Genomic DNA, 56,661 nt, shown 5'->3' on the forward strand with positions numbered 1-56,661 from the left:
ATTGAGGGTCCGGTAGTCCGGGGTCACCATTTTATAGAGATCGCCCGGACGGTGGGAGTTCTCGAAAGTGACGAGGGTCTGGGCAACGCCGGCGACACTTTCCGGGATGCGGCATTCGGCTTCCTCGCCGCCGAGCAGTTCGCGGTGCACGGTCTTGACGATATCGGGGACGGCGTTGGATTTGCCGACATAGCCTGAGGCGAGGAGGTGCGCCTGCAGCCCTTCAACGAAATGCAGCATGTCGGGGCGTTTGAAGACTTCCTCCGGTAGGCGGACAGAATCGATGGCGACGACGACATCGTCCCAGGCGACCCAGATATCATCATCTTCGGCGGCATCGCGCGCGGCACTGGCCCAGTCCGTCAGATCGGTGATGATCGCCTCGCGGCTTGCATCCCCGCCGGTGATCGTTCCAAGGCGTTGAGCTGCGGCATCTGCCTGTTCCGTGCCCAGCGCATCGAGCTGGGTCTTCAGCCGGGTGGCCATGATGTCCATCGTCTCCTCGGCGACGGTCGGCGTCAGGGTCAGATAGGCCATATAGGTCCCGGCAAAGCGTTCATTGAGCGCAATGTCGGCCTTGCGGATCTCATGGTTCAGGGAGAACCATTTGACCGGGTTGTCATTGATCTGGATACGGCTGATCCCATAGCCCGCGACAACAAACCCTGCGACGAAGAGGATGATGATCAGCCGCGCATGGGTGAAGGAGACCCGGCCGATCATCCGCAAGAAGGCGGAGAGGGGGGATTTGTATTGCGGGCCCTCGACCGCGCCCTTCATGCCGAAATTCTCGAAGGCTTTCTCCGGCATCAGCATGATATAGGCGGGCACCATGGTCACGGTGGCGAGCCAGGCGAAGAACACGCCGAGCGCCACGAAGATCCCGAAAATCTGCACAGGCGGGATCGGGGTCAGGGCCAGCGAGGCAAAACCGGCACAGGTCGTCACGGTGGTGATGACCATCGGCCACCACAGCTCTTTCATCGTATGACGGAGCGTTTTCTTGCGGTCCTTGAATTGCGGATAGAGGTCGAAGAAGTCCGACAGGATATGCACCGCATCAAGGACGGCAATTGGCATCACGAAGATGGGGATCATCGAGCTCATGATGTGTACGGTGTTTCCCGTCGCAACCAGCAGGCCCATCGCGCCGATAACCGCGACCATGGCGACCAGCATCGGTGCGATGATCAGCTGCACCTTGCGGAAGAACAGCCACATCAGGATGAAGATGAGCAGCATCGCGGCAGGGGCGGAGATCGCCATCTGCTTGAACATCTCCTTGCCGAACTGGTCCTGCGCGATGGGCAGGCCGGTAATGTGCCAGGTGGCGGCTGAATCGAATTCGGCGATCTTTGTGCGCAGCTCGCTCGCCACGCGATAGCTCATGTCTTTCGAGGTAATCGGCAGGTAAAGCGCGATGGCCTTGCCGTCTTCTGAGACGAGCGTGCCGTTCAGTGTCGGGATGTTCTGGGCTTTCTCGCGAATGGCGATGGCGTCTTCGGCCGTCTCCGGTGGCGCAGACATGAGATATGAGAAGCTGACAGAGCCAAGGCCCGCCTGCTCGATAGAGTCCACATTGGAGGGCGCAATGATATCAGCGGGAACGACGCCGCGCGTCTCGCCATCTTCTTCCCAGCGCAGCGTGCCCGCGAATTTAGTCAGCTCATAGATCTCCGTCAGCGTCTCTACATTGAAGACGCCTTCGGGATTTTCGGGCTCCACAACACCGACAACGACGAAATCGTTGAGCCCGAAATTTGCCTTCATGTCATTGTGATAGACACGGACCGGTTCGTCCGGGGACAGCATGTTCTCCGGGTCCGTATCAATCTTGAGCCCGTTGAGGAACGGCATGGCCCCGGGGGCCAGCGTCGGCAGTGCCACCAGCGCGATCATGAACAGGCTGAAAAGCCCATAGGCCCACATCAGGGCGCCGGGTTTCTTGGTGGCATTCTCGACGATCGGATTCATCGCATGGGCTCCGGAAAAGAGAGGGGGTTATTTAAAAGCGCAGCCTGAATTGAGGCCCATGGCCTTGAAGATCATCGCTGCGGGGCAAAAGCCGGTGAAGGCCGCCTGCAGCATGTTCAGGCCGACAAAGCCGGTCAGAAACAGCCAGTACGGATGAGCCGTCAGGCTCAGCGCAATGCTCACCAGAATCATGGTGCCAGCGAGGGCGAAAACGGCGCGGTCGATATTCATGTCTAATCTCCAGATTGTGCACTTATATATACGGATATTCGCATATATAAGTCAAATTTTTTTATCAGGCCGTGGCCCCAACTTTGCGGCGTGCGGGCTTAGCGGCACCATTTTCGCTGCAGAACATGCCGTGCAGGATCTCGACGACCTGACGCGCGCCGTCATTGGCCAGCGAGTAATAGACCGTCTGGGCTTCCTTGCGGGTCTTCACGATGCCTTCCATGCGGAGGAGGGCGAGTTGCTGGGACATGGTGCTCTGGCGCACATCAAGGGATTCACATAGCTCCCCGACACTCATCTCGCCGGAAATCAGCTGACACACGATCATCAACCGCTTCTCATTGGCGAGAGAGCGGAGGAAATCGGCGGCGTCGCCGGCGGATTGCTGCATGTCCTCTATATTCATGATTGCGGATATACAGATAAACGGCTATGTTGTCAAGGTCACCAAACGCCGCCACACGCGGCAATCCCCAACTATATAGGAGACTCCCATGCGCGATCTATCCCCCGCCGAGATAAAGGCTGGCATGGCTGATGGAAAAATCATGCTGATCGATGTCAGGGAGCCGCATGAATTCAGCGAATCGAGGATCGCAGGGGCGTTCAATTTCCCGTTATCGACCTTTGACCCGCTGGCCCTGCCGGTCTCTGGAGACCGCCAGATCGTCTTTCACTGCGGCACGGGCAAGCGCTCCGGCATGGCGCTCGACCAGTGCCAGCAGGAGGGAGTGGCGGTCACCTCGCATATGGCGGGCGGCATTCAGGCCTGGCGCAAGGACGGTCTAAAAGTGATCGCCGTTGATCCCTCGACGGGGCAGCTCAAGGAAATCTGAGGCGTCCAACAGCGGTACAAAAAAAGGGCGGCATATGCCGACCTTCTTCTTTTGGGGAGAATGCTCAGCCCTCTGAGAGCTGGGATTTCTCTTCTTTCTTGGTCTTGGTGATGCCGAGCAGGTCGAGCGTCACGCGCTCATAGAAAGGCTCGCTAACCCCGCGGCGGATCTTGCCGACGAAATATTTCTCGAAGGCCGCCTTGGCCCAGTGAACCCATTTGCCGCTGGCCGCCCAGTTGACGTTGCGCGGCGGGATCTGCGGCATGGCGACAAAGGCGACACCGCCATCGCCAAAATCAGCAATACAGACGGCATTCCATGTTGCCTCGGCATCGGGTTTCTTGGCGTCGAGCAGGCGGCGGATATTGTGCGCGGTCGCCCGCACCATGCTCTCGATCATGAAGCCGGTTTTCGGCACCCCGACGGGCACGGCATATTGACCGACGGGCGGGATGGCAACGCAGACGCCGACCGAGAAAATGTTCGGAAAGGCAGCATTCTGCTGGGCTTCATCGACCGTGACGAAGCCGCGCGGATTGACGAGACCCTCAATGTCCCGCACCGCCTCAATGCCCCGGAAGGCCGGCAGCATCATGGAGAAATTTTGCGGCAATTCGTGAACCTTCTTCACACTGCCATCATCATCCATTTCCTCAACAACGACCATGTCGGGCAGGAATTTCTGTATACGGGCACTGGTGATGAATTTGATATGCCGCTCACGCAGCTCGCTTTCGAGCATGCCCTTGGTATCGCCGACCCCGTCGAGACCCAGATGCCCGATATAGGGCTCCGAGGTGACAAAGGTCATCGGCACCTTGTCGCGGATCTTCCGCTTACGGAGGTCGGTATCGAGAATGAAGGCATACTCATAGGCCGGCCCGAAACAGGACGCGCCCTGTACCGCGCCGACAACGATGGGTCCCGGATCTTTGACAAAGTCCTCCCACGCTTTGGAGGCTTCGAGTGCATGGGGCGTTGTACAGACCGAATGGGTGTGGCCGCCATGAGGCCCGAGGCCCTCGATCTCGTCAAAAGCCAGCTCCGGCCCGGTCGCGATCACTAGATAATCATAGTCGATCATCCGGCCGTCATCGAGTTCGACGGCGTTCTGCTCGGGCCGTACTTTTTTGGCACGGCAATGGATGAAGTCGATTTTCTTCTTTTTGAAGACGGGCTCCAGCTCGACCTGGATCTGGTCTGGCTTGCGCCAGTCGACAGCCACCCAGGGATTGGACGGGGTGAAGGAGAAGACCGGCTGGTCGGAAATGACGGTGACGGTATCTTCCTTGCGGGCCTGCTGGCGCATCTCGAGTGCCATGGGCACGCCGCCAAGTCCGGCACCAAGGACGACAATATGGGCCATTGGATGACCTCCCTTTCTTGCCGCCATGAGGTGTCGCCGCCATGGCGGGGTGATTTACTGATCATGTAAATCACAAAATACAAATATACAAGAAAGCGAATGCATAAAGTTCAGATCAGCCCTGTCAAGGCAAAGGGCGATTCAAAAGAAGTGGGGAGTTACGCTGTTTCCGGCCAGGCGGGATGACCCTTGGGCAGGATCGCGCCTTTCTCACAGATGACGGCGCCGGCAAGGCGGTGACCTGCAAGGGCGGCTTCCTCAGGGGGCAGACCTTTTATTCGTGCGGTCAGATAACCGGCATTAAAGCTGTCCCCGGCGCCTGTCGTATCAACCGGGCGGATCTTCTCGGCTGGTTTCACCCAGCCGCCGCTTGAGAGATAGGCGCCATTGCCGCCATCTTTGACGGTGACTTCTCTTGCGCCCAGATCCTGATATTTGGTCGATGCCGTCTCTGGATCTTTCGTGCCGTAGAGGGCTTCGACATCCTCGAAAGTCGGCAGGCAGATCGTTGCGAGCTGGGACGCCTTGTCGAGAACGGCATGGGCCGTCTGGCTGTCGGGCCAACCGCGCGGCCGGTAATTGAGATCGAAAATGACCTCACCGCCATTATCGCGCACGGTTTTGAGAACATCGAACAGTCTTGCCCGATCGTCCGGCCCGTAAAGGGAGAGTGAGATCCCGCTGAGATAGACTGCCGGTGCTTTCGCCATCGCGTCCAGCGCGTTCTCAGCGCCGGGGGCGGAGAAAAAGGCGCGCGCGGCGCTGTCATTGCGCCAATAGGTAAAGGTGCGCTCACCTTCATCATCGAGCGAGATCGCATAAAGCCCGGCATTGCGGCCCGGTGCGGTCAGCACGTGAGAGGTGTCGATACCTTCATCCTGCAGCGCTTCTCTGATCCGTTCACTGAAGGGATCCTCGCCGAGCGCTGTAAGATAAGAGACCGGCACACCGGCTCGGGCCAGATAAACAGCCGTGTTGAACGTATCGCCCGCCACGCCGACCTGCGCGGTTTTCCCGTCAAGGCCGGAAAGCTCGATCATGGCTTCGCCGATGATGAAGACGGGGGCGGGGATCGCAGTCATGACAGGGCTCCTGCGGCGGCCTGTGGACCATCGGTCATCAGGCGCTGCAATTGGGTAAGGACGGTGCCGGCAAAGCCGAGGTCACGGGAGAGATCATCCCCGAAAACCTCCCCGAGGCTTAGAAAACCCTGCAGCAGGCTGTCTACCCCTGATGAAGCGGAGGCGATTTCCGCAAAACGCGCGCTGAGCGGGTCGCGGACATCGATCTTCTCGCCGTGGATCGTCCGTCCACGGGCATAGGCGATCCATGCCGCCACCGCGAGGGCGAGCCGATCATAGGGAAGACCCATCTTCTGCCGGTCACGGATCGTATCAAGTAGGCGCTGGGGCAGTTTCTGGCTGCCATCCATGGCGATCTGCCATGTCCGGTGACGCAAAGCGGAATTGAGGAACCTCTCGCGCAGCGCTTCGGTATAGGATGGGAGGGATACGCCGGCGGGGGGCGTCACCGTGGGCAGGATCTCTTCATCCATCAGCAGGGTGATGAAGGGCGACAGATCAACATCGTCCATCACCTGATGGACGTAGTCATAGCCCGAAAGATAGCCGAGATAGGCAATCGCGGAATGCGGACCATTCAGCAGACGGAGCTTGGCTGTCTCGAAAGCCGCGACATCCTCAACGATCTGCGCGCCCGCGGCTTCCCATTGCGGACGGTCAGCGGCGAATTTGTTCTCGATCACCCATTGGCGGAAGGGCTCGGCCTTCACATGGGCGTCATCACGCAGCCTGATGGCTTCTGCTGTTTCGGTGATGTCCTCGGGCGTCGTTGCAGGGACGATCCGGTCGACCATGGTGTCGGGGAAAGCGCCTTCGCGCTCAATCCAGGCGGCAAAGTCCCGGTCGATCCGTCCGGCATATTGCAGCACCGCTTCGCGGACGCGCGCGCCGTTCGACGGCAGATTGTCACAGGAGATGATCGTGAAAGGGAGAGCGCTCGCCGCATATCGGATGCGTAAAGCTGCTGCCAGATAGCCGATGGCCGATCGCGGGGCCTCAGGCGTCTGGAGATCCGCCGCGATATCGGGATCTTCCGTCTTCAGACGGCCCGTTGCGGGGTCAAGAGCATAGCCCTTCTCGGTAATCGTCAGGGTAACGGCGCAGACCTCCGGGGCGGCGAGCGCGGCGAGCGCTGCCTCTGGCGCTTCGGGCGCTGTGATCATGCGCATCATGTTGCTGATCAGCCGGTAGGAGATGCGCTCTCCATCCATTGTGCCGACCGTGTAAAGATGATCCTGCGGGGCGAGCTGTGACGCCGCCGTCGGGGATCTCAACGAGATGCCGGTCGTGCCCCATTCGCCTGCCTCGCGCTCATTGGTCTCCTCGGTATAGACCGCCTGATGGGCACGGTGGAACGCGCCGACCCCCAGATGAACGAGCCGGGGGCGCAGGGCCGCGCGGTCGTAACCGGGCGTTTTGACGATATAGGACAGCTCATTGAGAGTGTCCGAAGAGAGCCGTTTCATGGTCATCCAAGCAGTCCGGGCAGCGTCAGCGACAGGGCAGGAATGAATGCCGTTAGCAGGAGTGCGATGATCAAGGCCAGATAGAAGGGCCAGATCGTCTTGACCGTGTCCTCTATCCTGATCTTGCCGATGGCGGCGGCCACGAACAGCACCGCACCGACCGGCGGGGTGACGAGCCCGATGCCGAGCGCCAGCATCAGGACGATGCCGAAATGGACGGGGTCATATCCAAAACTGATCATCAGCGGCAGGAAGATCGGCGTTGTAATGATGATCAGCGGCGCCATGTCCATGAACGTGCCAAGAACAAGAAGCGCGGCGAGCACCATCAGCATGACGATAACGGGATTGTCGGTGACGCTGGTGACAAAGCCAGCCAGTGCGGAGGGCGCCTCCAGGAGGGCGAGGAGCCAACCGAATGCCGCCGCTGAGCCGATGATCAACATGACCATGGCGGTGGTCCTGACCGATCCCGCAATGGCCAGCCCGAGCTGTTTTGAGCCCAGCGTGCGGTAGCCGAAAATCCCGACAAGGAGGGTATAGAAGATCGCAACGGCGGAGCTTTCCGTCGGGGTGAAGATCCCCGCAAGGATGCCGACGACGATGATCACCGCGGTCATCAGGCCCGGCACGGCGGCGATGGCGGCGAGGATAAAGGCGCGCCAGCCGGGGAAGGTACCCTTGGGATAGCCGCGCTTGCGGGCGACCAGCCATGAGGTGATGCCGAGGATGATCCCGGCCATCACGCCGGGGACGATCCCGGCGACAAAGAGCTCACCGATGGAAATGCCGATCCCAGCGGACGCAGCATAGATGATCATGTTATGCGAGGGCGGAATGATCAGCCCAAGGATGGCCGCCGTGCAGGTGACATTGACGGCGTAATCGCGGTCATATCCCTTCTCGACCATCATCGGGGTGAGGGCGGAGCCGAGCGCCGAAACCGACGCAATCGCCGAACCCGAGACCGCGCCGAACAGCATGGACGCGCCGACATCGACCTGACCGAGCCCGCCCCTTGTGCCGCCAAGTGCCGCATCGGCGAGCCGCACGAGTTTCTCGGCGATCCCGGCGCGGTACATGAGGTCGCCTGCGAAGATGAAGAACGGGATCGCCATCAAGGAGAAGACATTCATGCCCGACGCCATCTGCTGGACGGCGATGACGGGCGCGATATCGAGATAGAAGAAGGTGAGCACCGACGCGGCGAACAGCGCGAAGGCCACCGGCACGCCGATGATTAGGAACAGGGCGAGGCAACCGAAGAGAATGATCAGGGCCATGACGGGGTCACCTCCCGCCCGCGGAAGATCGCGATCAAATGTTCAAGCACGAAGCCGGTGATGAGCACGCCGGCAATCGGCATGGGCAGCATGGCGGAACCTCTGGGCACGCCGAGCGTAGGGATCGTGAAATCCCAGAGCCTCACGACCAGATTGGCGCCATAGATCACAAGGAAGACGCCGATAGCGCCAGTGATCAGGTGAGCAACGATCAGCGGGATCACGCGGTGCTTACCGAGCGCATCCTGAAAGGCGGTCATGCGAATATGGAAATTCTCTCGTACCCCGGCGGCCCCGCCGAACAGGATCGTCCATATAAGGATGTATAATGCCGCCTGTTCGGACCATGACGGGCTCGAATTAAGAACATAGCGCGCAAAGACCTGCCACAGGATGATGGCTGTCATCGCGCAAAGGCCGATCCCGGCGAGCCACATGCAGGCAAGCGAGAGGAGCCGCGACATCCGCGCGACAGGGCCTTCGGTGGGAAGGGGTTCAGACACCGGGCACCTCCATTGCCTGAATTTCCTCGACCAGCGGGCGCAGTTTGGAGCTGACGAAGCGGTCATAGACCGGCTGCATCTTTTCCTGGAACGGCGCCTTGTCGACCGGGTCGACGAGTTCAATGCCACCCGCCATCACGATCTCTTTTGATTTCTCGACGCGCGCATCCCAGATGTCGCGCATGACGGGCACGGACTCGCGGGCGATCCGCCGGAACAGCTCCTGATCATCCTCGCTCAGCTTCTCCCAGCGCCGTAGCGACATGACGAGCACTTCCGGCGCCATGATATGTTCCGTCCGGGAATAATAGGGCGCCGCCTCGAAATGACGGGTCGTCTCATAGGAGGGCCAGTTGTTCTCCGCGCCATCAATGACGCCTTGAATCAGCCCCTGATAGACTTCTGCGAAACTCATCGGTGTCGCATTCGCGCCCAGCGCTTCGACCATCGAGACATAGAGATCTGAATTCTGCACCCGGATCTTCATGCCGCCAAGATCGTCGGGGGTCAGGACCGGGCGCTTGGCGTTATAGAAACTGCGCGCGCCTGAATCATAATAGCAGAGCCCGACAAGCCCCTTGGGCCGGAGCGCATCAAGGATCTTCTGCCCCGGTGCGCCATCGACGGCGGCACGCATATGGTCAATCGACCGGAAGACAAAGGGCAAAGCGGGGACGAGCGTTTCCTCCGCAATCGGATTGAGGGGTGCCGTGTTCACCCGATTGACATCGAGCCCGCCGAACACGGTGATTTCCAGCGTGTCCCGCTCGCGGCCAAGCTGGGCGCCCGCATAGATCCGCATGGCGAGCCGGCCAGCCGTTTCCTCCTCCAGCCGCTTGGCGATGAATTCGAGCGCCTTGACGGTCGGGTAATCCGCCGGTTGTGCATCCGCCGCAAACAGCGGGCGCTCGGCCTTGGCGCAGGAGGAGAGCCCTGCGGCCCCAAGACCGGCGATGGCGGCTTGCGTGAACTGGCGGCGGCTGAGGGTCACGAGAATTTATAGGCTTCCTTGGCGAGCCGGTAGGCAAGGTCATGCGCGACCTCATGTGCCTCGTCTTCAGGCAGGCGATGTTCAGCGACGAGTTGCGCAAGGAAGACGCAATCCATCCGCCGCGCGACATCGTGCCGGGCCGGGATCGAGAGAAACGCCCGCGTGTCGTCATTGAAGCCGGCGGTGTTGTAGAAGCCAGCCGTCTCGGTCGTCCGTTCACGGAATCGCCGCATCCCTTCGGGGCTGTCGTGGAACCACCAGGGCGGCCCAAGTTTCAGAGCCGGATAATGCCCGGCAAGCGGTGCCAGCTCCCGCGAATAGACATCTTCATCGAGCGTGAAGAGGATGATGTTGAGATCCGGCTCATTCCCCACCGCTTCGAGTAGCGGCGAGAGCGCCTCGACATATTCCGACGGGGCCGGAATATCTGCGCCCTTGTCCCGTCCGAATGTGTCAAAAAGCGGCAAATTGTGATTGCGGTGCACGCCCGGATGGATCTGCATGACGAGGCCATCTTCAAGGCTCATCCGTGCCATTTCGGTCAGCATCTGCCCCCGGAAGAGGTCAGCGTCATCTGCCTCAAGATCACCTGAGACAACACGTGTGAACAGCGCGCGCTTGTCCGCTTCGGAGAGATTGGCCGTGCGCGCGGTGCGGTGCCCGTGATCGGTCGCAGTCGCGCCGCCCTTTTCCTTGAAATATTCCCGCCGCTGGCGATGGGCATTGAGATACCCCTCCCAGCTCATGACATCCTCGCCGGTCAGCTCGCCAAATGCCGCAAGGCTTTCGGTGAAGGCTTCGTGCTCTGGGTCAATGACCGTATCGGGACGATAGGTCGTGACGACCCGGCCATCCCAGTCATCCTCCATGATCGTCTGGTGATGGGTGAGGGGATCGAGTGCGCCTTCGGTCGTCGCGATGATCTCGATATTAAACTGCTCGAACAGTGCACGGGGGCGGAACGCATCTGTGGTCAGCTTCTCTGCCATCACATCATAATAGTGATCGGCGGTGTCGACGGTCAGCAGCGCCTCGAACCCGAAGACTTCCGAGAAGACCCAGTCGAGCCACATGCGGGACGGCGTGCCCCGGAAAAGGTGATAATTCTCGGCGAAGAGCCGCCAGATTTTCCGCCCGTCCGTCTCAACGGGGCTGCCATCCACCGTCGGGATGCCGAGTTTCTCCAGCGGCACGCCCTGGCTATACAGCATACGGAAGACATAGTGATCCGGCACAATGAGAAGCTGCGCCGGGTCGGGAAAGTGCTCATTCAGGGCGAACCATTCGGGGTCCGTATGCCCATGCGGCGAGACAATCGGCAGGTCCTTGACCTGCGCATAAAGGCGCCGGGCGATGTCGCGCTGGGTTGGATCGGCAGAGAAAAGGCGGTCGGGATGTAGAGAGAGTGGAGTGGTCATGGTCCGTCCCTTAGCCTGTTGTCGCGTCAGATGGATCACCTGAAGCAGATTCTTATTGCGGCGATATAAGTGAGCGCTAACACTGGCTGTCAACCGGCAGCAAGACTGAGGAGATATCATGGCGGGCGAAACGGCAGGACAGGGCGGCGCGGGATCCGCGAATGACCGGCAGATCACGGGCGCGAAGGTCATTGTCTGCTCGCCAGGACGGAATTTCGTCACGCTCAAGATCGAGACCAAGAGCGGGGTTACGGGGCTCGGCGATGCGACGCTCAATGGCCGCGAACTCGCTGTCGTTGCCTATCTAGAGGAACATGTGATCCCGAACCTGATCGGCCGCGATGCGGGCCGGATCGAGGATATCTGGCAGTTCCTCTATCGTGGTGCCTATTGGCGGCGGGGGCCGGTGACGATGTCGGCGATTGCTGCTGTGGACACGGCTCTGTGGGATATCAAGGCCAAGATGGCTGGGATGCCGCTGGTCGATCTTCTCGGCGGGCGCAGCCGTGAGGGCGTCCTTGTATACGGCCATGCCAATGGCAAGGACATCGAGGGCACGCTTGATGAAGTGCTGCGCTATAAGGAGATGGGCTATCGCGCGATCCGGGCCCAGTCAGGCGTGCCGGGGCTTGAGAAAGCCTATGGCGTCTCAAAAGACCGGATGTTCTACGAACCCGCCGGCAGTGAACTTCCCGATACGGAAAGCTGGGACACACGGGCCTACCTCAATTTCCTGCCAAAGCTGTTTGACCGCCTGCGCGACAAGCTCGGTTTTGAGATTGCGCTCCTCCATGACGGCCACCACCGCATGACCCCGCAGGAAGCGGCACGTCTCGGCAAATCGCTGGAGCCTTATGATCTCTTCTGGCTGGAGGACGCAACTCCCGCGGAGAACCAGGAAGCCTTCCGCCTTATCCGTCAGCATACGACAACACCGCTCGCCGTGGGGGAGGTTTTCAACACCGTTCATGATTGCCGCGAGCTGATCCAGAACCAGTTGATCGACTATATCCGTACGACTGTCGTTCATGCGGGCGGCATCACCCATCTGCGGCGCATTGCCCATCTGGCGGAACTCTATCAGGTGCGGACGGGCAGCCATGGGGCGACGGACTTGTCGCCGGTCTGCATGGGCGCGGCCCTTCATTTTGACACATGGGTGCCGAATTTCGGCATTCAGGAATATATGCGGCATACGGATCTGACGGACGAGGTCTTCCCGCATGATTACCGTTTTGAGGACGGTTATCTGATTGCCGGTTTAACGCCCGGACATGGCGTCACGATCGATGAGGATTTGGCCGCAAAGCACCCTTACGATCCCAAACAGCTTCCCGTGGCACGCCTGCGCGACGGCACGCTCTGGAACTGGTAAGGGGGAGCCGACTCACGACCTCAGGGAGGAGATGAGATGGCAAGCCCCTACCGGCCGCGCACGGACCTTGAAACGCATGAAGTGACGAACCAGCCGCCACCACGGCTGGACAGCAACGCCTTTGCGGACAATGCCGCGCTGCGCGACGCGCTAAAGGCGGCGGGCGGTGAGGGACATGTGGGCGCGCTGACGGCGTTCGGTGCGAAAACCGATTCGGAAGAGGGGCGGGAGCTGTCCCGTGCGGCGCAGGAGAACCCGCCGAAACTCAAAAGTTTTGACCGCTACGGCCAGCGCCTCGATGAGGTGGAGTTCCATCCTGCCTATCACGAACTGATGCGGTATGGCCTCGAAGGCGGCGTTTCGGCAGCGGCGTGGAATGCGGACGAGGCAGGACATGTTCTTCATGCGTCGCTTCTTTATCTCATGAGCGGGTTGGATGCCGGGGTCTGCTGTCCCATGTCGATGACATATGCTGCGGTGCCGGCCCTGAGGACTGACCCTGATATTGCCGCGCGATGGGAACCGCTCATCCGAGCCGGCAAATATGATGGCCGCTTCCTTCCGGCGGAAGAAAAGACCGGTGTCACCATCGGCATGGCGATGACCGAGAAACAGGGCGGCTCGGATGTCCGTGCCAATACAACGAAGGCGGAGAAAACCGCCGACGGCTATCTGCTCACCGGGCATAAATGGTTCTGCTCCGCGCCGATGAGCGATGCGTTCCTAACGCTTGCCTATGCGCAAGGCGGGCTCACCTGTTTCCTCGTACCGCGCTGGCGGCCGGATGGCACGCGCAATCCCATCCATATCATGCGCCTGAAAGACAAGCTCGGCGATCGCTCGAATGCCTCTTCTGAGATCGAATATCATGGGGCGTGGGCGGAGCGCCTGGGCGAAGAGGGGAAGGGCGTGCGCACCATCATCCAGATGGTCCAGCATACGCGGCTCGACTGTATCGCAGGATCTGCTGGCGGGATGCGTGCGGCGTTCACCGAAGCGGTATGGCACACCGCCTACCGTAGCGCCTTCCAGAAAAAACTCATCGACCAGCCCGCCATGCGCTCGGTTCTCACCGACCTTGCGCTCGAAAGTGAAGCGGCAACGGCCCTGATGATCCGTGTGGCGCGGAGTTTCGACCTCGCCGCCAGCACGCCTCATGAGGCGGCACTGATGCGGATTGCAACGCCCATTGCGAAATACTGGATATGCAAGCGCCAGCCGGGATTTGTCTATGAGGCGCTCGAATGTTTCGGTGGCGTCGGCTATGTCGAGGAAGGCCCGATGCCGCGCCTTTTCCGCCAGTCGCCGCTCAATGCGATCTGGGAGGGCTCGGGAAATGTCATCGCGCTTGATGTCCTGCGCGCTCTGTCCCGCGAGCCCGAGGCGATGGATGCTCTGAGGACGGAGCTTCTGACCGCAAAAGGCGCGCATCCGCTTTATGATGCACATCTTGCGCGGCTGGAGGCCTGGGCGAAGCCTGGCGCTCTGACCGAGACCACGGCCCGCGCCTTTGTCGAGGAACAGGCGCTAGGACTTCAGGCGGCGGCGCTGCATCTTTATGCGACGGAAGAAGTCTTTGCCGGTTTCTGTGCCGCGCGGCTTGATCCCGAAAACCGGCACCTTGCCTATGGCGCGCTGCCGGCAGGCATCAATCAGGACAGAATCATCGCCCGGGCGTTGCCGATCAGCTGACTAGCTCTCGCAGCTTTGCGATATCGTCCGCCCGCGTTTCTATATCGTCACGCTTGGCGGCGGTGCGGAAATCCCGCAATTTCTCTAGCGCCCGGATCAGGACCGGCAAAGGCGGCCCGCTGGCTGTCACCTGCTGGAGGTGTTGATCGCCGAGGTCATCCGATGGGCCTACAATGAATTTCTTAACCAGATTGTCATGGTGCTGACGGGCGGTCTCGGCGAAGAGGTCCGCTACCTTCAGATAGGCGGCGCCTGCGCGTTTGAACCAGTCCGCCTCCGCATGGCCTGCCAGCCCTAAAAGGCTATCGAGCAGGCTGGGGTAGCGCATCGTGTCTTTCAGCTTCGCCTGATCCCCCGGCGTCATGAAAAGGAGCTTGTCGACCAGAAGCTGCGCATAATAGGGGTCGGAAGCCCGCGTCAGCCCAAGCAACAGGTCAAGCTGGTTGATCCCGGCAAAATCGCCCGCATTTGCGCCACGATAGACTTCACGGCCCACACGGTAGGGTTTGTAATAGGGACGTACACAGTAGAAAAACCGGTCCCGGTCGAGATTGTCAAACAGGCCCTGATTGATCTTGATTGCCCGCTCCAATGATTTTGCGGCGCTCTCAAACAGATCAAGCGCCACCATATTACTGACCCCCAGCGGCACGATCCGGGCCAGCGCTTCGGCGGCTTCGGTCAGCGCCAGAATGCCGCGCGTATTCTCATCAATGAACAGGAATTCGTCCTTGAGGGAAGTGTAGCTTTTCCGGACGCCATTCACCGCATAATTATGTGTTGCCAGATGTGCGGTCGCAAAACGTGGCGCCATGCCGATGGTTGCCCCGATATGCAGCGCCAGCGAGCTTGCCTCAGGAAAGGGTGAGCGATCCTCCGTGTCGGGATTGGTCAGCTCATGCCGCCGTAGCGCGCCCATATAGAGCCCGACATTGCCCAGCACGCCGAAGGCTGAGTCGAACCCGTCATCGGTATTCCCCTCGCGCCACAGGGCGACAATATGCTCATGCCCGCCGCGTCGCAGCGCGTCTTTCAGGTCATCGCCAACGCCCGCGACATTAGCTTTGTCACTTTGCGCAAAATAAAGCTCTTCGAGCTGCGTATTCAGCTCAACAAAATCGGTGCGGATCCAGTGATCGAACCGGGCGGCGCTGGCGCCATATTTGGCGGTGGGGATTCCGTGGCTGGTATCTGTCATGCGGCTATGACTAGAACAGCCCGCGCGACGGCGAAAGGTGATCTGACGATGAGTATTGCGGCCGATATCAGGGCGAAGTTCGAAATGCCCGAGGGGATCTATCTCCTCAATCATTCGGTCGGCTGCCTGCCGCGTGCCGCCAGGCGTGCGTTGGAAGATCAATGGTTCGGCCCTTGGGCGGAAAAGGGTAGTGACGGCTGGGGCGAATGGATCGCGGCGGTCGATCATTTCCGCGAAATGGTGGCCCGGCTGATCGGCGCGCAGCCTGATGACATCTGCCCGCAGACGAACCTGTCGGGCGGGCTTTCCAAGATCCTCTGCGCCCTGCCGGTGCGCGAGGACCGCCACAAGATTGTCCTTTGCGAGGAAGATTTTCCGACCGTCGGTTTTGTTGCCGCCGCCGCTGCGCATTTCGGGCTGGAGACGGAGTTCATTCCGCGCGGGGACGCGGCGACCGACCCGGATGTCTGGGCGAAGCATCTGGACGGTGCGCATGTCGCCTTCATCACCCATACATTCTCAAACCGCAGCGCCCGCCTGCCGGTCGCCGAGATCACAAAGCTCGCGCGCGAGCGGGACGTCTACTCGGTCGTCGATGCGGTGCAGGCAAGCGGTGTCATTCCCTATGCGGTCGATGATCTGGGGGCGGACTTCCTGCTTGGCACGTCGGTGAAGTTTCTCTGCGGCGGCTCTGGCGCCGGGTTCCTCTGGGCGACGAAGGACGCAGCGGAGAAATGCAGCCCCGTCGATACAGGCTGGTTCTCGCATGAGAACCCGTTCGAATTCGACATCCGTAATTACCGTGTGGCGCCGGGTGCGCGGCGCTTTTGGGGCGGCACGCCCAGTATCGCGCCCTATGTCGTGGCAGCAACGGGGATCGAAACTCTGCTGCAGTCAGGGGTTGAGGCGATCCACGCGCATAACCAGTCCCTCATCGACCGTCTGCATGAAGGCTTGCCGGACGGCGCGCTGGCCTCTGAGCGCGACAGGGAGCGTCGCGGTAATGCGGTCCTTATCCACGTGGCGGATGCAGGGGAGGCGCTGGAGAAGATGAAGTCACTCTCCATACGAATGGATACAAGGGAAGGGTGCCTTCGGCTCTCGCCGCATCTTTATAACACGATGGAAGAAATGGACCTTGTGCTGGAGGCACTGGGGCCGTTCCTGAAATAGCTATTTGCTCAGACGTGCCTTGGTGCGACCCTCATGCGGCTTGGCCGTGGACGGATCATCCGGCCAGTCATGTTTTGGATACCGCCCGCGCATATCCTTTGCCATGTCACGATAACCCCCGATCCAGAAGCCGGGCAGGTCTTTCGTTACCGCGACCGGCCGTCCGGCCGGCGAGGTGAGGGAGACGGTGAGCGACACCTGTCCCCGAGCAATGGAGGGGTGGTTGGTCAGGCCATAAAATTCCTGCACCCGCGCCTCGATTTGCGGTCCGCCCTCGGCAAGATAGTCAATCGGCAGATCCCGCCCCGCCGGACTGCGAAAACTGAGCGGCGCGAACTGGTCGAGTGCCTGCGACGTCTCCCAGTCGAGAAGTGCTTTGAGCCCATGGCGCAGCTCCCCCGGCGAGAAGCCATCGAGCTTTGCCTTGCCGCCCAGCAGCGGGGGCAGGCAGTCTTCGATCCGTTCAAGGAGGGTTACTTCAGAGAGGGGGCTTTCGCTACCCTGTGCCTGTGCGGCGATGTCGAGCCGCATCAGCGTTTCACGGATCACATCGTATTGCGGCAGGAGAGACAGCCCATGCGCACGCACCGCATCCACCATTGCGCGCACAGCCAGCTCACCCTTGGGCGCCGGCAGTGGCGTCCGGTGCAGAATGATCGCGCCGAGGCGTTTCACCCGCTCAGCCTTGAGCGTGCCGGTGGCTGGATCGAAAGCGGCTTCTTCCAGCGTGACCGGGGAGCCGCAGGCAAAGGCCACTTCCTCCGTCAGCGGAATGGCAGTCAGGATCCGTGAGTGGCCCGCCGCCCCGGCGATCTCGGCGACAGCCAGCCAGTCCGCATTCGCCAGCGGGTCATGGGGGTCGAGCCGGGCGGCGCGGCCATTCGCCATCAGAAAATCGCCTGGCGTGGCACCGCGCCGTCTGGCAATCCGGCCAGGCAGGGCAAGGGCCAGCACGGATCCAGCCTCACTGAGCGGCGCAGGCGATCCCGACGCCCATCGTTCGGCCTGTCTCCGCAACGCCATTGCGCGTGGGGAGCGATCCTGCCGAAAACGAGACAAGCGCTCGCGCAGGTCCGAGGATCGCCCGCCCAGTCCCTGTTCGCTGAGGAGGGCGGCCATTTCTGCGGCCAATGCCCGGTGCTCATCCGTCTCCTGAGCATCGATCAGGGCGGAGAGCGCCGGAGCTAGAGGTCGGGCTGCCATCCGGCGGCCTCTTGATGTCAGGCGGCCTTCGTCATCAATAGCGCCAAGTGCGGAAAGCTCATCTTTCGCGGCCTTCACGCGGCCTTCAGGGGGCGCATCTATCCAGCTCAGACTTTTCGGATCCGCGACGCCCCATTCGGCAAGCGACAGGACAAGACCCGCAAGATCGCTCACGAGGATTTCCGGTGTCGGTGAGGGCGGCAGGCCCCGATTGGCAGGTTCTTCCCATAGCCGGTAGCAGACGCCCGGCGCGGTTCGTCCAGCCCGGCCACGCCGCTGGTCAACATTGGCGAGCGATGCTCGGCGCGTAACCAGCGTCTGGCTCGAGGAGGCGGGATCAAACTCCGGCACCCGCGCGAGCCCCGCATCGATCACCACCGTCACGCCCTCAATCGTCAGCGAGCTTTCGGCAATATCCGTAGAGAGAACGATTTTGCGCGCGCCCTTGGGGGCGGGCGAGACGGCAAGGTCCTGCTCCTTCGGTGACAGCGCCCCATAGAGCGGCGCGACGATGATATCGGGCCCCACATCACCAAGCCGTTCGGCGACGCGGCGGATCTCTCCCTGTCCGGGGAGAAAGCAGAGCAGGCTGCCTGATTGCTCACGCAAAGCCCGGCGAATGGCGCGTTCCATCTGCGGGGCGATATCGCCCTGTTCACGGCCTAGATAGATCGTCTCGACAGGGAACATCTTGCCCTGGCTTTCAATGATCGGCGCATCAAGCGCGCCTGCAGTCCGCGCCGTATCGAGCGTCGCCGACATGACAATGAGCCGCAGATCCTCGCGCAGTCCCTCCTGCACCTCGCGGCCAAGGGCGAGCCCGAGATCAAGATTGAGCCCCCGCTCATGGAATTCATCGAAGAGGACCGCGCTGACCACGGAAAGCTCCGGATCATTGAGCAGGCGGCGGGTGAAGAGCCCGTCCGTGATGACTTCGATCCTTGTACGGTCAGAGACCCGCCGGTCGATCCGGGTCGAAAGCCCGATCGCCTCGCCAACCTTTTCGCCAAGGCTGGCTGCCATCCGCTCGGCGGCCATGCGCGCCGCGATCCGGCGCGGCTCAAGCAGCAATATGCGCCCTGTCACCCAGTCCTCATTCAACAGGTGGAGCGGCACGCGGGTCGTCTTGCCGGCCCCCGGCGGGGCGGCGAGAACCAGCCGGTTTCCTGTCCGCAGGACGCGCGAAATATCGTCCAGCACCTCGTCAATCGGCAGGGGGATTTGCGTCATTGTCGCGCCCCCCGGAATGGGGGTGCAGCGCCGCGCGAAGCGTGCTTATCTCCGCGCCCGGTCATCTGGAGGGATAGTGTCATGGCTCTGCCATCATCCATTGCGAATCGAATGAGGCTGCCCGTCATCGGTGCGCCCATGTTCATCATCTCCAATCCTGACCTTGCCATCGCGCAATGCAAGAGCGGGGTCATCGGCTCCTTTCCTTCACTCAACGCCCGTGGAGAAGGGGTGTTCGAGCAATGGCTGGAGCGCATGAATGAGGAAGTCACTTCCCACGATGCGCCGTATGCGGTGAACCTGATCGTCCATAAAAGCAATGGGCGGCTGGAAGAGGATCTGGCGCTCTGCGTCAAATATGAGGTGCCCGTCATCATCACTTCGCTTGGTGCCCGGCCAGAGGTGAATGAGGCCGTGCATGGCTATGGCGGCATTGTCCTGCATGATGTCATCCATAACACTTATGCGAAAAAAGCGATTGAGAAGGGCGCTGACGGCCTGATTGCCGTGGCCGCTGGCGCCGGCGGTCATGCGGGCACGCTCTCGCCCTTCGCGCTGATTCAGGAAATCCGCCAGTGGTTTGACGGCCCGCTCGCCCTTTCAGGCTCGATTGCGAATGGCCGTTCGGTGCTGGCGGCTGAGGCCATGGGCGCGGATGCCGCCTATATCGGCTCGGCCTTCATTGCGACCGAAGAAGCCAATGCGGTTGACGGCTACAAGCAGATGATCACCGACTCCTCGGCGGATGATATTGTCTATACGAACCTTTTCACCGGTGTTCCCGGCAATTACCTTGCGCCCAGTATCCGTAATGCCGGGATGGACCCGGACAATCTGGCGACCGCTGATCCTTCCAAGATGAATTTCGGCGATGGCTCGACCGATGCGAAGGCATGGAAGGATATATGGGGCTGCGGGCAGGGCATCGGCGCCATTACCGAAGTCGTGCCGACCGCGGATCTCGTTGCGCGGCTGACGCGGGAATATGCCGTGGCGCGGGACCACATCCTGCGCGGCCGGTCACGGGTCTGACCCTATCTAACCGGCGGACGTTCGCCGGGGCCTGAATAGGCGCGCTCGACCCTGGCAATGCGGACATCATAGGCGTCATAGAACCGTGCCATGCCCATTTCCTGCGCGCCGAGATGCGCGGCGTTGGCCTTCCATTCGGCAATCGCTTCTTCGCTTTCCCAGTAGGAAACGGTGATGCCGAAGCCGTCCGCGCCGCGAGCGGACTCAACACCCAGAAAGCCCGGCTGCTCGGCGGCGAGCTTGACCATCCGCTCTGCCATTTCGGCATAGCCTTCGGCTTCGCCCATCCGGCTGGAGAAGATCACGGCGTAATAGGGCGGGGTCAGCTGCGTCGTCGTCATATCAGGCCGCATGCGGACGGCAGCCATGCGTCTTGTGCATCTGCGCGTCTTTAAGCCAGTCCCAGCCAAAGGCTTCTTCACTGTCGCCATGCTGTCGGCGGTGCTCGAGTTTCGCCATGGCTTCTTCCAAGGTCGGCTGGTGGCCATCCGGCACCCACCACATGACGAAATGCATCTCGCCCATGATTTCGAACCATTCCTGCCGGCGTTCATAGAATTTCTTGTGCACCGTGCCCCAGACGAATGTCTCAAGGCTTGCGGCATCTTCCCAGACGGTGAGGTTTGCCACCGTCTGCGGGTCATCCGTGACCGCCGCATCGGTATTGCCCTGACCGGGTTCGCCTGAGCCTTCCATCATCCAGACAAAGCCCGGCATCTGTTTGCCCAGCCCGTTGATGAAATCGAGATTGTCCATGAAGTCCTTGACCCGGGGATCATCCGTTGGGGCGACAAGACGCCCGATATTCAGTTCGGCAAGCTGCATGGGGGTTCCTCGCAAAATGGCCGTCAGGCCTGTTTCATCTTGGTCATCATGTCGCCGATCCGCGCGCCCATTTCCTCGGCCAGCGCTTCAAGACCGTTTTTGGGACGAATCATGACTTCGAATTCGGTGATCAGACCGCCCGCATCAAATTGGACCATGTCGATCCCCTTGACCCGTTTGTCCCCGACAAGGGCGGAGAATTCGAGCACGGCGGACTGGCCATCCGTGCCGATGAATTCGCGGTGATAGGTGAAGTCCTCAAACACCTTAATCACGGTACTGAGCGCCAGGCACAGCGCGAAGGATCCGGGATAGGGGGTGTGCGCAACGGGCGAGCGGAAGACGGCATCCTTGTGAACGATCTCGGGCAGGTTCTTCATGTCGCGGCGCTCGACGATCTCATGCCATCGGGCGAGCGTCTCTCTCGCGGCTGGTGTCAGGCTGGCATCGCTCATCATTTGACCTCCCCGTACAATGTCCGGTGCAACGATCTGCCTCTCGGTCATCCGTCATATCATGTACAGCCCATCCGCATACAAGCCAGACGGCCCGAATTTGCGCCGGACCTTGTCTTTGGCCGCTCTCTTGCATCTAAGGGGTGTTGCATCTTCGCGTGAGAGAGGACGAAGGACGCCCCATGACCGGCCATCATATTCTGACCCTGAGCTGCCCTGACCGTCCGGGCCTAACGAGCGCCGTGACCCAGCGGCTGTTCCAGCACCGCGGCAATGTCGTTGAGGCCCAGCAATTCGGGGATGCCGAGACCGGGCGCTTCTTCATGCGCATCGTCGCCGATTTCGCCGATGAGGCGGCGGAAGGGGAGTTCCGGCAGGATTTTTCGGGGCTAGCTGGTACCTATGACATGGAATGGTCGCTGCGGCAGGCCGATGAGCGCCGTCGGGTTCTCATTCTAGTCTCAAAATTCGACCATTGTCTCAGCGATCTTCTCTACCGGCATCGGATCGGCGAGCTGCCGATGGACATCGTCGGCATCGTCTCGAACCACCCGGCGGAAGGCCATGAGCTGGCCGGTGCGCGCAACATTCCCTTCCATCACTTCCCGATCACGAAGGACACAAAGCCCCAGCAGGAGGCCCAGATCCGTGATGTGATCGAAGAGACGGGGGCGGAGCTTGTCGTGCTTGCCCGCTATATGCAGATCCTCTCGGATGAGATGTCGGCCTATCTCTCGGGCCGCTGCATCAATATCCACCATTCCTTCCTGCCCGGTTTCAAGGGCGCCAAACCCTATCACCAGGCCCATGCGCGCGGCGTGAAGATGATCGGCGCGACGGCGCATTACGTGACGGCTGACCTCGATGAAGGGCCGATTATCGTGCAGGACGCCGAGGCCATCACGCATGCCGACACGCCGGATGATCTCGTTCGCAAAGGACGGGATATCGAACGCCGGGTGCTGGCCCGCGCGGTGCGCTGTCATCTGGAAGACCGTGTACTGCTCAATGCGCAGAAGACGGTCGTGTTCGGGGATTAACCCAGGCGCGCGGCGTGCCAGCGGAGGTGATCCTCCATGAAGCTGGAAATGAAATAATAGCTGTGATCATAGCCCGCTTGCATGCGCAGAGTGAGGTCGATGCCCGCCCGTTCGCAGGCTGATTTCAGCAGTGAGGGTTTGAGTTGTTCGGTCAGGAAGTCATCTGCTTCCCCCTGATCAACCAGCAGGGCAGGGAGGCGTGCGCCATCTTCGATCAGAGCCACGGCATCATGTTTCCGCCAAGCGGATTTGTCCGGACCCAGATAACCGCCCAGCGCCTTCTCGCCCCATGGTACCTGTGACGGCGCCACGATCGGCGCAAAGGCACTGACGGCCTTAAATCTATCAGGGTACGTCAGGCCGATGGTCAGCGCGCCATGCCCGCCCATGGAATGCCCCATGATCGACTGCCGCGCCATGTCGATCGGGAACTGCTCGGCGATGACACCGGGCAGCTCTTCGGTGATATAGGACCACATTTTATAATGCTTCGCATAAGGCTCTTCCGTCGCATCGACATAGAACCCCGCGCCGAGGCCGAAATCATAGGCGCCGTCAGGATCGTCTGCGACATCCTCACCGCGCGGTGAGGTGTCCGGCGCGACAAAGATCAGCCCTAACTCGGCACACGCTTTTCGATACTCGCCTTTCTCCGTCACATTGGCATGGGTGCAGGTGAGCCCGGAGAGATACCAGACGACCGGCAGGCGCGCGCCATGCTCGTGATCAGGCACGAAGACCGAAAAGGTCATCTCCGTTCCGGTCACGGAGGATTGATGCGTGCACACTCCTTGCGTGCCACCATGCGACCTTGTGGTGGAGAGGGTGTGGAGGGTCATGAGGGGCTCACGACCTTGCCGCCAAATCGTACGTCATAGGCGGAGGCGTTCTTGCGCGGCGGGGACATCGAAACGCTTTCAGCGACATCGAGTTCGCCAGTCACCTTGAAGCCCAGATGCTCCCCCACCTTGCGAAAGAGTTCTACGGCCTTCTGGGGCGTGTCGGCCCAGATCATCATCTGCAGTTCTGCAGGCGTTTCGCCGGCCTTCTCACACTCGCTCCTTACCGTGAAATGAAGGAGCGGAAAGCTGCCCTTTGGCATGCCAGTGTCGAAGTCGAATTTCGGGGTCGGTTTGTCAGTCATCAGTACACCACTACGCTACGAATGGACTTGCCCTCATGCATGAGGTCAAAGCCCTTATTGATTTCTTCCAGAGACAGCGTGTGTGTGATCATCGGGTCGATCTCGATCTTGCCGTCCATATACCACTCGACGATTTTGGGCGTGTCAGACCGACCGCGCGCGCCACCGAAGGCAGTACCTTTCCAGACCCGGCCAGTGACAAGCTGGAAGGGGCGGGTTGAGATTTCCTTGCCCGCTTCGGCCACGCCAATGATGATCGATTCTCCCCAGCCGCGGTGACAGGCCTCGAGCGCTGTGCGCATGACATCCGTGTTACCGGTGCAGTCGAAGGTGTAATCGGCGCCGCCATCGGTCAGCTGGACGAGATGGGGGACGAGGTCGCCGACATCTTTTGGGTTCACAAAATGGGTCATGCCGAATTTGCGGCCCCATTCTTCCTTACCCGGATTGACATCGACACCGATGATCATGTTCGCGCCGACCATTTTGGCGCCCTGAATGACATTGAGGCCGATGCCGCCTAGGCCAAAGACGATGACATTCGCGCCCGGCTCGACCTTGGCCGTATTGGTGACGGCACCAACGCCGGTCGTTACGCCGCAGCCAACATAGCAGGCCTTGTCGAACGGTGCGTCCTTGCGGATTTTCGCCAGCGCGATTTCCGGCAGGACGGTGAAGTTCGAAAAGGTCGAGCACCCCATATAATGGTGGATCTTTTCCCCCTTATAGGAAAAGCGCGACGTGCCGTCCGGCATCACGCCCTGGCCTTGCGTCGAGCGGATCGACGTACACAGATTGGATTTCTGGGAGAGGCAGGTTTTGCATGTCCTACATTCGGGCGTGTAGAGCGGGATGACATGGTCATCGACTTCGACGCTGGTCACGCCGGGTCCGATCTCATGGACGATGCCGGCGCCTTCATGGCCGAGAATGCTGGGGAACAGCCCCTCTGAGTCGAACCCGTCCAGCGTATAAGCGTCGGTGTGGCAGATGCCGGTCGCCATGATCTCGACCAGAACCTCGCCCTCCTTGGGGCCCTCCAGATCGACTTCGACGATTTCGAGCGGTTTCTTCGCTTCAAAGGCGACGGCGGCTCTGGTTTTCATGTCCCGGGCTCCTTCAACTGACAAGGCTCCCGTCTGCCATCATCCGGCGTGCAATGCCAATTGCTTCCCGCAGTGGGCGGCTTCATGTGCCAGCAGCCATTTTTTCCGGTCGAGCCCGCCGCCGTAGCCGCCAAGCTTGCCGCCCGTGGCAATCACCCTGTGGCAGGGGACGATGATCGCGATGGGGTTCGCGCCATTGGCGCTTCCGACCGCGCGGAAGGCTTTGGGGCTGCCGACCGCGCCCGCAAGATCGCCATAGGACCATGTCTCGCCGGCCGGGATCGTGCGCAGGGTCGCCCAGACTTTTGTCTGGAATTCCGTGCCCGCTGCATCAGTGGTGAGTGTGTCGATCGCGGCAATATCCCCATTGAAATAGGCCTCGACCGCCTTGCGGGCCGGGCCGGACGTCTTGCCGTCGCGGATCTCGGCATCTCCGAAATGCCGCTTGAGGTGGATTTCCTCGCGGTCGCGCTTTTCAGTGAATTCCAGCATGCGGACCGTACCATCGCTTTGCGTGATCAGGGTGATGGGGCCGACGGGTGTGTCGATCAGCTCACGGATGAGGGGTGTCATGAATTTTCTCCTTCGGTCTCATCGCCGCTCGATGCCCAGAGATGCATGACGGCATAGGCGCGCCATGGCCGCCATTTCGCGGAATGCTCGGCAAGGGCTTTGGGAGAGATCATTTCTCCCCCGCGGCTGAAATTTTTCCTGACGATCAGGTCGCCTTCGATAAAGGCGTCGGTCGCGCGCGCGGCGCGCATGGCCATGTAATTGGCTGTCCACGGACCGATGCCGGGCAGGGCGGTGAGGGCTGCATATAGCTCGTCCGGGTCCGCGCCGCCTTCGAAAAGGTGCGGGTGCTCGACTGCCAGCCGCGCCAGCGCACTGATCGCATCGGCGCGCTTCTGCGGCATCCCCAGCCCCACGATATCGGCGCCGGCCAGCGTCTGCGCATTGGGGAAGGCGTGGGTGAGGCCATTGCCGGTCTCAACGCGCGTGCCGTATTTTGCGACCAGCCGCGAGGCGATGGTCGTTGCGGCCTTCACCGTCACCTGCTGGCCAAGGATCGCGCGCACGCCGATCTCGAGCCCGTCCCATGCACCGGGCAGGCGCAGGCCGGGCCGCTTCTCGACCATCGGCGCGAGCACCGGGTCGGCGCTGAGGACTTCTGCTATCGCCGCCGGGTCCGCACCAAGATCGAACACCCGCCGCACTTTCGCGATCACACCGGGCAGGGCAGCGGTATCGGGCAGGCTCGCCTCGATGCGGATCGCGGAGACTTCCGGCGCATGGCTCACATTGATGATGCCGGTCTGCTCGCCCAGCCGCAAAATCCGTTTGTAGACACCGTTTTCGACCGCCTCGACGCCGGTCATTGCGCGTAAGGACAGGAAGGCGAGGATTTGTTCCCAGTCATAAGGCGGCTGATAGGTGAGGGTGAGGACGAGCCCGTTCTCGCTTTCGCCCGACCCGCGCCGCAGGCTGCCCGGCGGTTTGCCGTAAAGCGCGGTGAAGGTCTCGTTGAAGCGCCGCAGACTGCCAAAGCCGCTCGCCATGGCGATTTCGGTCATCGGCAGGCTCGTCTGGTGGATCAATTGTTTGGCGAGAAGCACGCGCCGGGTCTGCGCAACCGCAATCGGGGTCGCGCCAAGATGCTGGCGGAAAAGCCTGCGCAGATGTCGCTCCCCGACGCCAAGGCGGTCGGCAAGATCGGTCACTGATCCCTGATCGAGTGCCCCGTCCTCGATCAGCCGCAACCCGCGTGAGACGGTCGAGGATGTCCCCCGCCACGCGCCAAGATCGGGCGAGCTTTCCGGACGGCAGCGCAGGCAGGCGCGATAGCCTGCTTCCTCGGCAGCGGCGGCGCTGGGCGCGAATTCGCAATTCTCTTCCGCCGGGGTGCGCGCCGGGCAGATCGGCCGACAATAAATGCCTGTTGTCTTCACGCAGGTGAAGAATTTGCCGTCATAACGGGCGTCGCGGGCGGAGATGATCCGGTGACAGGTGGCGTGATCGAGGTCCATGCAGACAGGAGTATAGCGGCTTCGACGCAATTACTCGCGGTTTTCGGACATACCCGTTTCCGGGGCCGATAGCGATAACATCTCTCTTAAGCCATTGACCTTTGGCCGCAGCATCCTGCAATTGTTGCGGCGCAACATGGGAGAACGCCGATGTCGGAACGCGTGGAACGGGCCGGATTACAGATCGATGCTGGGCTCTGCGCCTTTCTGGAGACAGAAGTGCTGGCGGGGCTTGGCCGCGACAAGGCGGCGTTCTGGGCCGGGGCGGCGGAGATCATCACCGGTTTTGCACCAAAGAATCGCAAGCTCCTTGCTGAACGCGACTGGCTGCAGGCCGAGATTGATCACTGGCACCGTGCCCATCCCGGCCAGCCGGCCGATTATGCGGCCTACGAAGCGTTTCTCAGATCAATCGGTTATCTCGTGCCGGAGCCTGACGATTTCGAGGTGGGTACGGAGAATGTCGACCCGGAACTCGCCGCGATGGCCGGGCCGCAGCTTGTCGTGCCGGTGCTCAATGCCCGTTATGCGCTCAACGCAGCTAACGCCCGCTGGGGCAGCCTCTATGATGCGCTTTACGGTACGGATGTCATTCCGCATCATGATGATGACAAGCCCGGCTATGATCCCAAACGCGGCACAAAGGTCATCGCCTATGCCAAGCGCTTTCTCGACCAGATCGCACCGATGACGGAAGGCTCCCATGCCAGCGTCCTTGAATACAAGGTCGTGGACGGACATCTTGATCCTGAACTGAAGATGCCAGAGGTATTTGCGGGCTATCGCGGGCCAGCTGACAAGCCCGAGGCGATCCTGCTCAGCCATAACGGCCTGCATGCCGAAATCGTGATTGATCGGAGCCACCCGATTGGCAAAGACGACATGGCCGGTGTCGCGGATGTCCTTGTTGAGGCCGCGCTCTCAACGATCATCGACATGGAAGACTCAGTTGCCGCCGTCGATGCAGAGGACAAGACGCTGGCCTACCGGAACTGGCTCGGCCTGATGAAGGGTGATCTGGAGGCGAGCTTCCAGAAGGGTGGCGAGACACTCTCCCGCGGGCTTAATCCGGACCGGGAGTATAAATCCGCTGAAGGTCGCGAGATCACGCTGAAAGGCCGCTCGCTGCTGCTCGTCCGCAATGTCGGACATCTGATGACGAACCCTGCGATCCTCCTGCCTGATGGCCGCGAGATCCCTGAAGGCATCATGGATGCCATCGTCACCTCGCTGATCGCCTGCTTTGACCTTGAGGGTAAGTCACGTGTACGGAACGCGACCGAGCCGTCGGTCTATATCGTGAAGCCGAAAATGCATGGCCCCGCCGAATGCGCCTTCACCAATGAGCTTTTCAATGCAGTCGAGGACCTGCTTGGCCTTGCCCGCCACACGCTGAAAGTCGGTGTGATGGATGAGGAGCGACGGACGTCCGCAAACCTTGCCGCCTGTATCGAAGCCGTCCGGGACCGGATCGTCTTCATCAATACAGGATTCCTCGACCGCACAGGCGATGAGATGCACACTTCGATGGAGGCCGGACCGATGATCCGCAAAGCGGAGATGAAGGGCACGGACTGGATCAAGGCCTATGAGGATCGCAATGTGGCCATCGGCCTCAAATGTGGGCTCTCGGGCCGGGCGCAGATCGGCAAGGGCATGTGGGCCGCGCCGGACCGCATGCATGACATGATGGATCAGAAGATCGGCCACCCCAAATCAGGCGCGAACACCGCCTGGGTGCCGAGCCCGACAGCGGCAGCACTGCATGCGCTTCACTATCACAAAGTCGATGTTTTCGAGGTCCAGAAGGAGAAGGCCGAAAAGGACGTACCCGCCCTTCGCGATCTGCTGACGATCCCGTTGTCGCGTGGCACGAACTGGTCGCCCGATGAGATTCGCGAAGAACTCGACAACAACGCCCAAGGCATCCTTGGCTATGTCGTCCGCTGGATCGATCAGGGGGTGGGGTGCTCGAAAGTGCCCGACATTCACGATATCGGCCTCATGGAAGACCGCGCCACTTTACGGATTTCCTCCCAGCATATGGCGAACTGGCTTCGCCACGGTGTCGTCACGGCGGATGACATCAATGCCGCATTCGAGCGCATGGCGGAAAAGGTCGATGCCCAGAATGCGGGTGACCCGGCCTATCGTCCGATGGCAGAGGATTTTGACGGCTCGATTGCCTATCAGGCGGCAAAGGCACTAGTCTTTGAAGGATGCGAGCAGCCAAGCGGTTATACTGAACCGCTGCTGCATGCTTATCGGCTCAAGCTGAAGGCGTCACAATAGAAGACCCCTCACCCGAAGCCGGACTTTACGTCCGTCTTCGGCCTCTCCCAAGGGAGAGGCGGCTTTCTATCTTCGAGATATGGAAAAACTGCTCTGAACACCTCTCCCTTTGGGAGAGGTCGGCTTCGAGTATCGAAGCCGGGTGAGGGTCTTTGGATAAAACCTTGTTCCGGGCCTCACGGCATCGGCAGGATCGATTTCCTTGTCACTTCGCGCAGGGTGAAGCTCGACTCGATCGAGGCGACATTATCCGTCCGCAGAAGGGTTTCCGACAGGAACGTCTCATAGGCGGTCAGGGTCGGCAGCACCACACGGATGAAATAGTCGAACTTGCCGGTCACGAGATGGCATTCCATGACTTCCGGCCGGTTGATGATGCCCTGCTCGAAGGCACGCAGCGAGGCTTCGTCTTCCTTGTCGAGCTTGACGAGGATGATCACGGTCACGGGTAGGCCGAGAACATCGCGGTCCACATCCGTTCGGTAGCCCTTGATGATGCCTTCCCGTTCCAGCCGCCTCAGCCGTCTCAGGCACGGTGTAGGGGACAGGCCCACCCGTTCAGCCAGCTCCGCATTCGTGATACGGGCATTACTCTGCAGGTGGGTAAGGATTTTCAGGTCGATCTGGTCGAGTTTCACCAAGGCTTCTCCGACGGCGCCATTGCCGGTTGCTTCGTTTGGTCTTTTTTACGTCAGTCATCAACAGAGTATTAGCAGAAAATTGCAGATGGTGAGGACTTGCCGTAGCGCCCGTCATTTACCTAGTCTGTGAACAACTGGCGGGCGAGGGGGAGATAAAGGGACACGCATGACTGCCCCTACAAAGACACATGGCCTGCCGAATCGGCAGCTGGCGCCGGCCTTTTCCGCGATCGATCTTGGAACCAATAATTGCCGACTTCTTGTGGCTGTGCCGCAGAAAGCGGGTTTCCGCGTCATTGATGCGTTCTCGCAGATTGTGCGCTTGGGTGAAGGGCTGACCCGCAGTGGTGAACTGGCCGAGGCGGCGATGGATCGCACAATCGGGGCGCTGAAGCTCTGTGCCGACAAGATCGCAGCAAGACAGGTCTTGTCGATGCGAAATATCGCAACCGAGGCCTGCCGGGCGGCGGCCAATGGCGAAACGTTCCTCGAGAGGATCGCTGAAGAAACCGGCCTGCAATTCGACATTGTGACCGCCGAGGAAGAGGCGTCGCTCTCGGTGCGGGGCTGCACGGATCTCATCGACCCGGCGGCGAAAGCGGTTCTTGTCTTTGATATTGGCGGAGGTTCAACGGAGCTGAGCTGGCTGCGTATTCATCCGAACGGAACGGGAAACCCCGATTTTGAGACTGTTGCCTGGGTTTCCCTGCCCATGGGTGTCGTCTCGGTCGCCGAAAGCCATATCGAAGTCGAGCTGACCGCCGAGCAATATGACACGCTGGCGGGCCGGGTGATGTCGCTGCTTCAGGCGGTCGACGTGCCTGACGACATCAAGGCGGCTTTCGCGGCGGGCGAGGCGCACCTCATCGGTACCTCCGGCACGGTGACCAGCATGGCGGGCGTCCATCTGCGGCTCGATACCTATTCCCGGCGCGCGGTTGATGGGCTGTGGATGGGGGCGGACGAAGCTCGGCGCGTGGCCGAACTCCTGCGCCGGATGTATATCGAGGACCGGGCGCTCAGCCCCTGCATCGGGCGGGAGCGGGCAGACCTTGTTGTCGGCGGTTGCGCCATCCTCGAAGGCATCCTTCGTGCCTGGCCCACCGACCGCATCCGCGTTGGTGACAGAGGTCTGCGCGAGGGCCTGCTCCTCGATCTGATTGCCAAATGGCGCAACGCCAACAGCGTGGCTTGACGGCGCCTTCGCACTATTGCATCAGCCAATATGGCTGACCGCTTTTCTTCAAAACCGCCCAAAAAGGGTAAAAAGCGCCGGACCAATCTGGCGAAGACGGCGCTGGGCGCCGAGCCGGAAAAGCGCGGCCTCAAGAAATCCCCGACCACAGATGCAGACCAGCGCGCCGCGCGTGAACTGACCGCCAAGGTCAAGACCGCCCGTGGGCGCAAGCTCTCCTCGACCCTGTGGCTGAAACGCCAGCTCAACGACCCTTTCGTCGCCCGTGCAAAGGCAGAGGGCTATCGCAGCCGCGCGGCCTACAAGCTGATCGAGCTGGATGAGAAATACGGCCTTCTCAAACCCGGCGCCCGCGTCGTCGATCTTGGCGCCGCGCCCGGCGGCTGGTCTCAGGTCGCGGGCCGCAAGGTGCTGCCCGGCGGGCTGGTCATCGGTATCGATTATCTCGACATGCCGGCCCTAGACGGGGTGGAACTCCTCCAGAAAGACTTCCTCGATGAGGACACGCCGGACGTCCTGAAAGAAAAGCTGGGCGGGCAGGCTGACATCGTAATGTCCGACATGGCCGCCCCGACAACCGGTCATAAGAACACGGACCATATGCGCATCATTTCGCTCGCCGAGTCCGCGCTCGATTTTGCAGAGGACGTGCTCGCGCCCGGCGGCGTCTACATCGCAAAGGTCCTGCAGGGGGGCAGCGAGAAATCCCTGCTCGACCGGCTGAAGAAGAATTTTTCGAAAGTCTCCCACGCCAAGCCGAAAGCGTCCCGTGCGGATTCGGCGGAGATGTATGTCGTGGCGCAGGGGTTCAGGGGAGGATCCGATGACTGATCAATGGTGCCGGTTCGAAGTCTTCAAGGACGAATTCACGAAAACCCGCTGGGTCGAAGGCGCGCTGCCGCCACTCGGTGACGGCGAGGTCCGGCTGGCCCTGTCGACCGCGTCCTTTACCTCGAACAACATCACCTACGGCATTGTCGGTGAGCAATATGGCTATTGGCGTTTCTTCCCCGTCGAGGAAGAAGGCTGGGGCTGCCTGCCGGTCTGGGGCTTCGCCGATATCGTCGAAAGCCGCGCCGAAGGATTGGAAGTCGGTGAACGGATCTATGGCTATTTCCCGATGGGCAGTCATCTGACCGTCACCCCGGTGAAGGTCGCGCCGCATAAATTCACAGATGGAGCGGCGCATCGTCAGGGCCTGCCGGGCCCCTACAATTATTATGAGCGTCTCGCCGTCGATCCAAATTACGCCCGAGAGATGGAGCCGCATCATTCGCTGTTCGCGCCGCTCGCCTCGACCGCTTACGGCTTGGCCGAATGGGTCAGCCGCAGCGATTATCAGGGGGCGGATGTCATTGTCTGCCTGTCGGCGTCCTCCAAGACCTCGCTCTCAACCGCGATCTATCTCAAATCCATGGGCGTTGCGGGCAAGCTCGTCGGCATGACGTCCGAGCGCAATAAATCCGTGGTCGAAAAGATCGGCGTCTATGACGAAGTCATCACCTATGATGATTATGCGGCGCTTGAAAAAGGCCGCGGCCATCTGATCCTCGATTTTGCTGGCAATGGCGTGGTTACCGCGAATGTGCATCAGCATCTTGGCGATGACATGCTCCACCACACGGTCGTCGGCGCGAGCCACGCACAAGCCCAGCGGCGCATCGATGGCGTGATTGCCGAGCGCTCGGAAGTCTTTTTCCTGCCGACCTATATGGACCAGCGCCTGAAAGAAACCGACGGCAAGTTCATCACCGATATGCGCGCCGCGATGATCGATGTGACGAAACAGGCCGCCGGTTGGATGGAACTCGATCGTGCCGCTGATCGTGACGCTATCGAGAAACTCTACAATACCGTCCGTGAGGGGCGCATTGCGCCCGACCATGGTGGCATTCTGCAATTTGATCATATCTGCTAATAGGAAAAGGAGGCCCCCCCGCATGAACATCCGTGATGCCCTTACTTTTGACGATGTCCTCCTTGAGCCCGGTCCTTCGGAAGTCATCCCGAGCCAGGTCGATGTGAAGACGCGGCTGACCCGCGAGATCAACCTGAACATCCCGATCATGTCCTCCGCCATGGACACGGTGACCGAGGCCGAGATGGCAATTGCCATGGCCCAGAATGGCGGCATCGGGGTCATCCACCGCAACCTCTCGATTGAGGAACAGGCCGAACATGTCCGCCGCGTCAAACGCTATGAAAGCGGCATGGTCGTCAACCCGTTGACGCTGACGCCTGACGCGACTGTCGGTGAAGCGAAGAAGATCATGGATGCACGGAACATTTCCGGCTTCCCCGTGGTTGAGAACCCTGACGAAGCAGGCGTGGGCAAGCTTGTCGGTATCCTCACCAACCGCGACATGCGCTTTACCACCAATCCCGATCAGCCCGTCCGTGAGCTGATGACCTCCAATGACCTGGCCGTCGTCCCGCAAGGGGTTAGTCAGGAAGAGGTCCGCGAGATTGTCCATCGCCGCCGCATTGAGCGGGTGATCGTCGTCGATGAGGATTACCGGTGTATCGGCCTCATCACCGTCAAAGACATGATGAAGTCAGAGCGCTACCCGCTCGCGGTCAAGGATGGGGAAGGGCGCCTGCGGGTTGCGGCCGCCTCGACCGTCGGGGATTCAGGCTTTGAGCGTTGCGAAGCGCTGGTCGATGCAGGCGTTGACGTCCTCGTGATTGACACGGCGCACGGCCACTCGGCCTCCGTTGCCGAACAAGTCACCCGCGTGAAGAAGATGAGCAACGCAACACAGGTGATCGCCGGGAACGTCGCGACCTATGAAGCCGCAAAGGCTCTTGCCATCGCCGGGGCGGATGCGATCAAGACCGGCATCGGGCCGGGCTCGATCTGCACCACACGGATCGTTGCCGGAGTCGGCGTGCCGCAGCTCACCGCGATCATCGACTCGGTGCGCGGCGCCGATGAAGAAGGCGTGCCCGTCATCGCCGATGGCGGCATCAAATATTCAGGTGACATGGCAAAGGCGCTCGCCGCCGGTGCATCCTCCGTCATGATCGGCAGCCTGCTCGCCGGAACGGACGAAGCGCCGGGCGAGGTTTTCCTCTTCCAGGGCCGTTCGTACAAATCCTATCGCGGCATGGGCTCGACCGGCGCCATGGCGCGCGGCTCTGCTGATCGCTACTTCCAGGCCGACGTCAAAGAGCAGATGAAACTCGTGCCTGAAGGGATTGAGGGCCGCGTCGCCTATAAAGGGCCGATTGCGCCGATCCTGCACCAGCTTGTCGGCGGCGTCCGCGCCTCCATGGGCTATGTTGGCGCGCCGACGCTGCCGCAGATGCGCGAGCGCGCGAAATTCGTCCGCATCACCAATGCGGGTCTTCGCGAAAGCCACGTTCACGACGTTTCGATTACTCGGGAAGCACCGAACTATCCGTCGCCGAGCTGAGGCAGCGGAAGTTTCCATGACTGTGGTAGCAATTTTTCTGTCGGTGACAGCGTAACCAACGCGTCGTAAACATCGAACAGGATCAGGGAAGAGTATCCTGAAGGGGAAAGCATGTCCGAACAGCTCAAATCTGCCGTCAAAGATCTATATGGCGCAACCGCTCGCGGCGCGGATGTCGCGGATGCAGAAGGAACGGCGCGTGTCGCAGCCGCCTTCGGCTATAGCGAAGAAGAGCTGGCGGCGATCCCTGAGGGCTCGAACCTCGGTCTTTCCTGCGGGAACCCGACGGCGCTTGCTAATCTGCGTGAGGGCGAGGTCGTCCTCGATCTTGGTTCCGGTGGCGGCATCGATGTCTTCCTTGCGGCCAAAGCCGTGGGCGCGACGGGCAAGGCCATCGGACTCGACATGACCGAGGACATGATCAACCTTGCGCGCAAGAATGCGGACAAGACCGGCATCGCCAATGCTGAATTCGTCCTTGGCGATATCGAGGACATGCCTATTGAGGCGGGCTCGGTCGACTGCATCATCTCCAACTGCGTGATCAACCTGACGACCAGCAAGGAAACGGCCTTCAAGGAAATGTTCCGGGTGCTGAAGCCGGGCGGCCGGGTCGCAATCAGCGATATTGCGCTGAAAAAAGAACTGCCCGCCGAACTGAAAGAAAGCGTCGACGCCTATGTCGGCTGCATTGCCGGGGCGATCACGTCCGAAGAATTCCTCGCCGGGATGAATTCCGCCGGGTTCAACGACATCAAGGTCGTCGATGCGCAGGTGGACCTTAACGCCTATGGCGAAGTTGACGGCCAGTCGGCCTGCTGCTCGCCGGTGGCGGCTGAACCTGAAACTTCGTCCTGCTGTGGCCCGAAAGATCCGGAGCCAGCGGCGTCCTCCTGCTGCGGACCATCAGAACCCGCCGCAAAAGGCACCGATGTTCACGATTCCTTACGCGAGACAATGAAGTCCTATGACCTCAATGACTATGCCGCGTCGGTAAAAGTCTACGCGGTCAAGCCGGCCTGATCGATCATGGCAGACGGCAGCACCCATCCGGCGGCCAAGTTCGACCATCCCCATACGACAGCGAAAGGGGAGAAGCGGGCCTGGGTGCCGATGACGGGGCTCGACACCCTGTGGCTTAATTCCGGCACGCTTTGCAATATCGCCTGCGAGCACTGCTATATTGAAAGTACGCCCACGAATGACCGGCTCATCTATCTGAGCTTTGATCATGCGCTGCCTTATCTTGATGAGGCAAAGGAGATGGGCACGCGGGAGATCGGGATCACGGGCGGTGAGCCCTTCATGAACCCGGACATGCTCGACATCATCAATGCCGCGCTTGATCGCGGCTTTGAAGTGCTGGTCCTGACCAATGCGATGAAGCCGATGATGCGTCCGCGCGTCATGGAAGGCCTGCAGGCCGTCACCGGCGAGCGCCGGGATCGCCTGACCCTGCGCGTCAGTATGGATCATTACACGGAGGAACTCCATGACGAGGAGCGAGGCGAGGGCAGCTTTGCGCGCGCCATGGAGGGCATCAAATGGATCGGCGAGCAGGGCATTAATCTGGCTATCGCCGGGCGGACGATCTTTGGCGAGGATGAGGCCGAGGCGCGCGAAGGCTACCGGCAGACCATGAAATCGGTCGGGGTCAATCTCGATGTCGCGGACACTAAAAAGCTCGTTCTGTTCGCTGAGATGCGGCCCAATGACGATCCGCCGGAAATCACGACCGCCTGCTGGGGTATTCTGAACAAGAAGCCCGCCGACATCATGTGCGCCAATTCGCGCATGGTCGTGCATCGCAAGGGCGCGGAGGAACCGGTCGTTCTTTCCTGTACGCTGCTTGCCTATGATGAGCGTTTCGAGATGGGCCGGACCCTGAAGGAAGCCTCAAAGCCGGTCTCCCTCAACCACCCTTGGTGCGCGACTTTCTGCGTCCTCGGCGGGTCAAGCTGTTCTTAAGCAAGACAGATGTTTGAGTTGGGCTTACCTCTCCCTAGGACAAGGGAGAGGTCGAAACCCGCTTGGCGGGTTTCGGGTGAGGGTATGATGCCGTTGCGCACTAGCCCACGAACCCCTCACCCTGTCCCTCTCCCCGTTCCCGGGGAGAGGGAACGGCAGCCCCGACAACCATGCCAGAGCTTTTGCTTCCGTCCGTCGTCCAAACCTGCTTGAACGCGCTTTTTTCGGGCCTCGGCCCGGCCATCAGGTGAATGACCATGCGTGACGGGGGCCGTATCGCGGCAGCCATCGAGATTCTGGACGACTTCGAGACGCGCCGCGTGCCGCTCAAGGTCTGTATCGCCGACTGGTCGCGCGGTGCGCGTTATGCCGGTGCGAAAGACCGTGCCTTCATCTCCGGCCTTGCGCTCGATGTCCTTCGCCGCAAGGGCAGCCTGCTGGCGGCGGGCGGGAACTTACGCGGTGCCGTTGCGCTCGCCCTTCATCACATGTGGGGCTGGCCCAAAGAACGGATCATCGAGGCGTATGCGGAGGAACCGCACGGCCCCGGCGCTTTGTCCGAAGCCCGCAAGGCCGTCCTTGAGGAACCGCCATTCTCGCCCGAGACCAATTTCCGTGACGTCCCCGACTTCACGCGGGAACTGCTGGAACGAGTGACTCCTGATCTTTCCGCGGAGATAGCGGCAGCCAGCCAACGCGCGCCCATCGACCTTCGCGTCAACACGCTCAAATCCGATACCGACCGCGCGCTCAAAGCGCTCTCACCGGAAAAAGCGGTGCTCTCGGCCCGGTCTTTCACGGGTCTGCGCATCCCGGCGCCGTCTGCGGAATCCCGTGGCCCCGCCATCGATATCCACCCCGCCTATCAGAAGGGTTGGGTCGAGGTGCAGGATGAGGGCTCTCAGCTTGCTGCGCTTGCTGCAGGCAGTGTCGAGGGCGCGCAGGTGCTCGATTACTGCGCCGGGGGCGGGGGCAAGACGCTCGCCCTTGCGGCGCTGATGAAGAATTACGGCCAGATCCACGCCTATGACATCGAAGCGCGTCGCCTGGCGCCGATCTTCGACCGTGCTCGCCGTGCCGGGGTGCGCAACCTTCAGGTCATCAGCCCCTTCGAAGGCGAGGAGAAGCTCACCGCGCTCAAGGGCAAGATGGATGTCGTTTTCGTCGATGCGCCATGCTCGGGTTCGGGCACTTGGCGGCGAAAACCCGACACAAAATGGCGGCTTTCCCGGCCTCAGCTCGAAAAACGCATGGAAGAACAGGACCAGGTGCTCACCGCTGCGGCCGAATATGTGAAGCCGGGCGGGCAGCTCATCTATGTCACCTGTTCGCTCTTTGTGGAGGAAAACGAAGACCGGATCGCGGCATTCTGGCAACAGAATCAGCAATTTATGGTCTCATCCGCACGTGATGCCATGATTGAGACGGGGCTCGTCAACGGCCTCGAAACCCTGCCGAAAAGCGGGATAGAGGGCACGTTGCGGCTGTCGCCCGCCACAACCGGAACGGATGGTTTCGCAATTACCCGCCTGACGCGCACAAAGTGAGTCGGCCAAGGGGTTGGAATGGTAATGAATCGGGGCTAAATAAGACCTCGTAGACGAACAGGGTGTTCGCTAACGCTTCCCCGCTGACATCAAATGTGTATCGAGCTTCGGCTCAATATTCGGCTGCCAGCCTCGTGTTCGTCTCAAGCCTGACAGTATTGCGGATGTGACGGGCGCGGCCCAGCCGTCCCGGTCAGCGCAAACACAAAGGGACCCAGCGCCTTCGGGCGTTTTCAGCGTGTAAATCGGGGGGTGGCTCCAGACGCGCTTCAATGAAAGAGCATGTGAACGACGCTTATGGCGCAGAATTCCAAACGCGGACGCAATAACAACCGTCGCCGTCAGGGGGGGAACAACAACCCCAACCGGTCGCTTGATTCCACCGGACCCGACGTCAAGATTCGCGGCACCGCCGCACAGATTTTTGAGAAATATCAAGCCCTTGCTCGTGACGCCGCATCCTCTGGCGACCGCATCCGGGCTGAAAGCCTGCTCCAGCACGCCGAGCACTATTATCGCATGATGAAAGCCATGCAGGCGGCGAATGAGAAGCAGCAGGAAGAGCGTCAGGCCGCCTCGAATGAGCGCGATGACGATAGCACTGACAGCTCAGACGACGACACGACTTCACAGGAAGCCCCCAAGAAATCTGCTGCCAAGGCAAAAGCCACCACGGAAAAGGAAGCCGACGAGGCGTCCTCCGATGACAGCGAGGCAGCTGCCAGCGACGAAGAGGAAAGCCGTCCGCGCCGTCCGCGTCGCCGCCGTACCCGCCGGACTGCGGAAGATGAGGCCGAGGGCGCATCTGACGATGACAAGCGGTCCGACGCCGATGAATCCGTGACCGCCGCCTGATCATTCTCCTTGCCGTTAGGGACACATCGCCCCTATTTGGACGGCGTCAAGATTGAATAGGGAGTGTGGTTATGAATTTCGAAGGCAGCCTTTTCGACCTCAAAGGCAAGAACGCGATCGTCACTGGCGCCTCGCGCGGCATTGGCGAGGCGATTGCACGCCGTCTGGCTCAGCATGGCGCCAATGTCGTCATCTCCAGCCGCAAACTCGATTCCTGCGAAGTCGTCGCGAACAGCATCAATGAAGCAGAAGGGCGCGAAGCCGCTGTCGCCATTGCCTGCAACATCTCCCACCGGGAATCGCTCGACCAACTCGTTGCCGAGACCAATGAAAAGCTTGGGCCGGTCGATATCCTCATCTGCAATGCTGCGGTGAACCCGGCCTTTGGTCCGTCCAAAGACATTACCGAAGAGCAGATCGACAAGATCTTCAATTGCAACATCAAGGCGAACCACTTCCTCTCGCATCTCTGCCTGCCGCAGATGGTGGAGCGGGGCGGCGGGGCCATTGTCATCATCTCCTCGATTGCGGCCTTCCTTGGCTCACCAGGTATCGGCATGTACGGCGTCTCAAAAGCGGCCGACCTTGCTCATGCCCGTAACCTCGCGGTCGAGTATGGAAAGAACAATGTACGGATCAACTGCATCGCGCCCGGCATTGTGAAAACCTATTTTGCCGAAGCCCTCTGGAAAGATCCCAAGATCGAGGCGGCGGTGACCCAGACCATTCCCATGAAACGCTTTGGCGAACCCGATGAAATCGCGGGCGCGGCTGTCTTCCTTTCGTCCGATGCGGGACGTTGGATGAACGGCCAGTGCATTACGATTGACGGGGGCACCACCATTTCGACTGCCGGCCTTTAACGGCCTGCCACTGGACCTTATGCGCACGGACGAGTTCGATTACGATCTGCCAGAAGAGTTGATTGCCCTCGAACCGTCCGATGCGCGCGACGGCTCGCGGCTGCTCCATCTGCCTGCGTCCGGGCCAGTCCATCACCGCCAATTCCGCGATCTGCTAGCGCTTTTCGGCGAAGACGATGTCCTCGTCCTAAATGATACGCGGGTCTTTCCGGCGGCGCTCAAAGCCATCCGCAAGGCGCGCGAAGTCGGTGGCGGCGGCGATGTCACCATCGACATCAACCTTCATAAATTCATCCGTGAAGAGAATGGTGAGACCATCTGGCGGGCCTTTGTCCGCCCGGCAAAGCGCCTTGCCGTGAGCGATGAGCTTTTTATGCCGGCCGGGCTGACGGCGCGCGTGATTACGCGCGAGGGGCCGGAGGCGGATCTTGCCTTCCCCGGCAGCCGCGATGAGGTGCTGGCCCGGCTCGATGAGGCAGGGGAGATGCCCCTGCCGCCCTATATCGCCCGTAAACGTGCGGCGGGCACGCCGGATCGTGAGCGCTACCAGACGGTTTTTGCTGAAAAGACAGGCTCGGTTGCCGCACCGACGGCGGGCCTTCATTTCACGGATGAATTGCTCAGCCAACTCGAGGCGAGAGGCACGCAGATCGTCCGCGTGACACTCCATGTCGGAGCAGGCACCTTCCTGCCGGTCAGCGCCGAGAATATCGAAGATCATCAGATGCATTCTGAATGGGGCGAGGTCAGCGAAGCTGCCGCAGTCGCCCTCAATGCCGCCATGGCTTCCGGCAAGCGCATTACTTGTGTCGGAACGACCGCCATGCGGCTGGTCGAGAGCGCTTCGAGCGGCCCTCGCGAAATTGCGCCTTTCTCGGATGAAACCGACATTTTCATCACGCCGGGCTATGCCTTCAGGATTGCCGACCGGCTGATCACCAATTTCCATTTGCCCAAATCAACCCTGCTGATGCTTGTCAGTGCCTTCTCCGGCAAATCCCGTATCCTTGCCGCCTATGAGGAAGCGATCGCCGAGCGCTATCGGTTTTTCTCCTATGGCGATGCCTGCCTTCTGGAACGAACGACATGAGCGAATTTATTTTCAACCTTCAGAAGACGGACGGTCAAGCCCGTCGCGGCGAGATCACGACCCCGCGCGGCAAAATCCAGACCCCTGCTTTCATGCCGGTCGGCACGGCGGGCACGGTGAAGGCCATGCAGACCCGCGATGTGAAAGCGACCGGTGCCGACATCATTCTTGGCAACACTTATCATTTGATGCTGCGGCCCACAGCGGAGCGCGTGGCGCGGCTAGGCGGCCTTCATCATTTCATGCAGTGGGACGGGCCGATCCTGACTGATTCTGGCGGGTTTCAGGTCATGTCCCTCTCAAAACTCCGTAAGCTGACCGAAGAGGGGGTCTCATTCCAGAGCCACATTGACGGCTCGCGGCACATGCTGACACCTGAACGCTCGATTGAGATCCAGTGCCTTCTTGGCGCGGATATCCAGATGCAGCTTGATGAGTGCCCGCCTTTTCCGATTACGGAAGAGGCGTCGCGGGAGAGCCTAGAGCTGTCGATCCGCTGGGCGAAACGCTCGAAAGACGCTTTCGAGAAATTGTCAAAACCCGGTCAGGCGCTGTTCGGTATCGTGCAGGGCTCGGTTTTTGAGGACCAGCGCAAGCGCTCGGCGGAGGGGCTGATGGAAATCGGTTTTCCCGGCTATTCGGTCGGCGGGCTCGCGGTCGGCGAGGGGCAGGAGCAGATGTTCCGTGTGCTCGATTTTACGACCCCCGTCCTGCCAAAGGATCGCCCGCGCTATCTCATGGGGGTCGGCAAACCGCCCGATCTTGTCGGTGCGGTTGAGCGAGGCATCGACATGTTCGACTGCGTCATGCCGACGCGCTCGGGCCGCCACGGTCAGGCCTTCACCTGGGACGGGCCGATCAATATCAAAAATGCCGCTTACGTCGATGACGGGACCCCACTTGATGCGGATCTCGACTGCCCGGCGAGCCGGGACTATTCGAAGGCCTATATCAACCATTTATTCCGTGCTGGCGAATATCTCGCCGCGACGCTCCTGAGCTGGCATAACCTTGCCTTCTATCAGGAGCTTATGGCCCGTATGCGGACGGCTATTGAAGAAGACCGCTTCGCCGCTTTTGCGGCTGAGTTCCGGGCGCGTTACTCTGCTGGTGCTGCGTCGGAAGGCTGACGTTCCGCCTTCATCGCCATCAGCTTCTTGTGCAGCTTCTGCGGATCGAGCGCGAAGACAAAGCCGAAGCTCACGCAATCATCCTTGTTGATCATCGCGTGATGGACCTTATGGGCCTGCACAACGCGCTTGAAATATCCCTTTTTGGGCACCGGCTTCCACGGATAGCGCTGATGGATCAGCCCGTCATGAAAGACGGTGTAAACGATCCCGTAAATCAGGATGCCGAGTGCCACATAAAAAAGTGGCGTGACCCAGAATGTGCCGATCAGGAACAGCGTCATCGACAGAATGCTGAACACCACCGCATAAAGATCATTCTTCTCGAAGAGATTGTCATGCGGCTCGTGATGGTCCTTGTGCCACGCCCAACCCCAGCCATGCATGACATATTTATGCGCCCACCACGCAACGCCCTCCATGCCGATGGCCGTGCCAAGGGTGAGGGCGATCTTATGCCAGAGGACGAGTTCCATCTTTTACAGATAGGTCACGTTGCGTGCCGCGTCCACAGATTGGGCCGGGGCGGCAGACGAAGGAAGAACATGGATTTCGACCCTGCGCCCTGCAGGCAGCCAAGCCCGGCCAGCGCCACTTTACGGCGCCGGGACGTCCGGGCACGGACATCCCATGCTTCGGTGCCGCGTTTTCTGACCACCCGGCCGATATCGCGATAGACCCCGCGCGCGGCGGCCACGGCGAAGCCTGCGCGGATCGGCAGGCGCCGGACGCCGGGTCCAGATGACTGGTAATAACGGTCAGCCTCAGCCAGCACCTGCAGTGCGACATCCCAGACCGCTTCGCGGTTCTGCCTATCGAGCAGCGCCTCGGGCGTGGCCGGCACGCCGCGCGCGCGCAGCCAGTCCCCGGGCAGATAGACCCGGCCGACCTCCGCATCATCGATGATATCGCGGCAGATATTGGTGAGCTGGAAGGCAATCCCGAGATCCGCCGCGCGGTTGAGCGTGTCCTCATCATCGGGCTTCACGCCCATGATGATCGCCATCATCACGCCGACGACGCCGGCCACGTGATAGCAATATTCGAGCGTGTCCTCGAGCGTGTCATAGCGGCGGCCCTGCACATCCATCTCAAAGCCGCGCAACAGGTCGAGCGGATGTTCGTCCGGCATGTCGGTTGCCTCAACGACAGTGCGCAACGCTTCGAACTGGACGGCCTCAACCTCGCCGCCCTGCATCGCGGCCAGTGTATTGCGCCTCAGATAATCGAGATCGGATTGCTGGGGGATGTGCGGTGTGCCGCTCGGCGTCTCCTCGGCAAAGCCGAGATTCTGCCCGTCGATGACGTCATCGCAATAGCGGCACCACGCATAGAGCATATGCGCATAGCGCTTCATGTTCGGCCGGAAGAGCAGGGAGGCGAGCGCGAAACTCTTTGATCCTTTGGCAATGGTCTCCCGTGACATCTCTGCGATGTCGAGCCCCTTGCCCATGTGTTCGGCCCTGGCCATGCCCTTACGCTGCCTCTGTCTCCGCCCTTTTCGGCGCTTCCACGCGCGCAGGTGGCGCAAAATCCTCGATCATCAGACCGGCCGTCGCCTTGGCTGAGCCGATGACACCGGGGATGCCCGCTCCCGGATGCGTACCTGCCCCGACAAAATACATATTTTCGAGCTTATCGTCACGGTTGTGCATGCGGAAATAAGCAGACTGGGTCAGGACCGGCTCAAGGCTGAAGGCGGAGCCCGCATGGGCGTTGAGTTCGGTGACGAAATCTTCCGGCGTGAACATGTGACTGACGACGAGATTTTCCTTCAGCCCCGGCAGGTAGCGCTCATCGAGATAGTCGAAAATCCGGTCTCGGTATTCGGGACCGGTCACGCGCCAGTCGATGCCAGCCTTCTCAAGGTTCGGCACCGGCGAGAGGACATAAAAGCCATCGCACCCGTCAGGCGCCAAGGCAGGATCGGTCGCCGTTGGGCGATGCAGATAGAGCGAGAAATCAGCCGGCAGGCGAGGGCCGGAGAAAATCTCGGCGATCAGCTCGCGATAGCGCGGTCCGAACAGGATCGAGTGATGCGCAATCTCAGGGTACTGCTTTTTGACACCGAAATAGGCAACGAACAGCGAGTTGGAGAAGCGTTTGGATTTAAGCGATTTGGCTGCCTGCTGCCCGCGTGGGGTTGCGCCAAGAAGCTTCTCATAGGTGTGGACGATGTCGGCATTGGAGGCGACGGTGTCGAAGGTCTTTGTCCAGCCTGACTTCGTCGTCACGCGATTGACCTTGTTGCCTTCCGTGGCAATCTCCGTGGCCGGATCACCAAGACGGATCTCCCCGCCAAGATCGGTGAAGAGCTTGCCAAGCCCCTGGATGAGGGCGCCCGTCCCGCCGCGCGGGAACCACACGCCCCATTTGCGCTCCAACGCATGGATCAGGGCGTAGATCGACGAGGTCTTGTGCGGATCACCGCCAACAAGAAGGGTGTGAAAGCTGAAGGCCTGCCGCAGATGTTCATCTTTCACGAAATCGGCTACCCGTCCGTAGACGGTGCGAAAGGCCTGTAGCGTGGTTAGCTGCGGGGCGGCCTTCACCATGGACCAGAAATTCAGGAATGGCACCGCGCCGAGCTTACGGTAGCCTTCCTCAAATACGGCCTCGGAATATTTGTAGAATTTCTTGTACCCTTCAACATCGGCTGGGCTCATCTGCCGGATCTGGTCGAGAAGGGCGTCCTCTTCCTTGCAATAGTCGAAAGATTTGCCGTCTTCCCAATGCAGCCGATAGAGCGGGTCGACCTCGATTAGCTCGACATAGTCTGAGAGTTTCCGGCCTGCGGCTTCGAAGATTTCCTCAATACAGGAGGGATCGGTGACGACGGTGGGACCTGCGTCAAAAGTGAAGCCCTCCATCTCATAGACGTAGGCTCGGCCGCCAAGCTTCTCGCGGCCCTCGAGCAGGGTCACATCGAACCCCGCCGCCTGCAGCCGGCAGGCAAGCCCGAGGCCACCGAATCCGCCGCCAATCACCGCTGCTGTCGGCCGTGCTGTCATGTTCTTGCCTGCTCCCTGACGCATATCGCCGCGCAGTAACGGGGTTTCTGCCGTGAATGGCAAGTGAACAGCGCGGTACGGGGCAATTTGGCGCGGGCTGCCGAGAATGCGTTAGAACTGGCTCATGAAGCGCGCCGGAAAATGATCAATTCGCGGCATATTGAATGGATAATGTTCAGATGCCGCTTTAGGGTATTGCTACCGGCAACAAGTCCCGAGCCACTGTGTTCGTCCAAAGAAATTGTCACTCTTCTCAATGGACTAGAGAGCGGCAGGATAGAAATGAATTCATGAGCCTACAAAAGTACGATCAGATTTCATCGGGTAAGCCACTTATTCGAGGGGCTCCGCTTTCAGGAGCTGAAGGCAAATACTCCACCCTAACAGTGCCGACCAGCCGCAGGCTCTGTCTGGTTCAGACATTCGGATCGTATTTCAGCTTTTCGCTTTTTCTGGGTCTGGCGCTCGGGATCGCGTTTGGCGGCGGATGGTACTACGCGCCCGCGGCCATCATGATGATCCTTGTGCCGCTGCTCGATGCGATCTCCAGTAACGACACGGCAGAATTCGAACAGAGTGATTTTCAGAAGTGGCAGATCCGGGCGATGAAATTCTCGCCCATGGCCTTCACGCTGATTTATATCCTGGCACTGAACTATATCGCCGCGACATTCACGTCCCTGACACTCCTCGAGAAAGTCCTCGTCACCTTTTCAATGGGCCTGATCGGCTCGGTGGCTTTCTCGGCAATCCACGAGATCATCCACAAGAACGGCTTCTGGGAGAAGGCGATCGGGCGCGCAGGGCTCGGCTTTCTCTGCTATCCGCATTTCGAGGTCGAGCATCTTTACAGCCACCACATCATTGCCGCGACGGACAAGGACGGCAGTACAGGGTGGAAAGAAGAAAACATCTATCAGCACCTGATCCGGGCGATCCCGACGGCATTTGTGACGTCCCTCCCGCATGACCGGAATAAACACATCCCCAAGCTCTTCCTTCTGTCGGGCATCATCGCTGTCTCATACGGGCTGTTTTTCGGGGTCGGTGCTGTCGTCTATTTCTTCGTCCAGGCCTTCATTGCCATCTGTGTGCTGCATATTCTTACCTTCGCGCAGCATTTCGGTGCAAAGCGTGACCGGTTGGAGAATGGCAAATATTCCCGCATGACGGCCGCTCATTCATGGAACGCCTATCAACGCTTCTCGAATTATCTCACCTTCGGTGTGCAGCGGCATGCGGACCATCACCGCTCGGCGATGAAGCCGTTTTATCTGCTGAAGGTCGATGAAGAGGCGCCGCAGCTACCCTTCGGATATCCGATGATGATCACGATCGCGCTCATTCCGCCTTTGTGGAGTTCGCTGATGCACGCCCGCCTCGACGCGCATCTGGCCGCGCAACGGGCTGCGGCCAAGGCGTAACAAAGGGGTGGGGCGGACATCTCCACGCACATCCATCCGCCCGCTCATCCCCGCGCAAGCGGGGATCTGCCTCTAATGTGCCGATCTCACAATTCTGAAGCGCCCAAAGATAAACCCAACCCGCTGCACCTGAAGACCAGATGCCCGCCTACGCGGGCATGAACAGATAGACCGAGACCCCGCGCGCCTAACCCCCTGCCTTCTGGACATCTTCGCCAACCGCGCCGATAAGCGGGCCGTTCAAGAACACAAAGCCTTCCGGGACCCTCCATGGACTTCCTCAAACGCATCTTCATCTGGTGGCACAACAACACGCTCGGCGCGGCTTGGACCATGTCCAAGGCCAAGGCGAAGAAGGTCGGCGAGGACGAACAAGGCAACCGCTATTTCGAAGAGGGCGGCAAGCCGTCCCACCCCGATGGGCAGGGCCGCCGCCGCCGCTGGGTCGCCTATCACGGCCATGCCGAAGGCTCCCGCGTGCCGCCTGAATGGCATGCCTGGCTGCACCACATCACCGACCTGCCGCCCAGCGAAGAACCGCTGCCGATGCAGAAATTCGTGACGCCTTATCTGCCGAACATGACCGGCACGCCGCTCGCCTATCGGCCCAAAGGGTCATTGGCGCGGGCCGCAGACGGCGTTAATGTGGACGACACGTATGAAGCGTGGAGCCCTGAAAACGCCTAAAAGCGGTGTCAGACAGGGTCTCGCATTCGAGACGGCGTCCTTTTTGGTACGGGCGGTAATGAACGGGGAATGGGCATGATCCGCGTATTGGCACTTCTGACAGCGTGCGCAGCGCTCGGTTTCCCCGCGCTTGCCGCACAGGACGACCCCGCCCCCGAAGGCACCGAGAGCCAAGAACCGCAAGGTCTTCGCTCGCTTCAAGATAGCCTCGATTTGTCACTTGGCGATGAAGTCGAGATGGGCTGGACGTCGATCCCGCGCCCGTTGCCCGAAGAGGGCGATGCCCCACTGACTGAGCTTGAGCGTCTCTCGAAATCCCGGAGCGGGGTGACCTTTGGGCTCGACCTCTATAACTCCCGCGCGGACAATCCACTGCAAGCCGTTTCGGTGACTTTGCGCGCGCTCGATAAGATCACGGCGACCTATAAGGACATCGAGATCCCGATCGGCGAGGAGGCGGTCTTCGGACCTTTGACCTTGCTGCCGCGCACCTGTGACAAGCGCCCTCCTGAAGAGACGCCAGAGACGACAGTATTCCTCGAGGTCTATGCCGGGGAGAATGACGTCACACTGCAACGCGCACGGACGGCCCGGAATGGCGAGGCCGATGCGCCGGCAGAAGAAGAGACGATGCGGTCATCTTCAATCGTTCTGCCGGGGGAAGATACAGAAACTGCTGGTGATGACATTCAGGGCGACGCGCTTTTCCGCGGCTGGATGTTCGCTTCATCACCGTCGCTCAATGCGATTGAGCACCCGGTCTATGACGTCTGGGTGATTGACTGCAAAATGGTCGATCCGGGCATCTGAGAAGGCATGGCGTGAAAGTCCGCCTGCCGCTCAACAGCAGCCGTTAGTAGATACTGATAGCCCTGCGCGGCAACCTCGACTGTTCCGAACTGCGTAAGATGATCATTCTGGAACTGGGCATCGAGCAGCCGGTAGCCGCCGATTCTGAGCCGCGCGACGAGATGAACCAGCGCCACCTTGCTGGCGTCACTTTCGGTTGAGAACATGCTCTCGCCAAAGAACGCGCCGCCGATGGAAACCCCATAAAGCCCGCCGACGAGACATCCATTGCGCCAGGCCTCGACCGAATGCGCCTTTCCCATCTCGAAAAGCTGCGTATACGCATCGAGGATTTGCCCGTTGATCCATGTATCCTCCCGATGCGACTGCGGCATGGCACAGCCCTCCATCACCGAGCGGAAAGCCGTGTCGATGCGGACCTCGAACCGGCCCTGCCGGACGACTTTCTTGAGAGAGCGCGGGATATGGAAATCATCAAGCGGGATCACTCCGCGCACATCGGGCCGTACCCAGAAGACTTCGCGCGAGAAACGATCCTCGGCCATTGGGAAATAGCCGATGCGGTATGCCTGAAGGAGGAGGTCCGTGGTCAGGCGGCTGGGTGGATGCGGCTTTGACATCGGCACCTACTATGCCGCGATTTTTTAGTGACGTCAGTCGCATTTTTCTAATGCTGCAATTGCGGGTGGCGGAAACGGGGTAAGCCGACTAGTCTAGACGCTGTAAAGATAATTTGAGGGAGGCCCAGATGCCCGCCGCAACCAGTTACGATATGTCCGGCATGACCTGTTTCATGTCCGGCGCGACTTCCGGGATCAATGAGCAGATCGCCCGCCGCTTCGCGCAGGCCGGTGCAAAGATTTTCGTTGTCAGCCGCTCGCCGGAAAAGGTGGAGGCCACGATTGAGATGCTGCGTGGCGAAGGTGCCGAGGCGGATGGCTGCCCAGTCGATGCGCGCTCCTGGCCAGATGTGGAGGCGGCGGTGAATAAATGCGCCGACACTTTCGGAGAGATCGACATGGTGCTGGCCGGGCAGGCGGGGAACTTCCCCGCAGGGGCCGCCCAGATGTCGGCCAATGCCTTCAAGACGGTGATCGATATTGACCTTCTGGGTACGTTCAATGTTTTCCGCGCAGCCATCCATCGCTGCAAACGCCCGGGCGCCAGCTTCATTGCGATCTCCGCGCCGCAGGGTAAGGATCCGTGGCTCTACCAGTCGCATGTCTGTGCCGCGAAGGCAGGCGTGAACATGCTGGTGAAATGCTGTGCGCTTGAATGGGGGATCGAAGGCGTCCGCGTGAATGCGATCTCGCCGGGGCCGATTGACGGCACCGAGGGCATGGCACGGCTCGCCCCGACCGATCAGGCCCGGCACGAAGCCGAGCAGGCACTCGCCCTCAAACGCTTTGGCAGTCGTGACGATATCGCCGAGGCCGCGCTGTGGCTCTGCTCGGAAGGCGCAGGCTATGTCACGGGGACGATCCTTGAGGTCGAGGGCGGTACGACGGTGGGCGATGCGTCAAAGGCGCTCAGGATCTGATCCCTCCGGGTCCTCTTCCTCCGTCTCGGCGATGTCTTCATCCTGAAGCGCCGAGGCGATGAGGCCTGTCGGTACGGCGACAAGCCCAAGCCCGACCAGGAGGACAACGCCGGTGAACATCCGGCCGACGGCTGTGATCGGGTAAATATCGCCATAGCCGACCGTGGTCAGGGTCGCGACGGCCCACCACATGGAAGCCGGGATGGAGGAGAAAACCTCCGGCTGCGCTTCATTCTCGAAGGCATAAATCCCGACCGAGGCGACGAAAAAGACGAGGGCGGAGAGAATGGCGAAGGCGACAAACTCATAGCGCACTTTCTCAAGTGCCCGGCGCAGGCGCTGCAATGCCGCAGATGTCCGGTAGAGCTTCAGCAGCCGGACGAGCCGCAACAGCCGAAGCGCGCGTAAGGCTTTCAGATCCGTGCCGCCGATGAAGAGAGAAGGGATGATGGCGATGAAATCGACAATCCCCCAGAAGCTGAAAATATACTGCAAGCGATTGCGGGCATTATAGATCCGCATCGCATATTCAGCCGCAAAGCCGATGCCGAAGACCATGTCTGTCATCATCAGACCATGGCGCACATTCTCGGGCAGGCTCTGCATGGTACCGATACTCATCACCACCATGGAGGCGATGATGAAGCCCTGGCTGATCCGCTCGAATACAGGATGGCCGGGCGTCCAGAGCCCTGTCTCCTTGAACATCGGATTGTGAAGCGGATTGGGCATCGTTCTGTGTTGCCTCAGAAGGGGCGGTTATACCGGCCTGGATCACTCATCCATTGTTGCGTCTGATACTGCGTACTCCACGGATTCAGCCCACCAAATGGATCATTATACGTACTACTGCTGGAGGAGCTGCTATAACTTGAGAAGCTGCTCGTTGAGGGTTCGTATTTCGTATTCCCCCAGACTTCCGGAGCCGCCCCATAGTCGCATTTCGGATCTGCTAGGCATTTTGCTTTTTCTTCTTCTGCCCACCGCTCGCGTGTCTTTATAGCCCAATCCTGATAGCGCTTCGCGGCGAGTCTGCGTTCGCGCTCTTTCTGCTGCTCATCCAGATAGTGCTTCAGATTGATCTGAGCGGTGTCGGTATGCGGATAATAGACGAATGCGAAATTTCTGAATGGCTGTGACGGGTGATCGGATAGGTCGCCATCAACGCCCACGCGCAACGACACATCATCCTGCCGCTCGCCGCCAGACTGGATAAGACCTGCGCCCTGTGCATTCGATCCGATAACATAGGGACGGGCCCGTTTAAGGATCACATCATTTGTCTTTAGGTTCGACAGATGGACCCACTCGCCCTCAGCTGAGGCGAGGGCGTCCGGAAACTGGAATAAATGGCTGCCATTTCCCCTGACCCCGGCAAGGAACGTATCGTCCTTGAAGAGGCCCTGTTCTACCAGCCCAAAGTTAGGGGAGAGTTTGGACATGATCTGCCTTTGTCCAAACCCTGAGAGATTACCGTCTGCAAAGGCGCCCACTCGTTGTATCTCCGCTGCCGTCCCCATATCGGTACGGATCAGGCCGAGAACCGGTCCCCGGCTGGCGACATACTGGCCGACCTTTAGTTGACGTACCCGGCCATCCTGTTTCTGGACGAAGCCACCAAAGCCGTGGGCATATCCGTCTACGAATGATCCGACATAGATTTCATCGAGCGCCGGCATGATCAGATAGCCGATGCCGTGCGGATAGCCACCCTTCATCTGGCCGAAATAATAATCCTGCCCGAGCTTTGTCTTGATGAAAGGGCCATTATGGATGGCTGGGATATCGGAAGCCGAATTGGTGACGGGGATCGGCCCCAGATAGCCCAGAAGGCCGCCTTGCGCTTTGCTCTGCTCACGGATTTCATCGACAAAGTTTTTGCCCCATCCGCCCGCATACCCGGCGCCACTCCCTTTTGCGGCTGAGTTCACGCGGAAGAAGCCGAGCCCCATTTCGTCTTCTGCGTCGTAGGAGGGCAGCCCGTCTGAGCCGATGCCGGATTTAGTCACCCCGATCCGGACGCCGTAAAAGTTCTTGATGGTCCGTGCCTCATCCTGCACCAGCCAGTCTTTCGCCAGCGCATCGAACTGATCCGCCCCCGGACCACGGAAATGATCACGCCCCGGCTCGATCGGGCTCTTCCTGAGCCAGCTGTCCTGCCAGCCGTCATCGGCAAGCTTGCCCTGCCGTGATGCTTCCTGAGAGTAGGCCGCAAAGGCGGCGGTGGTCTGCTCATCGAGCTTTGCGGTCAGCCGGAACCCGCCGGTCTGGTTTTGGGGCTCGCGCCAATCCGTATGGAAACAGCGATCATAAAGCTCGTGCCACCAGAAATCGCGCGATGTCTGACGGATTCTCTCCGGCCGGACGAGGTCAAGCTTTGACTGGGGATTGCTCCTCAGGGCGTCGAAGCCATCCGAGGATTTCTCGCAAGGGGCTGAGGTAATAATCGCCGCTGCCATCGCGCCATACTCATCGCCAAGATCAGCGAGATATTCGAGTCCTCGCTCTTCTCCGCGTGCATAGGCGAGCTGATAGTATTGAGTCGCTTCAGCCTTATGGCCGCGCAGTTCCAGATAATAATAGCCGTAAAGAAGGCTTGAGACGCCGTCGCCCAGATCGCTGGAGCGTTTCCAGTACCCGGCCGCTGTTTCGAGATTTTGCCGGACGCCATTGCCCTTATTATAGAGCTTGCCGAGTTCTTTCAGGCCTTCGCTGTCATTCTGGGCTGCGGCCTTTTCGTACCATTTTCGGGCCGTCTTATAGTCCTGGCGCGTGCCGTACTGTTCGTAATGGAAAAGATCGCCGTAGAGGGCCTGTGCCCTTGGGTGCCCTGCCTCTGCCGCTGCCTTCAACAGTTCTTTATGGCGGTTGAGATCGACGGTCTTAAAGAGCAGGGCGGCCTTGAACAGGGCCTCCTTGTTCCCCGCGAGGCCTTCTTCGACGAGCTTCTCTCGCTCCACCTGGGCGGCATAGCGAGCGCCCATACTGGTGTCGTCCTGCGCCAAAGCGGGCAGGCTCACGCTGACCAGAATGAAGGATGCGATGAGATGATTGACCAGTTTCATGGACACAAGTTCCCCCTTGCGATCCTGAATCATCGCCAGTTTCGCAAATCCCTGTCAATTCAGATCAAATCGGCCACCTCATCCCATTCATCGCTTAGCCGAATGTGGGGAGAAATCCCCATCCGCAGCTGTAAATCAGGCAGCTCTGGTAACCCCCTGAAATCTAGACAATGTATAGCGTGCCGGAGGGCGTTGCGTCCCGCGCGGTCTGTGGTACTTCCCGCGTCGCTTCAAGAAGAACGGAAACGCCGCGACCATGACCATACCCGTCCTTATGCCTGCTCTCTCCCCGACGATGGAGGAGGGCACCCTCGCAAAATGGCTGAAAAACGAAGGGGATAAGGTCTCCTCAGGCGATATTCTTGCCGAGATCGAAACCGATAAGGCGACAATGGAAGTCGAAGCCGTCGATGAGGGCGTGCTCGGCAAGATCCTCGTCAGCGAGGGCACTGAGGGCGTCAAAGTGAATGTTCCCATTGCAGTGATCCTCGAAGAGGGCGAAAGCGCGGGCGATATCGACGTTTCTTCGCTGGAAAGCGCGCCTGCGTCGAATGGCGCGGATCACAGTGCACCGGCGACTGAAGCAGATGACACTCCATCGCCGCAGGCCGCACCGCCGGCCATGTCCATCACTGCCGCCGAGCCGGAAGTCCCCGAAGGGACCGCGATGGTCGAGACGACCGTGCGCGATGCGCTTCGCGATGCCATGGCCGAAGAGATGCGCACCGACCCTGACGTCTTCGTCATGGGTGAAGAGGTCGCCGAGTATCAGGGCGCCTATAAGGTCACGCGCGGGCTTCTCGACGAATTCGGGCCAGAGCGCGTGATCGATACGCCGATCACGGAATATGGCTTTGCTGGTCTTGGGGTCGGCGCGGCCTTTGCGGGCCTGAAGCCGATCATCGAATTCATGACCTTCAACTTCGCCATGCAGGCGATTGACCACATCATCAACTCGGCAGCGAAGACCCGCTACATGTCGGGCGGCCAGATGGCGTCCCCCATGGTCTTCCGTGGACCGAACGCCGCAGCCAGCCGCGTCGCCGCCCAGCACAGCCAGGACTACGCCCCGTGGTACGGCCATGTACCGGGCCTCATCGTCATTGCGCCTTACAGCGCGATGGATGCGAAGGGCCTTCTCAAAGCTGCAATCCGCGATCCGAACCCGGTCGTCTTCCTTGAGCACGAGCTTCTCTATGGTGAGAAGGGCGATGTGCCGGACATGGATGATTTCGTCCTGCCGATCGGCAAGGCGAAGGTTGCCCGCGAGGGCACTGACGTCACCATCGTCTCCTATGCCCGCGGCATGTTGTTCGCCCTTCAGGCAGCTGAACAGCTTGCTGGTGAGGGGATCTCGGCAGAAGTCATTGACCTGCGGACGATCCGCCCGATGGATACGGCGACCATCATCGAAAGTGTCAAGAAAACCAACCGTCTCGTCACTGTCGAGGAAAGCTGGGGCCCGATGGGTATTGGGTCTGAGGTCGGCTGGCAGGTCGTCCAGCACGCTTTCGATTACCTCGATGCACCGCCCGCGCGGGTGACACAGGAAGATGTGCCGCTGCCATACGCAGCTAATCTCGAAAAGCTCAGCCTGCCGGATTCGGCACGTGTTGTTGCCGCCGCCAAACGCGTTCTTTACGCGGGCTGACAGGCAAGGACCGGGCGTGTTCGATTTCCTCTTCAATCCGAAAGGGAGAATTTCCCGGAAAGGCTACACGATTGCTTTTCTGGCGCCCTATCTGGTCCTGACCTTCATCGTCGCGCCGCTCCTCGGCATGCCGGGGGTGATCCTGATTGGTCTTTTCTTCCTCTGGCCCAAGAATGTTTCCGTCCCGGTACGGCGGTTTCACGACATGGGGATCACAGGGAAATATCAGATTGGTTTTCTAGGACTTTTGTTCCTTGCACGCCTGATCGCCTATAAGGGGATGGTCACTGCCCTGGGCGGGATGGAGGCGATGTCCGCCATGACAGTTGAGGAACAGCTCGCAGCAGTGGCTGAGGCGGCCCGGCAAGGCGGGAATGCGGATATGCGGATCGGCACGCTGCTTGTGATTGGGGTAGAGATTTCCCAGATGCTGCTCTTCGGCCTTGTCAAAGGCCAGAAGGGCAAGAACCAGTATGGCAATGATCCGCTGGCGGATGGACGGGGATTTGCGGATTGATCCCGGTGTTTCGATATCTCCTTTCCATGGATGGCCGTACAGGCCGTGGCGGCATGTGGATGATCACACTGATCTTCGGCTTTGCTGCGCTCTTGGCAAATGGCCTGCGCAATCAGGGGATCAATCAGGCGCCGGTCGAAATTATTCAGCTTGCGCTCTTCTGGCCGGTTTTCATTGCCGTGCCCATTCGCCGGTTTCACGATATGGGCCGGCCTTGGTGGTGGGTTCTGATCTTCCTTGGCGGCATGCTCGTGAGCTTTTTGTTCCTGATGCTCGATTTGACATCGACAGCGGGCATGCTGGGGCTGAGTGCATTCTCAGCCATTACCGACACCGATACCTATATGAAGGCGCTTGAGGCGCTGAATGAAACGCGGCCGGACGATCCGATCAAACCCGTTGAAGCCATGGGGCTTGGCGGTGTATCGCTCGGCAGCATCTTTTTCCTGGTGCAGTTCGGATGGCTGCATCTGGTGCCCGGACAGGGCCACGCTAATGACTACGGACCGCAGCCGGGTGCTGCGGCGACGCGATAGGAGATTTCGACATGCCAACACCGATTCTGATGCCCGCCCTGTCGCCGACCATGGAAGAAGGCACGCTGGCCAAATGGCTGAAAAAGGAAGGCGACACTGTCTCCTCCGGGGACATCATTGCGGAGATCGAAACCGACAAGGCGACAATGGAAGTCGAGGCCGTCGATGAAGGCATTCTCGGCAAGATTTTCGTCAGTGAGGGAACCGAAGGCGTGAAGGTCAATGCGCCGATCGGCGTCATCCTCGAAGAAGGGGAGAGCGCGGATGATATTGACGAAGCGGCCCTTTCGGGCGGCGCGGCCCCTGCATCCGCTCCGGCAAAAGAAGATAAGCCTGCCACTGCCGCCAATGGCGCAGCTCCGGCCGCCCCGGCGGCAACGCCCGCTGCGGCGCCTGCGCCTTCTAACGGTGGACGCGTTCTAGCATCTCCCGTTGCCAAGCGTCTTGCTAAGGCAGAAGGGATCGACCTTTCACTCCTCAAAGGCTCCGGCCCCAAAGGCCGGGTCGTCAAACGCGACGTCCAGATCGCTATTGAGAATGGCACCGGTAAAGCTGGCACAAGTGCTGCGGCGCCGGTGAGTATGCCGGTCGCAGGCGTTGATGAACGTCTCTACCCGGCTGACAGCTACACGGCGGTCAAGAATGACGGCATGCGCAAGGTCATCGCCAAGCGGCTGCATCAGAGCTTCAACCAGGAAGTTCCGCACTTCCCATTAAATGTCGACATCGAGCTGACCCAGCTTCTCGCTGCTCGTGAGCGCGTCAATGCGGCGTCGCCTGCCAAGGGCGAGGACGGCTTCTTCAAGATTTCCGTCAATGACTTTGTCCTCAAAGCATCGGCCATGGCCCTCAAGGAAGTGCCGGAAGCCAACGCGACCTATACGGATGAAGCAATCCTCCAGTATCACCACGCCGATATCGGTGTGGCGGTTGCGATTGATGGCGGGCTGATCACGCCAATCATCTGGAAGGCAGAGACCAAGGGCCTTAAGCAGATCTCGGAAGAGGTCCGTGACCTTGCGGGCCGGGCGCGCTCCAAAAAGCTCAAGCCCGAGGAATATCAGGGCGGCACATTCTCGGTCTCCAATCTCGGCATGTTCGGGATCACCAGTTTCGCCTCGATCGTGAACCAGCCGCATGGCGCGATCATGTCGGTCGGTGCAGGTGAGGAGCGGGCGGTTGTCCGTGATGGACAGATCGTGGCGCGCCACATGATGACAGTGACACTCACTTGCGATCACCGCGTGGTGGATGGCGCTGTAGGGGCGCGTTTCCTCGCAGCCTTTAAGCGGTTCTGTGAAGAACCAGCTGCGATGCTGCTGTAATTACTGCTCAAACACTATTGCCATCTTAAGTAGCACACATGCTAGTCTTCTCCTAATGGGATAAATTAGGGGTCGAGTATCATGCGCTACGGGATAGTGTCGCTGATCATAATCAGTATACAGATGATAGGTATTTCTAACGCATATAGTGAGACGCCTGTCGAGCGATATGGGCAATTAGCAGTCAAAGGCCATCAGATCGTTGATGAGACCGGACGTCCGGTCTCTCTCGCCGGGGTTAGTTGGTTCTGGTCGACAAGCGGTTGGGGACAGGAGCGGTTCTATAACAAGGAAGCTGTGAAGTTCCTTGCTGAAGACTGGAATGTCTCGTTGATTCGGGCAGCCATAAGTGTCGAGCCGTCGGGCGGTATACTGACAGATCCTCAGGGCAATATAAATCGCGCAACAACTCTTATTGATGCGGCGATCGAGGAGGGGATCTATGTTA

54 protein-coding genes (2 of these 54 running past the window's edge) are annotated in these 56,661 nt (G+C 60.2%); 27 read left to right on the forward strand and 27 right to left on the reverse strand.

The window, feature by feature from the left end:
- The 3 genes from DX908_RS00545 to DX908_RS00555 all read right to left on the reverse strand — a co-directional run.
- Positions 1–1,974 carry the 5' portion of an efflux RND transporter permease subunit gene (locus DX908_RS00545; RefSeq protein WP_116390531.1) on the reverse strand. 681 nt of this gene lie to the left of the window's left edge, so 1,974 of the gene's 2,655 nt are visible here — the first part of the coding sequence; it begins with the start codon at positions 1,972–1,974; its stop codon lies beyond the left edge, outside the window.
- Between the two features lie 27 nt (positions 1,975–2,001).
- Positions 2,002–2,205, reverse strand: coding sequence for a YgaP family membrane protein (locus DX908_RS00550; RefSeq protein WP_116390532.1), 204 nt, complete (start codon positions 2,203–2,205; stop codon positions 2,002–2,004).
- Between the two features lie 64 nt (positions 2,206–2,269).
- The gene (locus tag DX908_RS00555; RefSeq protein WP_116390533.1) at positions 2,270–2,611 is read right to left on the reverse strand and encodes an ArsR/SmtB family transcription factor; all 342 of its coding nucleotides are present in this window, start codon (positions 2,609–2,611) and stop codon (positions 2,270–2,272) included.
- Positions 2,612–2,699: 88 nt separating this feature from the next.
- On the opposite strand from DX908_RS00555, the gene DX908_RS00560 reads away from it, so the two are divergent.
- The gene (locus DX908_RS00560) at positions 2,700–3,041 is read left to right on the forward strand and encodes a rhodanese-like domain-containing protein (protein ID WP_116390534.1); all 342 of its coding nucleotides are present in this window, start codon (positions 2,700–2,702) and stop codon (positions 3,039–3,041) included.
- 64 nt (positions 3,042–3,105) lie between these two features.
- On the opposite strand, the gene DX908_RS00565 is transcribed toward DX908_RS00560, so the two are convergent.
- From DX908_RS00565 to uxaC, 7 genes are all read right to left on the reverse strand, one after another.
- A complete protein-coding gene (locus DX908_RS00565) occupies positions 3,106–4,407 on the reverse strand; it encodes an NAD(P)/FAD-dependent oxidoreductase (RefSeq protein WP_116390535.1) in 1,302 nt (433 codons plus the stop codon).
- A 158-nt stretch (positions 4,408–4,565) separates the two neighbouring features.
- The gene (locus DX908_RS00570) at positions 4,566–5,489 is read right to left on the reverse strand and encodes a sugar kinase (protein ID WP_116390536.1); all 924 of its coding nucleotides are present in this window, start codon (positions 5,487–5,489) and stop codon (positions 4,566–4,568) included.
- Positions 5,486–6,961 (reverse strand): mannitol dehydrogenase family protein, encoded by a 1,476-nt coding sequence (locus tag DX908_RS00575; RefSeq protein ID WP_116390537.1) that lies wholly within the window; start codon positions 6,959–6,961, stop codon positions 5,486–5,488. Before DX908_RS00575 ends, DX908_RS00570 begins: the two co-directional genes overlap by 4 nt.
- The gene (locus DX908_RS00580) at positions 6,958–8,238 is read right to left on the reverse strand and encodes a TRAP transporter large permease (protein ID WP_116390538.1); all 1,281 of its coding nucleotides are present in this window, start codon (positions 8,236–8,238) and stop codon (positions 6,958–6,960) included. Before DX908_RS00580 ends, DX908_RS00575 begins: the two co-directional genes overlap by 4 nt.
- Entirely contained in the window at positions 8,229–8,741 is a 513-nt protein-coding gene (locus DX908_RS00585; protein ID WP_199564538.1) for a TRAP transporter small permease, read from the reverse strand. The genes DX908_RS00580 and DX908_RS00585 overlap by 10 nt, the downstream gene beginning before the upstream one ends.
- Positions 8,734–9,732 (reverse strand): TRAP transporter substrate-binding protein, encoded by a 999-nt coding sequence (locus tag DX908_RS00590; RefSeq protein WP_199564539.1) that lies wholly within the window; start codon positions 9,730–9,732, stop codon positions 8,734–8,736. The genes DX908_RS00585 and DX908_RS00590 overlap by 8 nt, the downstream gene beginning before the upstream one ends.
- On the reverse strand, positions 9,729–11,150 hold the full coding sequence (gene uxaC / locus DX908_RS00595; RefSeq protein WP_116390539.1) for a glucuronate isomerase: 1,422 nt from the start codon (positions 11,148–11,150) through the stop codon (positions 9,729–9,731). Before uxaC ends, DX908_RS00590 begins: the two co-directional genes overlap by 4 nt.
- Positions 11,151–11,268: 118 nt before the next feature.
- Here uxaC and manD point away from each other — a divergent pair, with 118 nt between their 5' ends.
- Both manD and DX908_RS00605 read left to right on the forward strand, forming a co-directional pair.
- The gene (manD, locus tag DX908_RS00600; protein WP_116390540.1) at positions 11,269–12,525 is read left to right on the forward strand and encodes a D-mannonate dehydratase ManD; all 1,257 of its coding nucleotides are present in this window, start codon (positions 11,269–11,271) and stop codon (positions 12,523–12,525) included.
- A gap of 36 nt (positions 12,526–12,561) precedes the next feature.
- Positions 12,562–14,217 carry an acyl-CoA dehydrogenase family protein gene (locus DX908_RS00605; protein ID WP_116390541.1) on the forward strand — a complete coding sequence of 552 codons (1,656 nt, stop codon included), beginning with the start codon at positions 12,562–12,564 and terminating at the stop codon, positions 14,215–14,217.
- Here DX908_RS00605 and DX908_RS00610 read toward each other — a convergent pair.
- Positions 14,210–15,415 (reverse strand): PrnB family protein, encoded by a 1,206-nt coding sequence (locus tag DX908_RS00610; RefSeq protein ID WP_116390542.1) that lies wholly within the window; start codon positions 15,413–15,415, stop codon positions 14,210–14,212. The genes DX908_RS00605 and DX908_RS00610 overlap by 8 nt on opposite strands.
- A 48-nt stretch (positions 15,416–15,463) precedes the next feature.
- On the opposite strand from DX908_RS00610, the gene DX908_RS00615 reads away from it, so the two are divergent.
- Complete coding sequence (locus DX908_RS00615) at positions 15,464–16,588, forward strand: aminotransferase class V-fold PLP-dependent enzyme (protein WP_233508608.1); 1,125 nt, start codon at positions 15,464–15,466, stop codon at positions 16,586–16,588.
- Here DX908_RS00615 and hrpB read toward each other — a convergent pair whose 3' ends face one another.
- Positions 16,589–19,021: an ATP-dependent helicase HrpB gene (gene hrpB, locus DX908_RS00620; protein ID WP_116390544.1), complete on the reverse strand. Its 2,433-nt coding sequence runs from the start codon at positions 19,019–19,021 to the stop codon at positions 16,589–16,591. It abuts the gene before it with no gap.
- Positions 19,022–19,102: 81 nt separating this feature from the next.
- Between hrpB and DX908_RS00625 the strand changes: the two genes are divergently transcribed.
- On the forward strand, positions 19,103–20,053 hold the full coding sequence (locus DX908_RS00625; RefSeq protein WP_116390545.1) for an NAD(P)H-dependent flavin oxidoreductase: 951 nt from the start codon (positions 19,103–19,105) through the stop codon (positions 20,051–20,053).
- Between the two features lie 2 nt (positions 20,054–20,055).
- Here DX908_RS00625 and DX908_RS00630 read toward each other — a convergent pair whose 3' ends face one another.
- The 3 genes from DX908_RS00630 to DX908_RS00640 are packed head-to-tail and all read right to left on the reverse strand — an operon-like array spanning position 20,056 to position 21,336.
- A complete protein-coding gene (locus DX908_RS00630) occupies positions 20,056–20,394 on the reverse strand; it encodes an antibiotic biosynthesis monooxygenase family protein (protein WP_116392924.1) in 339 nt (112 codons plus the stop codon).
- A 1-nt stretch (position 20,395) separates the two neighbouring features.
- Entirely contained in the window at positions 20,396–20,878 is a 483-nt protein-coding gene (locus DX908_RS00635) for a DUF3291 domain-containing protein (RefSeq protein ID WP_116390546.1), read from the reverse strand.
- 23 nt (positions 20,879–20,901) lie between these two features.
- Positions 20,902–21,336 carry a nuclear transport factor 2 family protein gene (locus DX908_RS00640; RefSeq protein ID WP_116392925.1) on the reverse strand — a complete coding sequence of 145 codons (435 nt, stop codon included), beginning with the start codon at positions 21,334–21,336 and terminating at the stop codon, positions 20,902–20,904.
- Between the two features lie 179 nt (positions 21,337–21,515).
- On the opposite strand from DX908_RS00640, the gene purU reads away from it, so the two are divergent.
- The gene (purU, locus tag DX908_RS00645) at positions 21,516–22,373 is read left to right on the forward strand and encodes a formyltetrahydrofolate deformylase (RefSeq protein ID WP_116390547.1); all 858 of its coding nucleotides are present in this window, start codon (positions 21,516–21,518) and stop codon (positions 22,371–22,373) included.
- Here purU and fghA read toward each other — a convergent pair.
- Genes fghA through DX908_RS00670 form a run of 5 tightly spaced genes read right to left on the reverse strand, consistent with a single transcriptional unit; the run spans position 22,370 to position 26,650 of the window.
- Positions 22,370–23,212 carry an S-formylglutathione hydrolase gene (gene fghA / locus DX908_RS00650; protein WP_116390548.1) on the reverse strand — a complete coding sequence of 281 codons (843 nt, stop codon included), beginning with the start codon at positions 23,210–23,212 and terminating at the stop codon, positions 22,370–22,372. The genes purU and fghA overlap by 4 nt on opposite strands.
- Complete coding sequence (locus DX908_RS00655; RefSeq protein WP_116390549.1) at positions 23,209–23,517, reverse strand: hypothetical protein; 309 nt, start codon at positions 23,515–23,517, stop codon at positions 23,209–23,211. Before DX908_RS00655 ends, fghA begins: the two co-directional genes overlap by 4 nt.
- The gene (locus DX908_RS00660; protein WP_116390550.1) at positions 23,517–24,623 is read right to left on the reverse strand and encodes an S-(hydroxymethyl)glutathione dehydrogenase/class III alcohol dehydrogenase; all 1,107 of its coding nucleotides are present in this window, start codon (positions 24,621–24,623) and stop codon (positions 23,517–23,519) included. The genes DX908_RS00655 and DX908_RS00660 overlap by 1 nt, the downstream gene beginning before the upstream one ends.
- A gap of 39 nt (positions 24,624–24,662) precedes the next feature.
- Positions 24,663–25,196, reverse strand: a complete 534-nt coding sequence (locus DX908_RS00665; protein ID WP_116390551.1) for a methylated-DNA--[protein]-cysteine S-methyltransferase — start codon at positions 25,194–25,196, stop codon at positions 24,663–24,665.
- On the reverse strand, positions 25,193–26,650 hold the full coding sequence (locus DX908_RS00670) for an AlkA N-terminal domain-containing protein (RefSeq protein ID WP_116390552.1): 1,458 nt from the start codon (positions 26,648–26,650) through the stop codon (positions 25,193–25,195). The genes DX908_RS00665 and DX908_RS00670 overlap by 4 nt, the downstream gene beginning before the upstream one ends.
- 150 nt (positions 26,651–26,800) lie before the next feature.
- Between DX908_RS00670 and DX908_RS00675 the strand changes: the two genes are divergently transcribed.
- Positions 26,801–28,942, forward strand: a complete 2,142-nt coding sequence (locus DX908_RS00675) for a malate synthase G (RefSeq protein ID WP_116390553.1) — start codon at positions 26,801–26,803, stop codon at positions 28,940–28,942.
- Positions 28,943–29,118: 176 nt separating this feature from the next.
- Here DX908_RS00675 and DX908_RS00680 read toward each other — a convergent pair whose 3' ends face one another.
- Positions 29,119–29,580, reverse strand: coding sequence for an Lrp/AsnC family transcriptional regulator (locus tag DX908_RS00680; protein WP_116390554.1), 462 nt, complete (start codon positions 29,578–29,580; stop codon positions 29,119–29,121).
- Between the two features lie 169 nt (positions 29,581–29,749).
- On the opposite strand from DX908_RS00680, the gene DX908_RS00685 reads away from it, so the two are divergent.
- From DX908_RS00685 to tgt, 11 genes are all read left to right on the forward strand, one after another.
- The gene (locus DX908_RS00685) at positions 29,750–30,778 is read left to right on the forward strand and encodes a Ppx/GppA phosphatase family protein (RefSeq protein WP_116390555.1); all 1,029 of its coding nucleotides are present in this window, start codon (positions 29,750–29,752) and stop codon (positions 30,776–30,778) included.
- A gap of 102 nt (positions 30,779–30,880) precedes the next feature.
- Complete coding sequence (locus DX908_RS00690) at positions 30,881–31,609, forward strand: RlmE family RNA methyltransferase (RefSeq protein WP_370339166.1); 729 nt, start codon at positions 30,881–30,883, stop codon at positions 31,607–31,609.
- Positions 31,602–32,696, forward strand: coding sequence for a DUF2855 family protein (locus tag DX908_RS00695; RefSeq protein ID WP_158548388.1), 1,095 nt, complete (start codon positions 31,602–31,604; stop codon positions 32,694–32,696). Before DX908_RS00690 ends, DX908_RS00695 begins: the two co-directional genes overlap by 8 nt.
- 22 nt (positions 32,697–32,718) lie before the next feature.
- The gene (gene guaB, locus DX908_RS00700; RefSeq protein ID WP_116390558.1) at positions 32,719–34,194 is read left to right on the forward strand and encodes an IMP dehydrogenase; all 1,476 of its coding nucleotides are present in this window, start codon (positions 32,719–32,721) and stop codon (positions 34,192–34,194) included.
- A gap of 111 nt (positions 34,195–34,305) precedes the next feature.
- Complete coding sequence (gene arsM, locus DX908_RS00705) at positions 34,306–35,217, forward strand: arsenite methyltransferase (RefSeq protein WP_116390559.1); 912 nt, start codon at positions 34,306–34,308, stop codon at positions 35,215–35,217.
- Between the two features lie 6 nt (positions 35,218–35,223).
- Positions 35,224–36,162 (forward strand): radical SAM protein, encoded by a 939-nt coding sequence (locus DX908_RS00710; protein ID WP_116390560.1) that lies wholly within the window; start codon positions 35,224–35,226, stop codon positions 36,160–36,162.
- Positions 36,163–36,413: 251 nt separating this feature from the next.
- Positions 36,414–37,709, forward strand: a complete 1,296-nt coding sequence (locus DX908_RS00715; protein WP_199564541.1) for an RsmB/NOP family class I SAM-dependent RNA methyltransferase — start codon at positions 36,414–36,416, stop codon at positions 37,707–37,709.
- Positions 37,710–38,006: 297 nt separating this feature from the next.
- A complete protein-coding gene (locus DX908_RS00720) occupies positions 38,007–38,564 on the forward strand; it encodes a DUF4167 domain-containing protein (protein ID WP_116390562.1) in 558 nt (185 codons plus the stop codon).
- Between the two features lie 71 nt (positions 38,565–38,635).
- Positions 38,636–39,427: an SDR family NAD(P)-dependent oxidoreductase gene (locus tag DX908_RS00725; protein ID WP_116390563.1), complete on the forward strand. Its 792-nt coding sequence runs from the start codon at positions 38,636–38,638 to the stop codon at positions 39,425–39,427.
- Between the two features lie 19 nt (positions 39,428–39,446).
- Positions 39,447–40,517, forward strand: a complete 1,071-nt coding sequence (queA, locus tag DX908_RS00730) for a tRNA preQ1(34) S-adenosylmethionine ribosyltransferase-isomerase QueA (RefSeq protein ID WP_116390564.1) — start codon at positions 39,447–39,449, stop codon at positions 40,515–40,517.
- The gene (gene tgt / locus DX908_RS00735) at positions 40,514–41,647 is read left to right on the forward strand and encodes a tRNA guanosine(34) transglycosylase Tgt (protein WP_116390565.1); all 1,134 of its coding nucleotides are present in this window, start codon (positions 40,514–40,516) and stop codon (positions 41,645–41,647) included. The genes queA and tgt overlap by 4 nt, the downstream gene beginning before the upstream one ends.
- Here the strand turns inward: tgt and DX908_RS00740 are convergent.
- Genes DX908_RS00740 through DX908_RS00750 form a run of 3 tightly spaced genes read right to left on the reverse strand, consistent with a single transcriptional unit; the run spans position 41,617 to position 44,658 of the window.
- On the reverse strand, positions 41,617–42,123 hold the full coding sequence (locus DX908_RS00740) for a sterol desaturase family protein (protein ID WP_116390566.1): 507 nt from the start codon (positions 42,121–42,123) through the stop codon (positions 41,617–41,619). The genes tgt and DX908_RS00740 overlap by 31 nt on opposite strands.
- Positions 42,124–42,137: 14 nt before the next feature.
- The gene (locus DX908_RS00745; RefSeq protein WP_116390567.1) at positions 42,138–43,118 is read right to left on the reverse strand and encodes a phytoene/squalene synthase family protein; all 981 of its coding nucleotides are present in this window, start codon (positions 43,116–43,118) and stop codon (positions 42,138–42,140) included.
- 4 nt (positions 43,119–43,122) lie between these two features.
- On the reverse strand, positions 43,123–44,658 hold the full coding sequence (locus DX908_RS00750; RefSeq protein ID WP_116392926.1) for a phytoene desaturase: 1,536 nt from the start codon (positions 44,656–44,658) through the stop codon (positions 43,123–43,125).
- A 386-nt stretch (positions 44,659–45,044) separates the two neighbouring features.
- On the opposite strand from DX908_RS00750, the gene DX908_RS00755 reads away from it, so the two are divergent.
- From DX908_RS00755 to DX908_RS00765, 3 genes are all read left to right on the forward strand, one after another.
- The gene (locus DX908_RS00755; RefSeq protein ID WP_158548389.1) at positions 45,045–46,082 is read left to right on the forward strand and encodes a fatty acid desaturase; all 1,038 of its coding nucleotides are present in this window, start codon (positions 45,045–45,047) and stop codon (positions 46,080–46,082) included.
- Positions 46,083–46,352: 270 nt separating this feature from the next.
- Entirely contained in the window at positions 46,353–46,769 is a 417-nt protein-coding gene (locus DX908_RS00760; protein WP_116390569.1) for an NADH:ubiquinone oxidoreductase subunit NDUFA12, read from the forward strand.
- Between the two features lie 75 nt (positions 46,770–46,844).
- A complete protein-coding gene (locus DX908_RS00765; RefSeq protein ID WP_147303681.1) occupies positions 46,845–47,579 on the forward strand; it encodes a DUF2155 domain-containing protein in 735 nt (244 codons plus the stop codon).
- Here the strand turns inward: DX908_RS00765 and aat are convergent.
- A complete protein-coding gene (gene aat / locus DX908_RS00770) occupies positions 47,531–48,199 on the reverse strand; it encodes a leucyl/phenylalanyl-tRNA--protein transferase (RefSeq protein WP_116390571.1) in 669 nt (222 codons plus the stop codon). The genes DX908_RS00765 and aat overlap by 49 nt on opposite strands.
- A gap of 128 nt (positions 48,200–48,327) precedes the next feature.
- On the opposite strand from aat, the gene DX908_RS00775 reads away from it, so the two are divergent.
- Positions 48,328–49,119 (forward strand): SDR family oxidoreductase, encoded by a 792-nt coding sequence (locus DX908_RS00775; protein WP_116390572.1) that lies wholly within the window; start codon positions 48,328–48,330, stop codon positions 49,117–49,119.
- Here DX908_RS00775 and DX908_RS00780 read toward each other — a convergent pair.
- Together DX908_RS00780 and DX908_RS00785 are read right to left on the reverse strand one after the other, a co-directional pair.
- Complete coding sequence (locus DX908_RS00780; RefSeq protein ID WP_116390573.1) at positions 49,099–49,851, reverse strand: ion transporter; 753 nt, start codon at positions 49,849–49,851, stop codon at positions 49,099–49,101. The genes DX908_RS00775 and DX908_RS00780 overlap by 21 nt on opposite strands.
- A 14-nt stretch (positions 49,852–49,865) precedes the next feature.
- Positions 49,866–52,184, reverse strand: coding sequence for a tetratricopeptide repeat protein (locus DX908_RS00785; protein ID WP_325047972.1), 2,319 nt, complete (start codon positions 52,182–52,184; stop codon positions 49,866–49,868).
- A gap of 256 nt (positions 52,185–52,440) precedes the next feature.
- On the opposite strand from DX908_RS00785, the gene DX908_RS00790 reads away from it, so the two are divergent.
- The 5 genes from DX908_RS00790 to DX908_RS00810 all read left to right on the forward strand — a co-directional run.
- Positions 52,441–53,835 (forward strand): pyruvate dehydrogenase complex E1 component subunit beta, encoded by a 1,395-nt coding sequence (locus DX908_RS00790; RefSeq protein WP_116390575.1) that lies wholly within the window; start codon positions 52,441–52,443, stop codon positions 53,833–53,835.
- A gap of 16 nt (positions 53,836–53,851) precedes the next feature.
- Entirely contained in the window at positions 53,852–54,352 is a 501-nt protein-coding gene (locus tag DX908_RS00795) for a DUF805 domain-containing protein (protein WP_158548390.1), read from the forward strand.
- Positions 54,353–54,378: 26 nt separating this feature from the next.
- A complete protein-coding gene (locus DX908_RS00800) occupies positions 54,379–54,888 on the forward strand; it encodes a DUF805 domain-containing protein (protein ID WP_116390577.1) in 510 nt (169 codons plus the stop codon).
- A gap of 11 nt (positions 54,889–54,899) precedes the next feature.
- The gene (locus tag DX908_RS00805) at positions 54,900–56,213 is read left to right on the forward strand and encodes a pyruvate dehydrogenase complex dihydrolipoamide acetyltransferase (protein ID WP_116390578.1); all 1,314 of its coding nucleotides are present in this window, start codon (positions 54,900–54,902) and stop codon (positions 56,211–56,213) included.
- A gap of 123 nt (positions 56,214–56,336) precedes the next feature.
- On the forward strand, positions 56,337–56,661 hold the 5' end (the start) of the coding sequence (locus DX908_RS00810; protein WP_199564542.1) for a glycoside hydrolase family 5 protein. Its footprint extends 623 nt past the window's final position; 325 of the gene's 948 nt are visible here — the first part of the coding sequence; it begins with the start codon at positions 56,337–56,339; its stop codon lies off the right edge, out of view.

It is taken from the genome of Parvularcula marina, assembly GCF_003399445.1.
GTDB classification, from domain to species: Bacteria; Pseudomonadota; Alphaproteobacteria; order Caulobacterales; family Parvularculaceae; genus Parvularcula; species Parvularcula marina.

Excerpts from the sequence above, each read along its gene's own strand:
- DX908_RS00695 (WP_158548388.1), top strand. The coding sequence starts at position 31,602 with ATGACTGATCAATGGTGCCGGTTCGAAGTCTTCAAGGACGAATTCACG.
- DX908_RS00555 (WP_116390533.1), bottom strand. The coding sequence starts at position 2,611 with ATGAATATAGAGGACATGCAGCAATCCGCCGGCGACGCCGCCGATTTC.
- DX908_RS00675 (WP_116390553.1), top strand. The coding sequence starts at position 26,801 with ATGTCGGAACGCGTGGAACGGGCCGGATTACAGATCGATGCTGGGCTC.
- DX908_RS00790 (WP_116390575.1), top strand. The coding sequence starts at position 52,441 with ATGACCATACCCGTCCTTATGCCTGCTCTCTCCCCGACGATGGAGGAG.
- DX908_RS00625 (WP_116390545.1), top strand. The coding sequence starts at position 19,103 with ATGGCTCTGCCATCATCCATTGCGAATCGAATGAGGCTGCCCGTCATC.
- DX908_RS00575 (WP_116390537.1), bottom strand. The coding sequence starts at position 6,961 with ATGACCATGAAACGGCTCTCTTCGGACACTCTCAATGAGCTGTCCTAT.
- DX908_RS00665 (WP_116390551.1), bottom strand. The coding sequence starts at position 25,196 with ATGACACCCCTCATCCGTGAGCTGATCGACACACCCGTCGGCCCCATC.
- DX908_RS00630 (WP_116392924.1), bottom strand. The coding sequence starts at position 20,394 with ATGACGACGACGCAGCTGACCCCGCCCTATTACGCCGTGATCTTCTCC.
- DX908_RS00660 (WP_116390550.1), bottom strand. The coding sequence starts at position 24,623 with ATGAAAACCAGAGCCGCCGTCGCCTTTGAAGCGAAGAAACCGCTCGAA.
- purU (WP_116390547.1), top strand. The coding sequence starts at position 21,516 with ATGACCGGCCATCATATTCTGACCCTGAGCTGCCCTGACCGTCCGGGC.
- DX908_RS00685 (WP_116390555.1), top strand. The coding sequence starts at position 29,750 with ATGACTGCCCCTACAAAGACACATGGCCTGCCGAATCGGCAGCTGGCG.
- DX908_RS00670 (WP_116390552.1), bottom strand. The coding sequence starts at position 26,650 with ATGGACCTCGATCACGCCACCTGTCACCGGATCATCTCCGCCCGCGAC.
- DX908_RS00655 (WP_116390549.1), bottom strand. The coding sequence starts at position 23,517 with ATGACTGACAAACCGACCCCGAAATTCGACTTCGACACTGGCATGCCA.
- DX908_RS00745 (WP_116390567.1), bottom strand. The coding sequence starts at position 43,118 with ATGGCCAGGGCCGAACACATGGGCAAGGGGCTCGACATCGCAGAGATG.
- DX908_RS00640 (WP_116392925.1), bottom strand. The coding sequence starts at position 21,336 with ATGATGAGCGATGCCAGCCTGACACCAGCCGCGAGAGAGACGCTCGCC.
- DX908_RS00565 (WP_116390535.1), bottom strand. The coding sequence starts at position 4,407 with ATGGCCCATATTGTCGTCCTTGGTGCCGGACTTGGCGGCGTGCCCATG.
- manD (WP_116390540.1), top strand. The coding sequence starts at position 11,269 with ATGGCGGGCGAAACGGCAGGACAGGGCGGCGCGGGATCCGCGAATGAC.
- DX908_RS00780 (WP_116390573.1), bottom strand. The coding sequence starts at position 49,851 with ATGCCCAATCCGCTTCACAATCCGATGTTCAAGGAGACAGGGCTCTGG.
- DX908_RS00805 (WP_116390578.1), top strand. The coding sequence starts at position 54,900 with ATGCCAACACCGATTCTGATGCCCGCCCTGTCGCCGACCATGGAAGAA.
- DX908_RS00605 (WP_116390541.1), top strand. The coding sequence starts at position 12,562 with ATGGCAAGCCCCTACCGGCCGCGCACGGACCTTGAAACGCATGAAGTG.
- DX908_RS00720 (WP_116390562.1), top strand. The coding sequence starts at position 38,007 with ATGGCGCAGAATTCCAAACGCGGACGCAATAACAACCGTCGCCGTCAG.
- DX908_RS00560 (WP_116390534.1), top strand. The coding sequence starts at position 2,700 with ATGCGCGATCTATCCCCCGCCGAGATAAAGGCTGGCATGGCTGATGGA.
- DX908_RS00615 (WP_233508608.1), top strand. The coding sequence starts at position 15,464 with ATGAGTATTGCGGCCGATATCAGGGCGAAGTTCGAAATGCCCGAGGGG.
- DX908_RS00580 (WP_116390538.1), bottom strand. The coding sequence starts at position 8,238 with ATGGCCCTGATCATTCTCTTCGGTTGCCTCGCCCTGTTCCTAATCATC.
- DX908_RS00635 (WP_116390546.1), bottom strand. The coding sequence starts at position 20,878 with ATGCAGCTTGCCGAACTGAATATCGGGCGTCTTGTCGCCCCAACGGAT.
- arsM (WP_116390559.1), top strand. The coding sequence starts at position 34,306 with ATGTCCGAACAGCTCAAATCTGCCGTCAAAGATCTATATGGCGCAACC.
- DX908_RS00550 (WP_116390532.1), bottom strand. The coding sequence starts at position 2,205 with ATGAATATCGACCGCGCCGTTTTCGCCCTCGCTGGCACCATGATTCTG.
- aat (WP_116390571.1), bottom strand. The coding sequence starts at position 48,199 with ATGTCAAAGCCGCATCCACCCAGCCGCCTGACCACGGACCTCCTCCTT.
- DX908_RS00610 (WP_116390542.1), bottom strand. The coding sequence starts at position 15,415 with ATGACAGATACCAGCCACGGAATCCCCACCGCCAAATATGGCGCCAGC.
- DX908_RS00715 (WP_199564541.1), top strand. The coding sequence starts at position 36,414 with ATGACCATGCGTGACGGGGGCCGTATCGCGGCAGCCATCGAGATTCTG.
- DX908_RS00760 (WP_116390569.1), top strand. The coding sequence starts at position 46,353 with ATGGACTTCCTCAAACGCATCTTCATCTGGTGGCACAACAACACGCTC.
- DX908_RS00740 (WP_116390566.1), bottom strand. The coding sequence starts at position 42,123 with ATGGAACTCGTCCTCTGGCATAAGATCGCCCTCACCCTTGGCACGGCC.
- guaB (WP_116390558.1), top strand. The coding sequence starts at position 32,719 with ATGAACATCCGTGATGCCCTTACTTTTGACGATGTCCTCCTTGAGCCC.
- hrpB (WP_116390544.1), bottom strand. The coding sequence starts at position 19,021 with ATGACGCAAATCCCCCTGCCGATTGACGAGGTGCTGGACGATATTTCG.
- DX908_RS00570 (WP_116390536.1), bottom strand. The coding sequence starts at position 5,489 with ATGACTGCGATCCCCGCCCCCGTCTTCATCATCGGCGAAGCCATGATC.
- fghA (WP_116390548.1), bottom strand. The coding sequence starts at position 23,212 with ATGACCCTCCACACCCTCTCCACCACAAGGTCGCATGGTGGCACGCAA.
- DX908_RS00785 (WP_325047972.1), bottom strand. The coding sequence starts at position 52,184 with ATGAAACTGGTCAATCATCTCATCGCATCCTTCATTCTGGTCAGCGTG.
- uxaC (WP_116390539.1), bottom strand. The coding sequence starts at position 11,150 with ATGACCACTCCACTCTCTCTACATCCCGACCGCCTTTTCTCTGCCGAT.
- DX908_RS00750 (WP_116392926.1), bottom strand. The coding sequence starts at position 44,658 with ATGACAGCACGGCCGACAGCAGCGGTGATTGGCGGCGGATTCGGTGGC.
- DX908_RS00800 (WP_116390577.1), top strand. The coding sequence starts at position 54,379 with ATGGATGGCCGTACAGGCCGTGGCGGCATGTGGATGATCACACTGATC.
- DX908_RS00710 (WP_116390560.1), top strand. The coding sequence starts at position 35,224 with ATGGCAGACGGCAGCACCCATCCGGCGGCCAAGTTCGACCATCCCCAT.
- DX908_RS00725 (WP_116390563.1), top strand. The coding sequence starts at position 38,636 with ATGAATTTCGAAGGCAGCCTTTTCGACCTCAAAGGCAAGAACGCGATC.
- queA (WP_116390564.1), top strand. The coding sequence starts at position 39,447 with ATGCGCACGGACGAGTTCGATTACGATCTGCCAGAAGAGTTGATTGCC.
- DX908_RS00765 (WP_147303681.1), top strand. The coding sequence starts at position 46,845 with ATGATCCGCGTATTGGCACTTCTGACAGCGTGCGCAGCGCTCGGTTTC.
- DX908_RS00775 (WP_116390572.1), top strand. The coding sequence starts at position 48,328 with ATGCCCGCCGCAACCAGTTACGATATGTCCGGCATGACCTGTTTCATG.
- tgt (WP_116390565.1), top strand. The coding sequence starts at position 40,514 with ATGAGCGAATTTATTTTCAACCTTCAGAAGACGGACGGTCAAGCCCGT.